We start from the raw sequence: 57671 nt of genomic DNA on the forward strand, positions 1-57671 counted from the left end.
CCGAAGCAATCTCCCCCGCTCGACTTGCATGTGTTAAGCCTGCCGCCAGCGTTCAATCTGAGCCATGATCAAACTCTTCAGTTAAAATCATTAGTGACTTAAGGTCACAATTCTGGCTCATCAATTCCTGACAAATTCTCTCAAATAAACTTCGAGTAATTTAAACCAATCAATCAATGATAATATTTCGATCAATCAATCAGTAAAAATCCACACAAGTTGTTCTTCATATTCTCTTAATGATCAATTTACCACCTCGTCAGTGATAAATATAACGCAATAAACATCCAACAACTTAACCCTCTAAGCTAAGTTCGTTTGCTGTATCGCGTCGGGATGCTGCGTATTCTATATATTTTCTCGAGACACGCAACCCCTATTTCAAAAAACTTCAATCACATGCTTATTTTTTAAACAGATTGTATAAAAAACTGTATTTTTCACTCATTTTTTAACAATTCTTATAAGCCATCCTTTTAAAAGCATAAAAAAGAGCGATGCAAGCGCCATTATTTATTAGCGACTGATTAAAAATAGTCACCCGAAGAATGCGCATGCAAAAAAGCCGGGATTAAACCCGTTAATGCTGCCCGAATATCAGCACGTTCATTAATGAGTTGATGTGACCCTTCTTCAAGAATTAATAACGTTTGCAGTCTGAACTGGCGGCGCACAAAATCAATATTATATTTCCAATCTACTGTTTGATCTTGAGCCCCTTGCGCCAACCATACAGGTATGCGGCATTTTGGAAACTCTTCCATTTCCTGCATCCATTTCGACATTGCTAGAATCCAGTCCATTCCCATCATACGGGGTTGTAAAGGATCTTTAAGTCTTACAAATCTCAAAAACTCCGGATTATGATTGTTACGTTTAAAATGACGCGGAACTTCTCTTTTAATTCTACGAATAATGCCTAAACCAATAGAATTGTGCCACCACGCTGTTTTAGCCGGTCGAACCAAAGGCGATAAGAGTAAAACTCGATCGACGATTGGATTTTCTCGTTTTTGTGCATATTCAAGTAAATGATGCATCCAAATTGCACCACCTGTACTCTGACCAACACCTAACCAAGGTTTAGGAAGATGCTGTGAGTTTTTAACATATTGGTAAACGGCATGCAGCACGTGCTGATAGTGGTCAAAATTTTTAATATTGGCTGGTGAACCGTTACTTAAACCATGACCTGGCAAGTCGTAAGTAATTACACTGAAGCCTTGTTCAAGAATTTCTTTGACAATCGGTTGATAGATACCACTATGTTCTAAATAGCCATGTAATAAACAGACTGTTCCTTTTACTTTTTCAATTTTTGGCTTAAATACCTGAACATGCAACTTAAACAAGGGCATATCAATAAAGCCTTGCCATTGGATACAATCCAATTGATCAAAACCATAAAGTCGCTGATAAGCCTTGATTTCTTGGTTAGGCACATATTCACGGTTTAAATTTAAAGCTTCTAATAATTGTGGTGTGGTATCCCGACTGGGTACTGGCAAATCAAGTTGTTTTAAAATTGTAGGATTTAAAAATGGGATATCCGCCATTAAGGCACCTCTCTACAGCCACTCGAACCAAACAACATATCTCGAATTGTTGCTAAAGTTTCATAGTTAGCTCTGCGGCTATGATCATAATTTTGTTTGCTTGGTTGCCATTGTGTCAATTGAGTAGGCATTGGCGCATCTACTGGAATTGTTTCAATGCCATTGAGTGCAAATAAACGACGTGTTCTAGGCATGTGATAACGGTCTGTAATCAGCATAACAGTAGGTGCTCCGCCCTTTTTTTGTAATAGTAATGAGCTAAAACGTGTATTTTCACAGGTATTCATACTGCGATTTTCCAATAATTTTGCCTGCACTCCACGCTCAGACAACCACTTTTGCATATAAGGTGCTTCAACACCACTCAACACAATGGGCAGTTTCATTTTTTTCTCGAGTGCAATGGTCGTTTCCAATCTTAATTTAGTGTAATCATTGACAATAATATCTTTCTGGTTTTTATCTAAAGTCAACCCCCCACCCAAAACTACAATGGCATAAGGTTGGCTGATTGGTTTTGGAACTTCGCTACTTTTATTTGGTAGACTTTCTAAATCCTGCTGCACTTGTGAACTTGATAATTCAACCGATGAAGCAGAAGAATTTTCATGTAAAGTCTTATCATCAACTTTATACTTTTTCAGAAAAGTTAAATACTCATCCATTAGTGCTTTATTGTCTTCACTATTTAAATCTAATAAATTTTTAACAACATCATTCGGCGGTTCTTCTACAGTAGCAGAAGCAGCATGTTCAGACACCAAAGGAATCACTGGTTTGATCTGCTCTTCATCATCATCTTTTTGCTCTTTGGCAATTTTTTCCTGTAAAGCTCGGTAACGCAATTGAAGTGCAAGCAAATCCTTGGCATCGTTACTTTTTAACTGCTCTTCCATCAGCTTCAGATAAGCTTGTCGAGCAATCCACAAATCCGAACCTGGTTCTAGGTTTTCTGTTTCAGATAATGCCGCATTTTGTTGACTTTTTGCTGCGACCTGATTGACTTCAACAGGTACAAAAGTATTCAGAATCTTCACCATTAGATTCGAATAGAATGGCGTATACCAAAATACAATCAGACAGCCAAAAAGTACAAATAGTATTGCAACCATCCGTAAAAATCTGACTATCCAATGTTGTTTAACCATATATAGACTCAATGTTAATGGTTCTGAATTAATCCCATTTCGTTAAAAAGCACAGGTTCAGGCTCTAACTGTACCGCAAACTTATCAAACACGTCCTTCTGAACAGCTCGATAGGTCGCTTGAACATCTGTCAATGTCGCATCTGCATAATTGACCAGAACTAAAGCTTGTTTATGGAACATACCCACTTGATTAAGTTGCCTACCTTTCCATCCGGCTTGATCAATCAGCCAACCAGCTGCAATTTTAACGCGATCCTCTGTTTGAGGATAATGTGGAATATTAGGGAATTTTGCAATTAATTGTGAAAATAGATCTTGCCCAATAATCGGATTTTTAAAGAAACTTCCCACATTTGGATATTCTTTGGGATCAGGAAGTTTACTTTGTCGGATTTGGATCACCTGTTTTTGTAAATTCTCAGCACTCAAGTCATCTGCCATTGCTGCTTTTAGGTCGCCATAGTTGATTTTTAAATCAGTCTGTTTCAATAATCTAAAAACCACATGAGTAATTACATAGCGATTTGGATCATCTTTGAAAATACTGTGACGATAAGAAAATTGGCAATCCAGAGCACTAATGGAGCGTATTTGATCAAATTTACGATCATATACTTCAACTGATTCAATAAAATCACCTGCTTCTACGCCATAAGCACCTATATTTTGTACAGGAGAAGCTCCCACCAAACCTGGAATCAGTGCAAGGTTTTGCAGACCATACAAGTGTTGTGCAGTTGTCCACAATACAAAGTCGTGCCAAACTTGTCCTGCACCTATTTTAATTGTTTTGCTACGCTCATCCTCACCGATAAACTCAATTCCTTGTATATCGATCGCAACAACCAAAGCCTGAATATGTTCAGGAAGAATCATATTGCTTCCACCTGAAAGAAGAAGCACGTTTAAATTATTTTGTTTGGCAAATTGCAGTGCACTTTTAAGATCAGCAACTGATTGCACTTTTACAAAATGTGATGCAACTGAATCTAAACGGAGTGTATTAAATGGTTTAAGTTGAACCTGAGATTCAATATTCATAACTTAAATTTTATTCCTAATGTATATCAATTACTTATACTGAAGTTTCTGCTGAAAAACCTGCACCCAAGCTAAACTACTTGACTCACATTGATCAAGAACACGCTCAAATCCATCTGCTTCACCATAATAAGGGTCAGGAATGGCTTGCTTAGGGAAATCAGCATCATGTTCACTCATCAGTGCAATTTGCGCTTTAACAGATTGCCCACCAAATTGTTGAATCGCTTGTTGAAGTAATGACTTTATATCCGCTAAATTTTCATGATCCATTGCAAGAATCAAATCAAAATCTAAAAAATCTTGTATTTTTAACTGCCTAGCACGCAAATCAGAAAGATCATAGCCTCTTTTTATTGCATGTTTTTGACTGCGGTGATCGGGTGATTTATTCGGATGGTAATTGCTCGTTCCAGCTGAATCAACAATCACGTTCAATTGTTGTTCATCACAATAATGTCGCAAAACAACTTCTGCTGTAGGTGAACGACAAATATTTCCTAAGCACACACATAAAATCTTGTATGGCATTTTGGATAACATAAACCGCCTCAAATGATCATTTCTTTTATAACCGCTTATGTTAAGTTATTTAGCAAGTGAATCCTATAGAACCTTAAAACAATAATGTTAATTTTGTGATGACAGATTAAGGATAATACACAATGCAGCATTTCCAATTTCAAACTGTGGCAAACATCATTTCTGGACTGGGTTCAATACAAGAATTAAATCTGGTATTGGCCCAAAAATACAAAAAAGCCTTGTTGGTAACGGATGCAGGGATGATTCAACATGCACTGCATTTACCTGTACTGAAAATTCTAGAAGAGTCTCATTTAGCTTTTGAGATTTACTCAGATGTACAAGCTGATCCTGCTGAACACATTATTCTCTCCGCAGTAGAATTTGCTAAAAAAAATCAAGTAGATGTTGTTATTGGCTTTGGAGGAGGCAGTTCAATGGATGTGGCCAAACTGATTGCAGTCCTGGCTCATACACAACAAACTCAAAGCATTCAAGATATCTACGGTGTCAACAATGTTCATGGACCCAGACTTCCGCTCATTCTGATCCCCACCACTGCAGGTACCGGTTCTGAAGTTACGCCCATTTCTATTGTCACGACTGGTGAAACGACAAAAACAGGAATTGTCTCACCCACCTTATATGCTGATGTCGCCATTCTTGATGCCACAATTACCGCAGGTCTGCCGCCACAGATCACAGCTGCAACTGGCATCGATGCAATGGTACATGCCATTGAAGCCTATACTTCTAAAATAAAGAAAAACTTTTATGCTGACATGCTGGCAAAGCAAGCACTTAAACTTCTCAATAAGAACTTAAAACTTGTCTTGGCAGATGGAATGAACATGGAAGCTCGTCAAAATATGCTGTTAGGTTCAATGCTTGCAGGTCAAGCATTCGCCAATGCACCTGTTGGTGCTGTTCATGCCCTTGCTTATCCATTGGGTGGGCATTTTCACTTGTCTCATGGGCACACCAATGCTTTGGTTTTATTAGAAGTCTTAAAATTTAATTCCTCTGAAGCCAAAGCTCACTATGCTGAACTCATGCAATGGTTAGATCCCTACAGTAAAGGCAGTATTGAAGGTCTCTGTGATTTATTTATCGATCACATGCAAAATCATCTCAACAACAGTCGCTTGACACTAAAACTCAGAGACTTAAATGTACAACCTCAACAGCTTGAAATGCTTGCACAAGATGCAATGCTTCAAACACGTCTATTACAAAACAACCCTAAAGTTTTGAACTACACAGATGCACTCAAGATTTATCAGGCAATTTATTAGGGCCTGCTGACATTTTAAACATGCATTGCGCTATCAGTTAAAATGACATGAACAGGCATGAAATGCAGATCTCTCTCCCCTGATGATGTTTTATAAAACAGTTTGCAGAGTTTTTAATCGTAAGCTTGTGGTGAATGGACATTTTTCACTACAGCTTTCGGTTTTGCTGACTTAGCAGGACTAAATTTTACAAAATCTGCTTAACTGAATCTAAAAGGTCTCTACTGTCACAAACATCTGTAAACGCTCAACAGACTCAAAACATAGGATCAGAATACTTGTGCTTTTGCTCTTGGATGGGCTTTGAATATTGTTAAACTATTCAAAATAGCTTGTTGGAAAAACATCTCATGTAGGTCAGGTGTCCTCGCTGTGGCATATATTTTGAGAAAAGCTTTGATCGATTTGCGTAGGTGTTCTGCTCGATTTTTTAGATAAAAGCAGCAAAAAATCTCTTTTGGTAGTGGTGTATATCTTGATTTCTCAAGCACAAGAAATTGTCAGTTTCTGCAAATACAGCAGTATAATAAAAATACCAAATTATCAACATGCGCAAAAATCAACCATTAAAATTTAGATTTATTCTATTTTTTAATCAAACAGATTATTTAAGATTTTTAAAAAATATCTATTTATAACTTTAATTATCATACTATTATTTTAATTACTTATTATTTCTATGACTGACTGGTTGATAATTTACCGTATTTTCCGTTTAATTTCTAAAATAATTACTCTAGAATCGCCGACGATCTTAATCGGGAAATTAAGATAACAGACAGTATTGGAAATGATTCTATGAAAAAACTTACATTGGCGATTTTACCATTCGCAGCATTTGGCTTAAACACTGTTACACATGCTGCGACTTCAGACGGTAAAACTTTTGCTGTTTCTACAGGTTGGTTACATGTAATGCCACAAAGTAAGGGACAAGGTGTCAATGGGAAAACTGGTAATTCACCCTACTTGGGTCCTTTGGCCAACTTGCAGGCAGCTAATCCTGATGCTGGTTTTGAAGTACAAAATGCTGATACTGTAGGTTTAATGCTGGATTATTTCGTCAATGATAATGTTTCATTAGAATTAACTTTGGGTGCACCGCCTGAAATGGAACTTGCAGGCAAAGGCAGCATTAAAGTTCATGGAATCAACGTTATTGATCTCAACAAATATGACAAAGCGGCAACAACAGATGCATATACACCAACTATCTCTGGTCGTTACCACTTTGGCTCAATCAACAATAAAATCCGTCCATACATCGGTGCCGGTTTAATGTATGCACATTTCTCGAATGTTGAAACTGACCCAGCAATTAACCAAGCACTCAAAGCAAACCCTTATCTTGCTGCGTTTAAGCCAGAGCTAGGTAAAGTAAAAGTTGATGATGCTTTTGCACCAGTTGCTATTCTCGGCGCTGATTTCAATATCAATAAAAACTGGTATGCAACAGCTTCGGTGTCTTATGCTCACCTTACAACTAAAGCTAAACTCAATGTGAATGGCACTACACCAGCAGGCACAACAACCTTAATCTCAGGTCAAAGCAGTATTGAAATTAAGCCGATTGTGACTTATTTAGGTCTAGGGTACCGTTTCTAATCAATAGAATCTGATTTCGATCAGATTCTATTTTCTAAAGCTCATGAAGTCAGACTTGATGGGCTTTCCGTTTTTAAATCATCAGTTATTCATATTAGTCAAGCTATTGAAAAACGCATACAGATAAATATCATTTCTGTTGCTCAATAAAATTAATGCGATATATTGTTTGATGACATAAAGCTTTCACTGCCACGCTTTACATCTCAAGTTTAAATCGATTTGCGCAGTTGATGACCCGCTGTACCTAACCAATTTTTTAAACAATATTCGTGCGATGCAAACAAAACATTGCTTTTATTTTGCTCATCTATCTCATCAATATGACAACATCCATGTCCCCTCAAGATAGAAAAATCACCTCGAGTTCAAAAGTACAAAATAAATGGATGACCAAAATCTTCTAAATGCATCAAATTCACTGGATATCAATGCTTGATATCACAGCACAGGTATCAATAAACAGACGATTTCCTACCGCAGCCTGCAATGCAACCAACTCAATAGGATCAGATGCAAACAATCACCGTATTGCATGAAAACCAAGGATACTCCCACGCTAACAGAAAGTTTCTATCTTCTTTACATCCAAGCAAGAACAAAACTTTGACCTCATTAAACCATTAGACAAAAATGTAAAATTATAGATAAAACACGCTTTTTACAAATAACATCGTCATATCTATTCAATTCCCTAGAATGATGTGATCATAAATTGACTCAATTGAATATACATAGATTATCATTCACACTGTATTGTTTTAATACACATGTCCGTTTAACGCAGAGTAAAAAATGAAACCACAAATAAAATTACGCAATCAATATGCCTTTATTTTCCCGATTCAAACGCGTTGGGCGGACAACGATATTTATGGTCATGTGAATAATGTGACCTATTATAGTTATTTCGATACTGCAGCCAATGCCCTATTAATTCAAAAAGCTGGCTTTGATATCCATCACTCACCGATTATTGGCTTAGTCGTAAATTCTTCTTGTGATTTTTTTCAAGAACTCACTTATCCTGAAATTATTGAGGTCGGTGTTGCCATTTCAAAAATAGGAAACGCATCGCTGACTTATGATTTGGCAATTTTTAAACAAGGACATGACCAGGCTTCAGCACAGGGGCAATTTGTCCATGTATTTGTCTCTCGTAACAGCAAAAAAAGCACCCCGATCCCTCAAGATATGCGAGATGCTTTAGAGATTTATCTAAGTGAATAATTAATTTTAAAATCAATGATTTAAAATTAAGATCTAATAAAATTAAATTTACCGCATAGCATTTAAGCCAAAGTATTTTGATCCCAAAAAGCCTGATTGACTTCAGGCATTTGGTTTAACATTTCAATAATCGGCTGAATTTCTTTTTCTTCAACTGAGTTCGCAATCAAAATTGCCTTAATCTCTACATCTTGCTCTCCAAAAGGTTCAACATCAAAATCTTTCGCTGGAAAATGATAATGCTTCAAAGCTTTACTCAACTCATCCATGACATATTTACTATGTTCTTTTTGGCACACCACATAAATTTCATGTTGCATTTCTGACTCAACATTTAAAGGCTTGCGATCAATAATATGTCCGATCGGACGTAACAAGGTATTTGCAGCCAAAATGAATAATGTCGCCAACAATGCCTCGACAATACGATCGCAACCTGCCGCCGCACCAACAGCAGCAGAACACCACAGGGTTGCAGCAGTATTTAACCCTTGTATATTACCCTCTTGACGCATGATCACGCCCGCACCTAAAAAGCCGATCCCAGAAACAACATAGGCAATTACTCGAACAGAACCATCTGCACCAGTTAAGTTATTGGCAATATCAACAAAAATAGCTGCACCTACAGCCACCAATACATTTGTCCTTAAACCTGCTGTACGTTGTCGATACTGACGTTCAAATCCAATCAGCCCCCCCAAAATAAAGGCAGAAAAAAGACTGATCAATGTATCAAGCATGTTTGTTAATTCTAAATGTTGCATAAATTGGAGTTGCATCTATACGCTCCACAGTTATTTTAATTTATGGTCTATATCGTTGATATCTCATGAATAACAGAATAAAAGCCCTTTACTTTTTTATCACATGCAAATGACGAAAGTATTGCAAGGTGTTTAAAACACGATACTTTAACGATGTTAATTATCAAAACTAGTTTGGTACAGATAGCCTTATATGTGAACCCAAGCCGCATTGTTGACATGAAGTACAGGATGATAAAACAAGAGATATAAAAACAGACCTTGAACAGGTATTTTAATTAAGGAAAATGTAGTTTAAAAATAGAAATGCTATCTCATTGCAAGACAACATTCTTGGGAAAATGCCTTGCTTAATCATCTAGAATCACTATAGATAAACTACAGCACCTCGACGAACTATTTGGCATTTTTACGCACCCCTTTGGTAAAATTGGCGTGATTATAACCACAAACTGACCGAATAAAAACTGCTTTATTTTTAATTCATATTTATTTTATAAGATCATCCCAAACTGATCAAAATTTTGATATCCCGATAATACAATTGAATAAAACCGATGTTCACAGCGCACGATGATTCAAATATGCGATTGCATTTCAATCCTTAATATCCAGTCTACTTTTGATTTTATACACATTGTTAGAAAATTTGGGCCTGCATTTATTTTGTACTTTTGAACCATCATTGGCTTTTCTATAGTGAATCTTCGCCTTCAGAATTTATTTATAACATAAGAGCCAAGACACAGTAATAAAAACTTTATATGAGCAATCAGAAGCTTGATTTTATTAAGGATATTGCTTAAGAGAAATTATATTTTAAGGTATGCGCTTTCAACAGATTGGATATATTGTTCATTGATCTTCTGAAAAACCAGTCACTGACGAAAAGGTATGCGCCAGCAATCTAAAGTGGCCAGCGCATCTCATTCATTTAGACTAAATTGAATGAACAGCAAAAATTACCAGAACATTTATTCAATTTTTGAGCTGAATATTTTCAATCTGACCATCAAATGCATCAATCAAGCTTTTTACCACAGGCTCTTGTTTAAGCATTTCAGCAGCACGATCAAAAGCACGTACTTTACGTTCTTTTTGCATCATATATGGTGTAATCGATTCGACCTCACCATATTGAACCGTAAATATCGTTTGTGACCATTGCTGCTTTAAAGCAGCTTCAAGATCATGTTGTGCCTGATTCAATAATTTTTCATATTTTGATGAAGTTTGAAAAACGGACTGACCATTAATTACACCCATCATCAAACCATGTTGTGCCAGTTCTTGAACGGCTGGAGAAAGTGAACTGTTCCTAAACCAATATTCCCATTTATCAACAGTCCACTCTCCTTCTAAAACTTGAGATTGTAGCGTTAATATTTGTTGCGGTGTTTGACCATCATTTGAGGATAATAATTGAGTTTCAGGCTTGACCGTCTGAACTTGTTTTTCACTTGGTTGTTGTTCTTTTATAGATTCAATATCAAGCTGTTGATCGTGCTCTTCAGGGGCTAAAAAGAACACCTCCTGATTTGCGATCGATACTGAAGAGTTTGCATTGGTACTTTGCGAATGAAGCTGAGCACCAAAGAGGGTTAAATCTGGTGCAGCACTATCCACAGACCTGTCATTTTGAACATCATGATTTGGCTGTAAGGCAACAGATTGAGAAGTTTCTGGAATGGTCGTCTGTATTGGTGCACCGCTCTCTGTGCTGTCAGCGTCTTCAATAAATGGCTCATCGAAAGTATCATCGCTGTTCGGCTCTTGATCTTCAATACGATGCTGTGATAACTCATCTTCAACAGCATCAAAAGCAGGATCAGATTCTAATGGCTGCAACTGTTGCAAGACAAGATCACGCGCAATAACCCCATTTTCTGTATCAAGTTCACTGCCGATCTTTACTTCATTATCGCTCCTCACCTCAACCTGAGTCTTGTCTTGACTTTCTGCAAATGCGTTCACAGACTGATGATGGTCAATATTTAAAGATTCATCTTGAATTTCAGTTGAAAGTATTTGCTGTTCAACCTGCTGTTGAGTTTGAGAAACAATGACTTCATTCACCCGCATCGGCCTAAAGGCAAGTAAACGCAATACAGTCATTTCAAAACCCTGCTCTTGCGTCACTGCAAGTTGCAACTCTGCCCGACCTTTACATGCAATTTGATAATAGAGCTGTAAATCCTGAGCAGAGACAATTTGTGATAACTGTATAATTTTTTGATTAATTTCAGCACTATATTTTAGACTGAGCTCTGGCAAATATTGCAACATTGCCAATTCATGTAATGTTGAAATAAACTGATCCAAAACCAATGAAACATCTAAAGCCTGCTGTCTAAACTGTAATAACAACTGGCTGACGCGTTCCTGCTGATTTTGATGTATCGCCAAAATCAAATCATAAATAATCGTTCGATCAATCAAGCCCAACATTTCTTTAACATCTTGGTGATGAATTGCACCCTGACCATAAGCTATTGCTTGATCAGTTAAAGACAAGGCATCACGTAACGAACCTTGTGCAGATTCCGCAATTTGCCAAATGGCATCTTGCTCTGCTGATATTTCCTCTTTGTTTAAAATACTGCTGAGATGATGGGTAATTTCATCTACAGCCAAAGGACGTAATGTAAATTGCAAGCAACGCGAGATCACTGTAATAGGAAGTTTTTGTGGATCCGTTGTCGCAAATAAAAATTTTACATGTTCTGGAGGTTCTTCCAATGTTTTTAACAAAGCGTTGAATGAGTGCGTAGAAAGCATATGCACTTCATCAATCAGATAAACTTTAAAACGACCTTGCGTAGGTGCATAAGGCACATTATCAAGCAGCTCACGGGTATCTTCAACTTTGGTTCGCGATGCTGCATCGATTTCAATGAGGTCGATAAAACGCCCTTCATTGACAGCTTTACATGTTGCACAAACTTCACAAGGTGTCGAAGTTACGCCAGTTTCACAGTTTAAACATTTTGCTAAAATTCGCGCAATTGTGGTTTTTCCAACACCACGTGTTCCCGTAAATAAGTAAGCATGATGTAAACGTCCACGATCCAAAGCACTGGTCAGCGCACGAGAAACGTGGTTCTGTCCGACCAATTCATTAAAGTTGCGTGGGCGATATTTACGTGCAAGTACCTGATACATGGAAGCTCCTAGTTACAGAGCTAAGGATACTGTTTTTTTGACAATTAGTGAATGAAGAACTGTAGAGTTATTTTTTATTAGAGATAATTCGATCAATTTCCTCAAATTTGACCATTTTAATGACATCTCTTGAACGTTGCTGTAAGAGAATCATTTATTAAACTAAAAAAATAGAGCTCACTACAATCTATTGAGTAAGCGCTAGACTTAAATACTGGTCACAATCAATATACTATTTCGCTAAAAGCTGCTTATCCGGTAATGCCCGCCAAACAAATACCGATAATATTAAAAACATTACACCAGAAATACTCAGTACTTTGCTGTGCGAATGGATAAATGCTTCTGAGGCAGCCAGTTTTACTTGTTGCATCAATGCAGGGTCTGCATGCTGGATCACAGATAGAGCCTCACCAATTGATGAACTTACTTGAGTCACAAGATCGACTGGAAGTGTTGAGGGTATCACAATTGATTGCGCATAGAACAGTGATAACAGCAGTCCAAAAATAGCAATACCTAAACCAGCACCCAGTTCATACGCCATTCCCTCAATTGCACCCGCAGCAGTTGCTTTTTCAGGAGATACGGCTGACATAATGGCAGCTGTAGATGACAATAAAGCAATTTCAACGCTGATTCCCATCAGCACCATCCATCCCCATGCCTGAATATTTTGTCCATTGAAATCAGTCATTGCCAAACCAAAGAAACAGACCGCACACATCAGCATTCCAACAGTCGCTACAGGTCGCAAGCCATAGTGATTCATTAGGACACTGGTAAAAGGTCCACCAATACTGATCGCGATCATAAATGGTAAAATGAATAGTCCAGCTTCAAGTGGCGTATAGCCATACACAAACTGCAATTCTTGAGAAAGCAACAGCTCAAATCCAACTAAGGCAATCATGGCAACCATGGCCATCACGATACTGGTTGAAATTACAGGGTTTTTAAACAGCATAAAATCAATCATCGGCTGAGCAGTACGAAGTTGATGGCGAACAAAACCTGCTAGCAATCCCACGCCAACAACAAAAACCAATCCTATAGACAGGTTGAACGCATATATGGACGTCTTAATCGAATAGATCAACATCAATATGGCACCCACCAAAATGAATGCTTGTAGTAAGTTTAAAGGTTGCTTTGTTTGTACTGCTTGTTTAGGTACTAACCATAAGGTCAAAATAAGCACAAGAATAATTATCGGTACATTAATCAGGAAAACAGCGCCCCAACTCAAGTGCTCTAAAATAAATCCACCTAATAGTGGACCAAAAGCTGCTCCGCCGCCGCCAACTGTTCCCCAAATTCCCAATGCGTAATTTCGTTGTTTCTCATCTAAAAAAGTATTCCGAACACCTGCCAAAGTTGCAGGTAAAATCATCGCGGCGCCAACACCTAAAAATGCTCTGGCTGCAATCAACATATAGGCTGAATGTGCAAAAGCTGCCATTAAGGATGCCACACCAAAGATACTGGCACCAATCAACATGAGGCGTTTAAAACCGATCCGATCACCCAATGCACCCATAGGTAAAATCAAACCTGCCATGATCAGTGAGTAGATATCAATAACCCATAACATTTCATTGGCAGATAATGATAAGGCAGTGCTCAAAGTCGGAATAGCGACATGGAGTACTGTTGCATCAATTGAAACAGGTAAATAAATGAGTACGATGATTGCCAGAATCACCCATTTGCGGTACATAACACACCTAATTAAAGTTGGACACTTGTTCAAGATAGCTCATTATACCCGCACTTGAACAACTGTCCAACTTTGTTTAATATCTGTTTTGTAAATTAAGTTGAAAGCCAAACTATGAACTATTTAAATCGAGCGCAACGTCGCAGCATGATTTTGGATGCTGCCAAACGTTTGGCACTACAAGACGGACTGAATGGTTTAACGGTGCGTCGAATTGCGAGTGAAGCTCAGGTCTCTACAGGTCAAGTGCATCATCATTTTGAATCCAGCTCACACTTAAAAGCAGAAGTATTCATTGTTTTAATGGATCAGCTCGATGAAGTTGAAAATCTGATTACTACAGAAAGTAGTGTCGAACGTTTATGTTTATTGCTGGGTATTGAAAATATTGAACAAACCCAACCTTATTTACGTTTATGGAATGAAGCAGAAGTACTCATAGATCAGGATCAAGAAATAAAAAAAGCCTATAATATTGCGATGGAAAAATGGCATCTTGCTTTGGTGACGACAATTGAATATGGGATAAGCCAACAAGAATTCAAGAGGTCTACTTTGAGTTCAAGCCAAGATATCGCATGGCGTCTTATTGCATTTGTCTGTGGATTAGAGGGTATTTATGAATTGGGGTTAAAAGGTTTGGACAATCATTCTTTTAAGCACCATGTTGAGTTGATGCTTAAAATGGAATTATTTGAATAATATGGAATGAATTAAAACCATCCTTTACTGCCTTTTAAAAGCTTATCAGCACAGCGTAGGGTTTCTTGAGTCAATCCCCATAGGCGATAATCCCCTGTGATTGAACCAATTGCAAAATTATGGGTATAGGCAAAACTGAGTTCGCGCTGTGGATCACACCATGCCCCAGAGCCATTATAGCCAATATGACCAAACCCCTGTTTTGCACGTTTACCCATACTAATCACACGATGATAGCCTAAACGCCATTTCATAGGAATTGGCATGACACGATCTCTTTTAATCGATTGAATCTTGCTTAATTCCTCAAAAACTTCAGCCCGGATAAATACCTTTCCATCCCAAACGCCTTTATTTGCCATCATGGCATAAACTTTGGCCAAACTATTTGCAGTAAATACACCATTGGCTGCCGGAATAATCGCTTGCAATCCCTGATCACTGAAAAAACTAAAATCGCGCATTCCCTTTGGTACCATCGCATCTAAAAAGTCTTGCGGATTTTGACCTGTTAATTCCACCAATTTATCTGAAAAAGAATGTTTACGTTGTTTGGCTTTGTTTTTAACAGATTTGGTTTCTACTTTTTGTTCAGGTATTGCTTTCTGAATCAAACGCGCAACACGATTTAATTCTGTGTCTGGTACACCAAAGTACGCACCATCAAGTTGTAGTGGTTCTACCAAGTATTTGTGCATTAACGCAGGGAGTGGCTGGTGAGTTGCTTTTTCCAATACGCCACCGACCAGCCAACCAAAAGTAAGCGCCTGATAAGCAATATCTGTCCCTATCGCAAAACGTGGGGTTGCCTGCTCGATGACTTTAAGCATATGCTGCCAATCAGCCATTTCTACGGCGCTATTGATAATATTTCGAATATCGTATAAACCGCTTTGATGACTTAAAATATGACGTAAAGTCATATTTTGCTTTCCATTTTTACCAAACTCAGACCAATAATTCACAATAGGTGTATCGTAATCTAAATACCCTTCACTCACGAGAATATGCGCTAAGGTCGCAAGGATACCCTTTCCAGTAGAATAACAAACAGATAAAGTATCTTCATTCCAATGCTCCGTTTGAGATTTCTGACCTGTATAAATATCTATAACTTTCTGTTGTTGGAAATATACAGTTAAAGCAGCTCCACCCTTTTCACATCGACCATCCTGTAAACGGCTAAATTGAATTGCAAGATCTTCAAAGCGCTGGTCTACATAACCATGATAATTTTTGGTGTTTGCAAAAATAATATCCGTTAAGCTACTCATTTCCTATCCTATTTTTATTCGTGCCTTTTTATTAAAAAGCCTAAATCATCTCGACTTAGGCTCTGTATTTTATCTTATAAAGCTTTTACTACACCAGACACATGTGGTTTTTGTGACTTTTGATTGCGAATCAGAAAATCAGTATCCTTGCCTGTTGTTGCTGTCAAGAATTCAACCGATGAAGGTAAATACATCGGTAATTTGAAGACAACATCCGCCTTATAGGCATCAGGCAAATTCAGGCTCGCTAAAACTCTTGCTTTACTCCACATCCCATGTGCAATCGCCTGTTTAAAACCAAAGGCTTTTGCAGTCAATGCATGAATATGAATCAGATTAAAATCACCTGATGTGATTGCATAACGACGACCGGTATTTTCAGAAACCTCCCATACCGCTGCAACTTGGAAATCAGGCTCTTTTGATTCCTTGACCTTTTCAGAAACCACACCTTGTGTTTTTTGACGTGCCAAATAAGTGGTTAAACCTTGCATGACGATCTCATTACCGACTTTTGCAGTCGTTATAAAATCGAATTGCACTCCTTTATCATGCGGTTTTAATTCACCGAATTGACAAGATAAAGTCAATTGTTCATTCACCCCAATTTTACGTGTCTGTTTTACTTGGTTGCGGATATGTACCAAGCCCAAAATTGCAAAAGGAAATGCTTCTGAAGTCATCATATGCATTTGCAAACTTTGTGATAAAACAGCCAAATAAATTGCTGGAATATAACCATTGTTCTTGAAACCACATACTTCATTATAAGCTTTTAAATGGTTTGGATCGATTTTGAATGAGTCCACCACGTATTCAACTTGCGGCAGTACCTTTTCACCTTTTGGCTTTTTAAAAACCAAACCTTGAATGACTTTTGGATAAGCTAAATATGGTTTTGGAAGTTGACTAAAATGGCGAGTATTCATACTAGACCTTTGCAAATTAATTCTTATTCAATATTAAAAAATCCAACATAAACGTTGGAAATCACGAATCATTCATTTAGAAAATGCAGTTTTTTATACAGGATTGAATGAGAGGCTGATTGGCTTCAATCCATCATACCTCTCATTTCCTGCACATTAAAACAGGACATTGCCCTATGGATTATGCACCCAATAAGCTTTGACCACAAACACGTACGATATTTCCGTTTAATCCAGTAGAAGCTGAAGATGCAAATAGCGCAATAGTTTCAGCAACATCAATTGGTAAACCACCTTGGCTCATTGAGTTCATACGGCGACCTGCTTCGCGGATTGCAAATGGAATCGCAGCTGTCATCTGAGTTTCAATAAAACCAGGTGCAACAGCATTAATGGTAATGCCGTTTTTAAGTATAGGTGCCGTAAATTTAACCAAACCAATCACACCGGCTTTAGAAGCGGCATAGTTGGTTTGACCAAGGTTACCTGCAATACCCGATATTGAAGATACACAGATAATACGACCATTGGCATTTAAGCCATCATTGGACAATAAATAATCGTTAATACGTTCAGCAGCTGAAAGATTGATATTAATGACAAGATCCCACATCTCTTGTTTCATATTTGCCAAAGTTTTATCTCGTGTAATACCGGCATTATGAACAATAATATCTAAACCACCGTACTGAGCTGCGGCTGCTTTGATTTTTTCACCAGCGTCTGCAGCTGTGATATCAATGGCTAAAGTCGAACCACCGATTTCACCAGCAACTCGGTCTAGATCTGCCTGTTGTGGCGGTACATCCAAACAAATCACATGCGCACCATCACGTGCCAATACATGTGCAATTGCTTCACCAATACCACGACTTGCACCAGTAACCAGCGCTGTTTTACCTGCTAGTGGTTTTGCCCAATCCACATCAACAAGATCACCTTTAGAAACACGAATTACTTGTCCAGAAACATAAGCTGAACGTGGAGAAATGGCAAAACGTAAAGCCGACTCCAAGTTTTGTGCAGCATCTGCATCAACCAGAATAAGATCAGCCGCGATGCCCTTTTTAAATTCCTTACCCACTGACTTAACAAAACCTTCTAATGCACGTTGTGCAATTGCTTGTTTAATTGTCGGTGCAGTTTCAGGCGTTAAACCAATCACAATCACACGACCAGAAGTGGCGATTTGACGGGCAACAGGGTTAAAAAATTTGTGTAATTCTTGTAATTGCTCTGAGTTTTGAATACCAGATGCATCGAATACGACTGCTTTAAACTTAGACTCTTTGTCGCCTTCATTAAAAGCGCCTACATTCAAGCCTGATTTTGCAGCAGCTTGCTGTAGCTCAGCATTATTCCCTGCGTATGTATTGGCATGGATATTACTTAAAACCTGAGCGATTTCACTTGTAAAATGTCCTTTTGGTGCTGCACCAAACAACACAGCACCTTTTACCACAGGCGTCGCAGATTCAAAGCGCTCTAATTGTATTGGTGAAGGTAAGCCCAGATTCTTAATGACAAATTTACCAATTGGAGATTTTGCAAATGCTTGGTATTGGTCAGACATGTTTGTTATCTCTCATCTCAAATTAATTTTGTATAGATCATAAGTTATCTTTTAACTTCAGTGTAATATCCATGATCCATAAGTTTCTGTTAAATCATACTTGAGTTGCCAAAATGATGACTTGACCTGAAAGAATATGCAAATGTCATTTTAGTCAATTCGAGTCACCCGTGAATATGTTAATGTAAGCCTTAAGAATATTGCGAACATGCTTGGAAAAGCCTTATGAGCAAAACAACTCAAGACAATTCAAATGTTGAAAATCCTGCAACAGAATCTGTGTCAAATACATCAAAAGCTCGTACTCGTACCAGCAAGACTTCAAACACAGCTTCTGTCGCAGCAACTGCAGCAAGCACGACAAAAAAACCGACTCGTGCTGCAACTACAGCTTCGCGCAGTAAAAGCGCTGCATCAACGACAAAAAAAGCAGCCACATCATTATCTACCAAAACTCAAACTTCTGGTCAACAGGACAAAACTATGAGTCAAAACACTGTACGTCGAGTCGCAATCATCGGTGGTAACCGCATTCCTTTTGCACGTTCAAATGGTCCATATTTCCGCGCTTCAAACATGGATATGCTGACAGCTGCCCTAAACGGCTTGGTTGAACGTTTCAACTTACAGGGGCAACGCTTAGGTGAGGTTGTCGCTGGTGCTGTTTTAAAACATAGCCGTGATTTTAACATGACACGTGAATGTGTACTCAATACACAGCTCGCTCCTGAAACTCCAGCTTATGATATTCAGCAAGCATGCGGTACTGGCTTACAAGCTGCTTTTTTGGTTGCCAATAAAATTGCATTGGGTCAAATCGAAGTTGGCGTTGCTGGTGGTGTAGATACCACATCTGATGCACCAATCGCATTTGGAGATGGTCTACGTAAAGCATTGCTTGAGCTCAACATTGCTAAAACGGGTAAAGACCGTCTCAAAGCATTGGCAAAAATCAATGTTAAAGATTTGATGGACGCGCCAAAAAATGGTGAACCACGTACAGGTTTATCTATGGGCGATCATCAGGCAATCACTGCTTTGGAATGGGGAATTCCTCGTGAAGCTCAGGATGAACTTGCAGCATCTTCACATCAAAAAATGGCGAAAGCCTATGAAGAAGGTTTTTTTGACGATCTCATCACGCCGTTTATGGGATTAGACAAAGACAATAACTTACGCCCAGACTCTTCAGTTGAAAAATTAGCTAAGCTCAAGCCTGTATTTGGTAAAGGTGATGCGGCAACTATGACTGCAGGTAACTCTACCCCACTTACAGATGGTGCTTCCGTAGTACTTTTAGCTTCAGAAGAATGGGCAAAAGCCAATGGGCATGAAGTCCTTGCATATCTAACATTCAGCGAAACCGCTGCTGTTGATTTTGTTGGCAAAAAAGAAGGTTTATTGATGGCGCCTGCTTATGCCGTTCCACGAATGTTAGATCGTGCTGGCATTAAACTTCAAGACTTCGATTACTATGAAATCCATGAAGCTTTTGCATCACAAGTGCTTTCAACATTAAAAGCATGGGAAGATCCAAAATTCTGTAAAGAGCGCTTAGGTTTAGATGCACCATTGGGTTCAATCGATCGTAGCAAACTCAATGTCAAAGGTTCTTCTTTAGCTGCTGGACATCCATTTGCTGCAACTGGTGGCCGTATTTTAGCAACTGCTGCAAAACTGATTAACCAAAAAGGCTCAGGCCGTGTATTGATTTCAATCTGTGCTGCCGGTGGTCAAGGTGTAACGGCGATTGTAGAAAAATAAATTCGATTCATCTTAAAATACAGTCAAATTTTTAAAAGCATCCGAAATGGATGCTTTTTTAATGTTCATCTTTTCTAGCCCATAAAAAATGGTTAGCCGAAGCCAACCATTTAAAACCTTCACTACTCTTAGGGAAAGTAATGTTGATTTTAGAAACGATAACCAATCCCGAGATAGGTAATTAAGGGGTCAATATCTACTTTGGTTTTTGAATGGATTAAACGATTGCCTGTATTGGCATCAATTACATCTATTTTCGCTTGATTATTCAATTTAGCATAGGACACAGAAGCGATCCCGAACCAATTGCTGTCAATATCATACGTTGCACCTAAGCTCACAATAGGCGCTATTGCATCTGTTGTTTTGACCCGAACATAAGGATTCGCACTGGATGGTTTGCCATCCAAAGCTGCGCCTGCCTTTCCATCCATCACATTCTGAATCATATGTCCAGCTGCAATTAAATCATTGTTAATCTGATGGTTTAATTTAATATCTGTAAAACGTGAGTACATCAATCCCACACCAATATATGGGCGTAGTTTATTTACTCCTGTTTGTCCAAATTGATATTGTGCTTCAACTGCTGGTGTCCAAGCACGAACTGACGCGGCTTTAGATTTATTGCCTAAATTAGTAATTGGTATTGCCTGATTTAAATCGATACCATCTGGGAATAAGATCCCAACCAGATCACTGGGTGAAGTTGCCAAACCCGTCATTGGTGCAAAGATTTCTCCTTTACCTTTGATATCGACTTTAGGCGGAATTCCTCCAATCAATTGTAGTGAGACATTGTCATTAATATAATAATTCAGTGTTAATCCCAAGGTATCGACATCATCAGCTTCCAATCCTGTGCCTGCTGACTGCCAATGCTCTAGACCATGAATATTTGCACTACCAGCGACCTCTGGCAAAATATTCCCCTTACCATCAGTTAACAGCGTCTTCATAAAATCATCATTAAGAAATTCAGTTAAAACCTCTTTCTGATTAAATGGAATTCCGCCTACGTCTTTCCCCATTGCATTCGGATCAACTGAGTTTAAAAAACTTGTTGTTGAAATACTGCCCACGGTTGCATTGGTACCATTTTTAACACGGGTATCAATATTAAATGGATTGGCTTTGCCTTGCGGCATGACATGCAACCAACCTGCAGATACTGAAAAACGTTTGTATTCCTGTGCAGAGCTCAAACTGGCGATAGCGAATAATGAACTTGCAATAGCTATTCTTTTTAAAGCTGATATTTTTTTCATTTTTTATCCTTAAAATTGAGATTACCCAACCTTGGCAATCTGCTTAAAAAAACATACATAAAAAACTACATTTATGGTTTAAATTCTGATCAATAGCATTCACAATAATTGATATAAAATCTTTTTAAATTAAATTTAATTTTAAACTAATTATTTATATCCAATATAAAACAATATTTTATTTATAACATTTAGCAAAAATTAACAATTATATAATATTTAAAAAGTCTATTTAATAATAAATAGATTAAAATAAAAATATTAAATTTCTCACATAAAATTTCACTTTATACAAATTAAGCACATTATCAAAAAGTGAGAATTTAATGATTTTTTATAGATTTCATTCTTTGCTGTAAAAATATTCAACTTTTTGACGTTTCATCATCTGTCAAAACAAAAAATGCCAAATAAAATTGTTTTTTGATCATTTTGGCTTGTTTTGATTCAAACCATCTAACTTGGGTCTGTGGGATTATAAAGAAAAACTTTATATCTTATTTTTAAATCATATAAATCATCATTTTATTTAGAAAAAAGACAGTTGTATGTTTGGTAGGTATTTAGTAGGTATGCAATCCGGTCTGCAATATTGATACTCAATCTCAAGGTGAACAACACCTATTGGAAACATGAAATAACAATGGTAGAAGGAATCGCACCATGGCTTTTAAAAATATTGCAGATCAGACTAACGGTTTTTATATCCCTTGCGTATCACTTTTTGGACCTGGCTGTGCCAAAGAAGTCGGTACAAAAGCACAAAATTTAGGGGCAAAGAAAGCGCTCATCGTTACTGATGCAGGCTTATTCAAATTTGGCGTTGCTGACATTATTGTTGGATATCTCAAGGAAGCAGGTGTAGAAAGTCACGTATTCCCAGGCGCAGAACCAAATCCTACAGATATTAACGTTCACAATGGTGTGAATGAATATAATGAAAACGGTTGTGATTTTATTGTTTCACTTGGTGGTGGTTCATCTCATGATTGTGCAAAAGGGATTGGTCTAGTTACAGCTGGTGGTGGTCATATCCGTGATTATGAAGGGATTGATCAAAGTAAAGTACCGATGACTCCGCTTGTTGCAATTAATACAACAGCCGGGACAGCTTCTGAAATGACTCGTTTCTGTATTATTACCAACACAGATACCCACGTTAAAATGGCAATTGTCGACTGGCGTTGTACCCCACTTGTTGCAATTGATGACCCTAAACTGATGATTGCAAAGCCTGCTGCTTTAACAGCAGCAACTGGGATGGATGCACTGACCCATGCTGTAGAGGCTTATGTATCCACTGCTGCAAACCCAATTACAGATGCCTGTGCAGAAAAAGCCATTTCAATGATCAGTGAATGGTTGCGTCCTGCGGTAGCGAATGGTGAAAATATCGAAGCACGCGATGCAATGGCATATGCACAATATTTAGCGGGTATGGCTTTCAACAATGCCTCACTCGGTTATGTACATGCAATGGCACATCAACTTGGCGGTTTTTATAACCTTCCGCACGGCGTATGTAATGCGATTTTATTGCCACACGTCTGTGAATTTAACTTAATTGCCTGCCCTGATCGTTATGCAAAAATTGCACAGTTAATGGGTGTGAATACAGACGGATTAACCACCACAGAAGCTGCTTTTGCGGCAATTGATGCAATCCGTGAATTATCAGCATCCATTGGTATTCCATCTGGTTTAGCAGAACTGGGGGTTAAAGCTGAAGATCATGCTGTGATGACATCAAATGCTCAAAAAGATGCCTGTATGTTAACAAATCCACGTAAAGCAACTGATGCTCAAGTGATTGCGATCTTCGAATCAGCAATGTAATTCATTTACATTTCACTTTACTACTTTAGCTAGCGGTTTTTTTGTTAGCCCATGTTGTGTTCTGGAATATTGTTTCGACGATATTCCTTTTTTTATCTCTTTTTTAAAATTAACCTAAATATGACAATACTGATTGTCATAAATATTGATAAGATCAACAACCCTGTCTATGATGCTTAAAACATAAGCGGATTATTTCAGCAATGACAACAACAATCAAAACCATCATCATCACTGGTGCAAATACAGGGATTGGGCTCGCAACTGCAGAAACATTTGTCAGAGAAGGTCATCACGTTATTCTTGCCTGTCGTAATCCAGAAAAAGCTCAAACAGCTCAACAATACTTACAATCATTTGGCACAGGTCAAGTCGATCATATTACCCTTGATTTGAATAGTCTGGAGCAAATCAATGCAGCAGCGAATGAAATTATATCCAAATATTCCAAAATAGATATATTGGTAAATAATGCAGGTATGATGACACCGCAGCTTGAAGCAACGGAAGATGGATTTGAAAAGCAGATCGGTGTGAATTTTCTCGGTCCATTCTTATGGACACTTAAACTACTTCCGCATGTTCAAAAGTCAGAACAAGGGCGCATCATCAATTTAGCGTCTATGATGCATGTACTGGGCAATATCAAACCTGAAATTTTTAAAGCTGATCAAATTAAAAAATACAATGGTGTGTTGAGTTACGCAAACAGCAAACTTGCTAATTTATTATTCAGCAATATGCTTGCTCAACAGCTACAAGGAACCAATGTCACCAGCAATGCACTACATCCCGGTGGTGTTGACTCAGAAATTTATCGCCAACTGCCGAAATGGCAATATACCATCATCAAGCTCGGACTTATTCCCCCTTCAAAGCCTGCTGAATTAATCAAAAAAATGGCTTTTGATCCATCATGGTCAAAACGTAATGGTGAATATGTGAGTTTACAAACGCCTGCTTTTCGTTCAGCAAAAGCGAAAAATATGCAACTTGCTCAAAAACTGTATGATGTCTCTTATAATCTTGTAAAAGATTATCTGTAATTTTGGGTTTTTATAAAAGTCTGTTGACATTTCATCTAAGCATCTATGAAGTGTTAACAGGCTCTAATTAAATAAATATACAGGAATTCACCATGACCACTCAAATTCCACAATACCGAGCAGATAGTCTTGGTCTAGGTTATGAACAACTGACTTTAAATTTTCCTGATGATTATGAAGGGAAAGTTACCGCAACTTTAGTTCGCAAGCAAACATCTCGATCCACACAGAAAGCTGTACTGTATATTCACGGCTTTATTGACTATTTCTTTCAAACAGAGATGGCCGAACAATTCAACCAACATGGTTATGACTTTTATGCGCTTGATTTAAGAAAATATGGTCGCTCTCATCTGCCCCATCAAAAATATTACTACGTCCTTAATCTAAATGAATATGATGAAGAAATTACTCAAGCATTAGAAATAATTGGGCAAGAGGGTCATACAGAGATTGTCTTGGCAGGACATTCTACAGGTGGACTGATTGCAACCTTGTATGCCGCACATAATCCAGAACATCCGCTTCTTCATACTTTATGGTGTAATAGTCCATTTTATGATTTCAATATGCCCTCTTGGAAAAAGAAATTAGCGTTACCAAGACTCAGTGCATTGGGTAAACACTTACCCAATTTAAAATTTCCAAGTGAATTAAATAAATGGTACGTCACGAGTTTACATCAAGATTTACAGGGCGAATGGAACTTTAGTTTAGAGTGGAAAAAGAAAACTTATCCAAAAGTGTATTTAAGCTTTGTCCATGCGATTTTTGAAGCACAAAAAGAAATTCATCAGGGTGTAAAACTCAATATACCGAGCCTAATTATGCATTCGCATAAAACCACCTATCCCAAAAAATTCAATCAGGATGCACAATCCACAGATGTCATTTTACAAGTAAAAGACATCATCAAATATGCCAACAAAATTCAGGGCGATGTGAACGTGATGACGATACAGAACGGTTTACATGATTTAGTTTTATCTGCACCACCAGTAAGAGCACAAGTCTATCAACAACTTTTTGCATGGCTCGCACAAAAAACATAACTAATCTGAATGGGTTCAATCAACCATTTTGTATCATTATGCACTCAGATCTTGCCAATCAATGCTCATCTTTATATTTCATGAGCATCTGATGGGCTGGGTGCCCGACGGGTGTTAACTCGATCAAGCGCTCAACAGCATCTATTGCCTCGGGGAAGTGTGCTAAGTGTTTCAATAATACATCTGTTTCATTTGCCTTAAAGATCGCTTCACTCAATCGTGATTCCAGACAATCTCGCCATGCAGATAAAAAGGGACTTTCTGTCTTCGCTAAAAACACACCTTTGCATAATTTTAATGCAGATTCAATATAGCCTGCATCCAATGCATTTTCAGCCTGCAAGAAGTCAGCTTCAACATGAGCCAGCAGTCGATACGGTCGCGATCCTAACATCCCCCCTAAAATATCACGCAGTTGAGACATTTCTGCTTTCAATGTGCCCACACTGACTTTACGTTCACCATATAAGGCTTGATGTAAATTTTCTAAATTCATTCCCTGAGGGCATAGCGCGAGTATAGTCAAAATCTCGATTTGACGTGGCGTCAAGACCACAATCTTACCGTTGAATAAAACTTGCGGCACAGCAAAAGCGCGAATGAATAAATGTTGTTGCTGGAATTCAAGTAATGCGGATTGAATAATTGAAGCGCAACGTTCAGCAGCCAGTAAACCTAAACTGTTGTGATAGTTCCATGTTGTTGAAAGATCAATCACCCCTAAAACTTGCTTGGAATATGGATCGATAATCGGTGATGCATAGCATACCCAATCATGCACAGAAGACATAAAATGTTCATTGGAAAAAACACAGCTCGATTGCTGGGTTTTTAATGAAAGCGCCAAAGCATTCGTTCCAACCAAATCCTCTCGCCACTGCCCACCCGCAATAAAATGCACACGTTCTGCTGCATTACGCATTTGACCACTTGCAGCTGACCATATGATTGTACTACCGATATCTCCCACAGCAGCCACCATTGCAGATTGTTCCGCAATATGCGTCAATTCATCACTGCAATGTTCAATCGCTCTTTCCAATACAGTTTTACGATCTTGCTTAACACTCATCAAAGGTGCAGCTTCTCGATCTTTAGGGATTGCAGCTGAATTGGAACGCTGCCATGAACTCAAAATACTCTGTCCCAGTTGATCAGCATGTTTTAATGACAAACTACTACTTTGACGTAACTGTTCAATTAAACTTCGTTTATGTGCTAACTCTTGTTGGCTTAACATACGCTACATTCCTCTGTAATTTGTCCAAAAATACCTATTCCCTACTGTTATTTTTATCCAACGGAACTGCTTATAAATCACTCTAGCACACTATCAACTTTACATTCACTTTGGTCAACACAACTCATACCAAAGCGTTAGAATAAAATCTTTTTTTGTCAATATTTAGCTGCTTTTCAACAAACAAGAAAATACTTTCAAAAATTAAATCATAGCGCAAATATCCCGGTATTTTCATCCAACCTTTCTCCTACCTTTGACTCTCTATGCTCAAGCTATCATGTAAACAATCACTGTTGATACATGCAATATCCAGTAAATCATGAAAGATCATGAAAATAAGTAAAGGGATACTCTTATGCGTTATGTCGATCCAAATCAACCTGGTTCAAAGGTTCAGTTTAAAGCTCAATATGAAAACTTTATTGATGGCAAATGGGTAGCGCCTGTCAAAGGCCAATACTTTGACAATATCTCACCCGTTGACGGTAAAGCTTTTACTAAAATTCCACGATCTTCTGCTGAAGATATCGAACTTGCCTTAGATGCTGCGCATAAAGCGAAAGCATCATGGAACAAAGCCTCTCCAACAACACGTTCTAATTTGCTATTAAAAATTGCAGATCGTCTAGAACAAAATTTAGAGTTACTGGCAGTTGCTGAAACATGGGAAAATGGTAAACCAATTCGCGAAACACTTGCTGCGGATATTCCTTTGGCCATTGACCACTTCCGCTATTTTGCAGGGTGTTTACGTGCTCAGGAAGGAGGCATATCCGAGATTGATGAAGATACGATTGCCTATCATTTTCACGAGCCTTTAGGGGTAGTAGGCCAAATTATTCCATGGAATTTCCCTATTCTCATGGCTGCATGGAAGCTTGCACCTGCCCTTGCAGCAGGTAACTGTGTGGTTTTAAAACCTGCTGAACAAACGCCATCAAGTATTTTAGTCGTTGCTGAACTGATCCAAGACATTCTACCGCCAGGGGTACTGAATATCGTCAATGGTTATGGTGTTGAAGTAGGTCGCCCACTCGCAACCAATCCACGCATTGCTAAAATTGCATTTACAGGTTCGACAGCTGTTGGACAGATGATTATGCAATATGCAACCGAAAATATTATTCCTGTTACGCTTGAACTTGGCGGTAAATCTCCAAACCTTTTCTTTGAAGATGTGATGGATAAAGATGATGACTATTTAGACAAAGCACTTGAAGGTTTTGCAATGTTTGCATTGAACCAAGGTGAAGTGTGTACTTGTCCATCTCGTGCACTGGTTCAGGAAAGTATCGCCGATAAATTCTTGGAGTTGGCGGTAGAACGGGTAAAACGCATCAAGACGGGTCACCCTCTCGATACAGATACCATGATTGGAGCGCAAGCTTCTGAAGAGCAACACAATAAAATTCTGGGTTGTATCGCGACTGGTCGTGCTGAAGGTGCGCAACTGCTTACAGGCGGTAGCGATCGCCAAGAAGTTGGGCAAGGTTTCTATATTGAACCAACGATTTTTAAAGGCGACAACAGCATGAAAATTTTCCAAGAAGAAATTTTTGGACCAGTCTTGTCTGTCGCAACGTTTAAAGATTATGATGAAGCAATCAAAATTGCCAACGATACGATGTATGGTTTAGGTGCCGGTGTATGGTCACGTTCTGCACATACATCTTACCGCGCGGGTCGCGCGATTGAAGCTGGTCGTGTATGGACCAACTGTTACCATATCTACCCTGCGCATGCAGCATTTGGTGGTTATAAAAAGTCAGGTATTGGTCGTGAAAATCACAAGATGATGTTAGATCACTATCAGCAGACCAAAAATTTATTGGTCAGCTACTCAACAAAAGCAATGGGCTTCTTCTAAGTTCTTACTTGATTTTAATCCATAAAAAGCGAACTACGGTTCGCTTTTTTGCTTGAATGATTTAAATGTTTAAGTATGGTTTTATCTTTAATAACCCGTTCAGATTTTTATTCTACTATAGGATTTAACCAGACATCTTCATAGCCATGTTTATCAATAATAACGTGAAAGCCTTGTTCAAGCGCCAAATAAGGTAAAATTTTAGGTAGGTATTCTTGTAGATGGGATACATGCATCGCTTGATAAAAATCAGATGCTGAAGAATATTCTCCACAATGGATGAACCAAGATACATTTTCTTCTTTTTCGAGATAGATACGGACTGCATAAATTGGTTGTTGACCTAAACTTTGCATGGCAAAAGCCACCATTTCCCTGCCATCAAGCGGGATATATTTTGAATTATATTTTTCACAAATTTGCTTTTGTAAATCTTCCAAATGCATCGATCAAAACCCATAACACCCAATATCAACACTCACTGTTTTACCAATAAAAACAATCAGTTCATGATAGATTTATTCAGCAGTTTACCTATATTTCCGCCACAATATTTTTATGACTTCAAAACTATAGCCGAGTGTAGCTCTTAAATTCAACATCAACAACATGGTTAGAAATACAAGCCAAAACATGGCTATTCGCTGTGCATAAAAGCTCTGATCCCACAGCAGTTTATATCTATTCAAAGTTAAATATAGAACTATAAACAACCCATAAAAGAACAATTGAAAGTAGATTTTATGACTGAACTTCTTTTCCACGATATCGCTCAATGCTAAAGACATGAAAAATGCAGAAAATGCGGTAAAAAATAGAAAACCTAGTACCCACAAGACCTCAAAACTTTTGATCGAACCAATTGCCCACAAACACAGATTGGCAACAACGAGGCAAAATATAAACGCTTTTTTGGGTTGTTCTAGTAATTTATAGAATAATTGAGCCATCATATTTTCTACCTGTTTTGCGAAACATCCAAAGAGATTGTTACTTTCAATAACGCCTTAAACTGTTTGTGCAATATCAATAAATGCCTGTGCAATTGGAGTGATCTGCTTTTTATTCTTTACAGCCAAACCTATGGATCGCTTTATGTTGGGAGACAACGGCATTTTTTGTACATTGGGGAAAAGGGTCATCAAATCCTTGTTCAATGCCATATCTGCCACAATGGATACGCCAGCATTATTATTTACCATATTAATGATGGTTAAAATTTGCGAAAAATAGCTTTTAATTTTTGGACTTAAATTTGCTTTTCTAAACATCTCTGTCACATGATTCTGGCTACCCGCTGAAGTCATCAAAAAAGGATATTCGACCAATTCATTTAATCTCACAGCACTGTGTTGGGCCAATGGGTTAGACTTGGGAATAAGTGCAATAAAAATATCCTCAATGACAGGAAAAGTATCAAAACGCTCTTCTGGCAATACCACAAAGCCTACATCGATTGTGCGGTCATGAATCCATTGTGAAATGTCTTTGTCTGTGCCCTCTTTGATAAAGACTTCAATATTGGGAAACTGGAAACTGAATTTTTCCAGTATCAAGGGAATGAGTACATTAGAAGAAGATGCACCAAAAGACCCAATTCTCAATGTGCCTGAATGAAAACCATGTATATCAGAGATTTCTTGCTTTAAAAGATTTGAAATATTGAGAATTTCTTTGACATGCACCAAAAGCCTGATTCCAACTTCAGTCAGCTCAACTTCATTATGATTGCGATAAAACAGAGTAACAGCCCATTCTTGCTCCAGGCCTTTGATTGCATGGGAAATTGCAGACTGGGTGATGTGCAAACATTGTGCAGCCACCGTAAAACTTTTTTGTTCAGCCAGCATGGCAAAGATGCTGAGTTGAGTAAATGTCATGGCGACTCTATCCATGAGTAAAAACTCATTTTACCATGAATAGGCATAAGTCATATTCTTTATCTTAAGTTATACAAGCCTCGCTTAAACACGTCCCAAAATTACTCGTTTGACCAATTTTGTATAGAGCATTCATCATGTTGCAAATGATTCAAATTCTGTTTCCATCTATTGCATTAATTGGTTTGGGTTTTTATCTATTCCAATCTGGCATGCTTGATGAAAAATTCTGGAATGGTGCAGAAAAGCTCAATTACTATATTTTATTTCCAGCCTTGTTATTTAGCGCTCTGGCCAATGCTGATATGAATATGGGACATCTGCACAGTATTCTGGGCATGATTTTTTTAGTGATGGTGCTGATCGTTGGCAGTGTCTATCTTTTTGCAGGATTAACGCAAGCACCCGCAGCACAGATTGGTGTATACATGCAAAGCTTGATTCGTTTTAATACCTACTTAGGATTATCTATTGCGACAAGTCTGGACAATCCGGAAATCAAAAGTATATTGGTCAACATTCTTGCGATCGCAATTCCTGCGGTCAATGTAATTTCCATTCTTTCATTAAGCCCTAAAAATCAGTTAAACATTAAAGCTATCTTTTTTTCTTTGATTAAAAATCCATTGATTAGCTCATGCATTCTTGGCATGGCATTTAACTTACTGCATATTCCAATTTGGTCAGGTTTTACAAATTTACTCAGCGCCTTTTCCAGCAGTAGTCTAATGCTAGGGCTGTTATGTGTGGGAACCGCAATACAATTTACAACGCTCAAGCATTATCTGAAAAAATCACTGGTGATTAGCCTAATCAGATTACTGCTTATTCCACTCCTCGCATTTATCATGATGCAATTATTTGCTTTAGATGCCTCAGCAGTGGTTGCCATCATGATTTTCTTTTCAATTCCAACCGCGTCATCCGCTTATATTTTAACCAAATTATTAAATGGCGATTACCAACTGATGGCGGCAACCATCAGTATGCAAACTGTATTGTCTGTATTTACTCTAGCGCTGATTCTTGGATTGTTACAACATTTTTATTATTGAAGCTTGAATCATGGATGAGAAATGTTGCTCAAGTAAATATTGAAAATAAACTTGTCACGTGTACAAGATATTCTGAAATCTGCTGAATAAATGATAAAAAGTGCAGTGGCTATATAACGACACCCTTTATCATACATCCAAACGGTCTTGTTACTTCGTCAATAACGATACATTTATCAATCATAAAAATCATCTCATGATTTATTCAATTCCATTTCCACAAAATGCAGATGATCCACCCCCCAAAACATTTCATTGCCTACAAACCACGTGGGTGCACCAAACACACCTCGTTCAATCGCCTCTTCAGTCATCTGCTTTAACTGCAGTTTAACTTGATCATCGGATAGCCAGATTTGCATCTGTTCGGCACTAAAGCCAAGTGATTCAATCAAGCTCGTTAATATATCCATATCATTTAAATTTTGCGGATGCCCAAACATAGCATCAAACAAAGCATTCAGTACTGTTAAAAAACATTCAGGGCGATAAAGCTGAACCGCGGTAATTATTCGCATCAAATTCAGCGTATTTATAGGAAAATATGGATTCATTTGGATTGAAATATCCCATAAATTTGACCAACGCTGCATATCAACCATTGAATAGCGGGCTTTGGCAGGGACAGTCATGGGACTATTATTTCCAGTTGCTTTAAATACCCCGCCGAGTAATATGGGTTTCCAAACCATTTGTGCTTGATGCTGTTTTGCAATTTTCTGAATCTGATAAAAACCAAGATAGCTGTATGGGCTTCCTAGATCAAAATAAAATTCAATCTGTTTCATATTCTGTCATCCTCTAGCCAACTCGGCTTATTATTCTAAAAATCTCTGAATTAAACTTTCTTTTAGAAAGTTACTTACCATTTCTCAATCCAAGGTCTTAAATCCAATTCATGGGTCCATGAGTCTCTTGGTTGCTGGGCAATATGCCAATAATTCTCTGCGATATGTTCTGGATTCAAGATACCATCCTGATCTCTCTTTTCATAAATTTGCGGGAAAGAATTTTTAATAAAGTCAGTATCGATTGCACCGTCTACTACAACATGTGCCACATGAATATTATGCGGACCCAGCTCACGAGCCATACTTTGTGAAAGTGCCCGAAGGGCATGCTTTGCCCCAGCAAATGCTGAAAAATATGCAGCTCCTCGCAACCCTGCAGTTGCACCGGTAAATATAATGGTTCCTTGTTGTCGTGTGACCATACGCTTCGCAACTTCACGCCCAGTTAAAAAAGCCGCAAAACATGCCATTTCCCAAATTTTAAAATATTTACGTGCTGTTTCTTCGAGAATACTGCATGGTACATTTGCCCCAATATTAAAAACCAGAACTTCGATTTTTCCAATATTATTTTCAATATCTTCAATCAATTGAACAACCTGTTCCTCTTTGCGAGCGTCTGAGGCAAAGCCATATGCACGACCACCAGTTGCTTCAATCTCTTCAATCAAGGATGTTAGTTTTTCAGCATTACGGCGTGTCATACAGCTGATATACCCTCCCTGAGCAAAGCGCTTGGCTATTGCTCCTCCTGTTGCATCTCCAGCACCAATGACCAATGCAACTTTATTATTGTGTCCTTGAATATCACCCTGCATAATCTCATCCCTTTACATAACGATCGTTATTATAACGATTACTATGTTATAGTTTTAAAACAAGGTCAAGAAAAGATTGATGTAAAATTATGCGATACCAGTCTGGATATAAAGCAGAAAAAAGGAAGCAACTTCTTGAAGTTAGTGGGCAACTCGCTAAAAAGAATGGCTTTGCTGCAACCGGTATAGACGGATTCATGAAAGCTGCAGGCGTAACGAGCGGAGCATTCTATTCACACTTTTCGTCTAAACAGGATTTATTCAAGGCACTTGTGGAAAATGAGCTCAAAGACAGTATTGCAAAATGGCAAAACAATCCATACGACCAAGCAGAACAATGGCTAGAGTTCGAACTAAATCGATACCTCTCAGTTTCGCATGTCGAGCATGCTGAGTATGGTTGTATATTACCTGCTTTAGCCACTGAAATTTCCCGTTCAGACCAAGATATTAAACAGCTCTATCAAAAAGAATTACAACGCGGGCATGCGTTATTTTCTAAACATTTAGCCAGTGATGAAAAAGCTTGGGCTGTTTTATGTCAATTGGTCGGTGCGATTCTTATGGCGCGTAGCATTGCGGATGAAGAGATCAAGTTGATCATTTTAGAATCGAGTAAAAAAATGATACAGGCAATGTTGCAAATTAAAGCATAAACCGCGTGTTCAAGGATGTATAAACTGGTATAAATAGCATTACGCTTACTTAATCCACTGTCAAATTATGGCTACTTCTAACACAACGCTTCCCAAAACGATTTATGCCATCCAACATTTAGCGTTTGAAGATCTAGGAACTCTCGAAGATACTTTTTATGAACTCGGTTATCGTGTGCGTTATTTTGAAGCAGGCGTTGATAATTTAAAACCCGCATTTGAGTTTGAAGGACTAACCATTATTCTAGGTGGACCGATTGGGGTTTATGAGACTGAAGATTATCCTTTCTTAAATGATGAAATTAGGTATCTTGAACAACGTATCGCTAGAAACCTCCCGACTATTGGAATTTGTTTAGGTGCTCAATTAATTGCGCATGCACTCGGGGCAAAAGTGTATCCAGGACATCAAAAAGAAATTGGATGGAGCAGGTTAAAACTGAGTTTGGTAAAGAACAATCCATTATTACCGCTAGCTAATCAGGAAGTTCTACACTGGCATGGGGATAGTTTTGACTTACCCGTCTCTGCTGAATTACTTGCAAGCTCATCGGTGTATACCAATCAAGCTTTCAGAGTTGGGCAAAATATTCTTGCCTTACAATTTCATCTGGAAGTTGCTGCGGAATACATGGAAAAATGGTTGATTGGCCATACCAGTGAACTGCGTCAAGCAGGTATAAATATTCCTCAATTGCGAGCAGATAATAAAACTTATGCCCCTCACTTAGAATTACAAGCGCCTCTTGTTATTGAGCATTACCTCAAAAACTTTGATCAATAATTTCCTTGATTAATTTAGGCAAATATTAGGATTAACAATATTTGCCTCAAATAAATGACTCACCTTTAATCAATATTAAAACCTTTGAATGTGCAACCATAAAGAATGTCTAATTTGTGCGTAATAGATAACATATTAAATACATTGCGCCGAATTGATGGTTTTATAATTTATACTTCATAACTTATATCCATGTAGCAATGAAAAAATTACTAATTGGAGCATCTTTGCTCACCACGATGCTGATTTCAGCTTGTTCAACACCTGAAGTAAAAAAAACACCGGAACCTCAATCTCTTGGCATGACAAATCCTGCCAGCGTTTACTGTAATAAAGTGGGCGGTACATCAATCGTCAAGAAAGATTCACGTGGTAATGAAGTTGGATATTGTCGTTTAGCCGATGGCAAAGTCGTAGAAGAATGGGAGTTATTTAGAAGTGCACAGCAAGAAGACCCAAAAGTACAGTCATAACAAACGGTAAATGCATGCCTAACGTTTTAATGCCATGACAATATCTTGTTGTAATGGCATTATTTTTCTTATCCCTATGATATTTCAGTTGTGATTATCTCAATAAGGAAATGAAATTCTTGAAGGGATTAAAAATATAATTTTCAATTGATTTTTACTTTTATACATCTTCTACATAACAAAAGTGCTAGAAAATATATAATTTTTTCCAAAGATAAAATCTAAAAACTCTGATGCTAAAACATAAGCTTAAATAAAAGAACGCACTATTGCTAAAATAAACTTACAAATTCTGCGTTGTTTTTAGCTCAGATACCACGTAAACCCAGTGTAAGAGTAGATTTAATGATCATATTCATATGCACTTAACATCTTTCGCTTAGATTTCATTAGATCTAGAATTAATGTAAAATATTGTTATTGATTATCATTATCAATTAAACCTTATTATACTTGCCACGCGAGGAATGTCTCATGAGCAATATCCTACTCAAAGTTATTTTGATCATATCTTTTCTTATTGCCTTGCTCGGTATCCTTGTTGGACTTTATCTGTCTGATCTCATCATCTTATCTGTCGGGATTCTAGCGATTGTAGCAACTGTATTAGCATTTTTAGAACTTAGAAAGAATCGCTACAACCCTTTTCATTAGATGTTCAATATATCTATTCAATAAAAATGATTTTATTTCTCATCTTCCCTGCGCTTTATATACCAAGATTTTAAAAAACCACTCGAAAGTGGTTTCAATGCTCGATTATTTGATTGCCTGCGCATAACGATCACTGACTTTTTTCCAATTCACGACAGTCCAAAATGCTTTGGTATAATCTGCCCTGCGGTTTTGATATTTTAAATAATAAGCATGTTCCCATACATCCAATCCCAATAATGGTGTTCCTTTTACTTCCGTAACATCCATCAAAGGATTATCTTGGTTGGCTGTAGAACTCACGGCCAATTTACCACTCGGTTGCACAATCAACCAAGCCCAACCTGAACCGAATCTTCCTGTTGCAGCCTCATTAAATTTAGTCTGAAAATTTTCAAAAGAGCCGAAATCTTTTTTTATTTGTTTTAATAATTTCGTCGAAGGCTTTCCTGAAGATTCAGTGGGAGATAAGCTTTCCCAAAAAAATGTATGATTAAAATGCCCACCAGCATTGTTACGCACTGCTGTATTGTATTTTGAAATTTGAGCTTGAACAGCCTCTATACTGAGCTGATCCAGATCAGGATAATTCTTAATTTGCGCATTTAAATTATCAACATAAGCTTTGTGATGTTTACCATAGTGAATTTCCATGGTGGTTACATCTATTGCAGGCTCCAATGCGTTCGCACTATAAGGTAACGGTAATTGCTTAAACTCAGCATTTGCTGAGAAACTGAATCCTAGAATAACCGCAAGCACTGCCATTTTTAACTTCATATTCATTGGATTAACACCTTAAATGATAATTAAAATCATTTACAAAATATAATCCTTTCCATTTCCTGTCAAATCGAAAAGCAAATTCCTGATCAAAGCAAACTTCAGGATTCGCGATGAGGATCAAGGTTTGATTCAAGCTTCCCGCTCACCTGTGATTTATAATTGATCCCATTGTGTCATCACACCATATAAGTGTGCCATCCCCATCACAAAACAAATACCTGATGAAATTAGCCAAAACTTCATCGAATTTTCAGGGAAATAGGATTTTAATAAGGGAAATGCCAAAGCACGCGTAATCAATACCATTGAAATTGCAATCAATATCCATTTAGTGAATGGAAATACCCCCAACATCCCAGCACCAGAAAGTGCAAAAACGGACCATGAAAAAAGAATAAAAGCGATCAAAATGGTCACCAAAATAGGTTGAATTTTACCTGCTTCAAATTCACGTGCTAAACGTTCACCCGCTCCTAAAAACCGAAAAGCTGATCCACCAATAGCAATACAAGCCAAGTGCGCGATTGCAGCTGCAGCATCAAATAATGCAGCGATCATTAAAATATCGTTTGCCTGACTGAACATTGACGATCTTCCTTTTCATTTTTAATTGATTTCAAAAAATGATGAATAAAAACCAAACACTAAACTTTCTATTTAAAAATAGATATTGCTATAACAATCTAATACAAAATCAATAAATTCATCCAGATTTTGAAAATTATGCATAAGAGATTTATTTTGCAGTAAATTTTTACTAAACCCCAATAAACACGACATTTAAAATTTTGTTTTCCAGCTGATGCTGTATAAAGTTATATTGAAAAAAAACCAACTTGCTAAAGTTGGTATGCGCAATATCTTATTTTAATGATCAGATATTATAAATATGCAAGTCCATTGCGCCATGCCATATTAACTCAATTCCTGTATGAAGAATAATTATAAAAACTCAGCTAAAAATGAAAATAATTCATTTGGTTATTTCAACTATGCCTGATTATTGATTGAATGAACAAATAATATTTGCGTAGAGCGTTTCTGAAATAGAATGCTGTTGAACGACTATTTTTTATGGCTCATTCGCACAGCTCTTTAAAAAGAATAGAATCATCAAAGTTTTATTGAAATGGCTTGAAATCTTATGCTGGTAATTGACCTTGCAAAGCATTGTATAAATCGTCACGTCGCAATATTCAAAAGCGCATGAAACAGTTCTGATTTTGAGTCAAGTATTTTGATATTGAATTTTTTAAAAATAATCAGATTATTTATTCGAGGAACTTAAAATGGCTTACATCAAACTCTGTCAATGTAAGCCAGTGTTGATCATTATTTGCTTGCTGGAATTGAAGCTTCAGTGGTGATATTTACTGTAATTTTATCACCCACATTTGGCACATATGCGCCTACACCAAATGCTGAACGATTAAACGAAGTTGTCGCATTAAAACCAATAGACTGTGCTTTGGTCATTGGATGCTCACCTTGCTTATTTAAAACTGCGTCTAATACCACAGGTTTAGTCACATCTTTCACGGTAAGATTACCTGTGATTTTGTATTTATTTTTACCTAAAGCTTGAACTTTGGTACTTTTAAAAGTGATGTTTGGATATTTTTCAGCATCAAAAAAATCAGGGTTTTTTAAATGTTCATCCAATGCTTTTACGTTGGTATTTAAACTTGATAATGGAATAGTCACGTTGACAGATGAGTCGGCAGGTTTTGCATTGTCTACCGAAATTGTTCCCTGAATGTCACTAAAATTTGCTGAAGGGGTTGAAAAACCGAAGTGATTCCACGTAAAAACTGTCGCTGTATGCGTTGGATCAATTTTGTAATCAACTGGTTTTGCAACACTTAAAGTTGCAACTGAAGCTACCGCCAAAGCTAATGTTAATGCTTTAAAGTTCATATTGTTAATCTCGCTATCGAATGACTATTATTCTATACGCTTCAAATACAAATTCACTGTTATTGATAATACGATATGTTGCATATATGCAACGATTCAAATGATTCTCTCGCGAAGCATAACCTTGAATCTTATATTCACAATTAATGCTTTGTTTTATCGAAATTTAATAAGAAAATGACATTTCAAACGATCAAAAATCCACATCTCGATTAAGTTGCTAAAATCCATAAAGAAATAAATTGCACTGGATCATGAGGTGAAAATTTTATATTTATAGATCATGATTTTTATATGATGAATAATTTTATGGCGAACATTGCTCAAGCTCACAGCACACAAACTCCCTATCAGGTCACCTTAACCAACCCTCAAGGGCATATCTGGTATGCCGATGAGCCGAATGATAAAGGAGGACAGGATACTGCAGCAAATCCCATTCAAATTCTCTTATCTGCTTTGGGCGCATGTACAGTCATCACATTGGAAATGTATGCCAAGCATAAAGGGTTGAAAATTGAACATGTCCAACTTGATTTAGCATTAAATCCAGAAAATGAACCTGCAGCCGGTCAAAACAATATTAGGCGAACAATTCAACTCAAAGGCGATTTCACTGAAGAGCAACATAAACGTTTACTTAAAGTTGCTGAAAGCTGCCCTGTACATAAACTATTAACCTCGAATATCCAGATTAAGACTGTGCTCGACCTTGATCAACATCCTCTAAAAGAGGATTAAACAAGATGTCTTATTAAGTCACCTCAAAGTTAAAACTTTTGTCTCTGATCTGTATTTAGATTGATTTATTTTCATCCATATCAAACAAAAGCCCCTTTCGGGGCTTTTTAATTTTAGAGCTTTTCAACCAAAACACGATCAACCTGTTTTAAGCCAGAATGCTTTTCATGGTTCTTGCGTCGAATCTTGATGATTTTGTCTTCTTGAAAGTCCTGTAACAGCAACTCAACTGCAACCATAGACTCAAGTGGCAGATCCTGTCCGATCCATTTTTGCTCACCTGCATCCATCAAGGTGATTTCATCACTAATCTGCTCATAAAGGCTCATATTTTCCTCACTTATGGTATATGTATCACCATATTTCATGATTACTGAATGAATGGCACAACTATATACCTTTTGCTAAAAACTGCTACTAAAATTTGGTGAATTTTTCCACAACATCGATAAAACCATCTGCAAAATAAAAACGCCCACTTGGGGGCGTTCTTATCGCTTTAAAAAGCAGAGTATTAAGCAGTTAACTCATTTACAGCTGCAACCACAGCTTCAGTCGTGATACCGAAGAACTGGAACAAGTCTTTTGCTGGAGCAGACTCGCCATAGGTTGTCATACCAATAACTTTGCCATCTAAACCCACGAACTTCCACCAGTAATCAACATGAGCTGCTTCAACGGCAACACGTGCACGGATGTTTGAAGGCAATACGGCTTCACGGTACGCAGCATCTTGTTTAACAAACTCTTCTGCACATGGCATAGATACAACTCGTACACCTTCAAGCTGTGCATGCGCTTCCATCGCCAATGAAACTTCTGAACCGGTCGCAATGATGATTGCTTTTAATTCACCTTTTTCTTCAGCCAATACATAACCACCTTTTGCAACATTCTCTATTTGTGCCTGAGTACGTGTTTGGAACGGTAGGTTTTGACGAGAGAAAATCAATGCTGTTGGACCTTCTTTACGTGTTAATGCAGATTTCCAAGAAATCGATGCTTCAACCGTATCACATGGACGCCATGTATTTAAATTTGGAGTACCACGTAGAGAAGCAATCTGTTCTACAGGTTGGTGTGTAGGACCATCTTCACCCAGACCAATTGAGTCATGTGTATACACATGAATCACACGTTGTTTCATCAATGCAGACATACGAACAGCATTGCGTGCATATTCCATAAACATCAGGAAAGTTGCAACATAAGGAATAAAACCGCCGTGTAAAGCAACCCCATTGGCAATTGCTGTCATACCGAACTCACGTACGCCATAATGTACATAGTTACCTGCTGGATCTGACTCTACACCTTTGGCACCCTTCCACAAGGTTAAGTTTGATCCTGCCAAATCAGCAGAACCACCTAAAATTTCAGGAAGTAAAGGTGCAAATGCTTGAATTGCGTTTTGACTCGCTTTACGTGTTGCAATTGTCTCACCTTTTGCATTCACTTCAGCAATATATGCATCTGCTTGAGCCAAGAAATCTGCGGGTAAATCACCTTCTACGCGGCGTTTAAATTCAGCTGCTTCTGTTGGGTATTTTGTAGCATAGGCAGCAAAAGTTTCATTCCAAGTCGCTTCTGATGCTGAACCTTTCGCTTTGGCATCCCAAGCCGTATAAATATCAGAAGGAATAACGAATGCTTCTTCTTTCCAACCTAATGCTTCACGGGTGAGTGTGATTTCATCATTGCCTAATGGCGCACCGTGACAGTCTTCTTTACCCTGCTTGTTCGGTGAACCTAAACCAATAATGGTTTTACAGATAATCAAGGTTGGTTTCGCAGTCTCCGCACGTGCTTCAACCGTTGCAGCACGAATCGCATCAGCATCATGACCGTCTACACGTAGAACTTGCCAACCATAAGCCTTGAAACGTTCTTCAGTATCGTCAGAGAACCACCCCTCTACTTCACCGTCAATAGAAATACCGTTGTCATCATAGTAAGCAATCAGTTTTCCTAGACCTAAAGTTCCTGCAAGTGAACATGCTTCATGGGAGATGCCTTCCATTAAACAACCATCACCCAAGAAACAGTAAGTAAAATGGTCTACAACTTTGATGTCTTCTTTGTTGAACTGAGCAGCTAAAGTTTTTTCAGCCAGTGCGAAACCAACCGCATTGGCAATCCCCTGACCTAACGGGCCAGTCGTCGTCTCAATACCTGGCGCATAACCCAATTCTGGATGACCTGGCGTTTTAGAATGTAATTGACGGAACTGTTTGATGTCTTCAATGGAAAGATCATAGCCCGTTAAATGCAACAGTGCGTACTGCAACATGGAACCATGACCATTGGACAATACAAAGCGGTCACGGTTTGCCCATTGTGGGTTTGTCGGATTATGATTCAGAAATTCACGCCATACGACATCAGCGATATCAGCCATCCCCATTGGTGCACCTGGATGTCCAGAATTTGCTTTTTGCACAGCATCCATAGCCAATACACGAATTGCGTTAGCTATACGACGTTCATTCAACGGGGTTGTCATAGATCAGATCCAATAGATAAAAATTTAGGAACAAGAATAAAAATTCAAAAACTGTGCTGTATTGTCTTAAAAAAAACGATCAGGGTAAAGACTTAAGTCTATATTTATCCCTTTTGGTTGCAAATTAATTAAAAAATGATCGCAATACTGCATTGTCTCTTTAAAAATGATAAATATTGATTGGCTATTTGGATCAAAACTTGAATACCCTCATCATGATTAAGCGATACATTTTTAAACATGAGTTTTCATCACCATCGCAATAAGCACATAGTGGCAATAAAGAGAAATTAATTTCAACCTGAATACAGTCAAATCATTCAATCAAAAGCAAGTTAAGCGGTTTTAAAAAGCGCTGACGTTACAAATTTCACCATCTTTATCAGTTTTCCTAATGAATATATCAATTAAAAACACATTAAAATGAATTTTATTCATGATTTTTAATCAGGTAATGCTAGTCCTCAGGCTGAAGTCGATGTAACATATTGCGTCTTTATAAATTACTGTGATAGGACTTTCATGCGCGAGTATGCTGTTTTTACTTCGGAATCTGTGAGCGAAGGCCATCCAGATAAAATGGCTGACCAAATCAGTGACGCTATCTTGGATGCAATCTTAAAAGAAGACCCATATGCACGGGTTGCCTGCGAAACATTAGTAAAAACTGGTGCGGTCGTTCTTGCGGGTGAAATCACCACAACAGCAAATGTCGATTTTGAATCGATTGTTCGCCACACGGTGAATGGTATTGGCTATCACCATACAGATCTTGGTTTTGATGGCTCAACCTGTGCCGTGATCAACATGATTGGCAAACAATCACCAGAAATTGCACAAGGTGTTGATCGTCAAAAACCTGAAGATCAGGGTGCAGGCGATCAAGGTTTAATGTTCGGTTATGCAAGCCGTGAAACAGATGTGTTGATGCCTGCGCCAATTTCATATGCACACCGTTTAATGGAAAAGCAAGCTGAATTACGTCGTAACGGTACATTGCCATGGTTACGCCCAGATGCCAAAAGCCAAGTTACGTTTGCCTATGAAAATGGCAAGCCCGTTCGCTTGGATGCAGTGGTACTCTCGACTCAACATGATCCTGAAATTTCACAAGCGAACCTCAAAGAAGCAGTGATTGAAGAAATCGTAAAAAAGATCATCCCTGCTGAAATGTTCCATGCTGAAACGAAATTCCATATTAATCCAACAGGTTTATTCGTGATTGGTGGACCTGTGGGTGACTGTGGTTTAACAGGTCGTAAAATTATTGTAGATACCTACGGCGGCATGGCTCGTCATGGTGGCGGTGCTTTCTCCGGTAAAGACCCTTCAAAAGTTGACCGTTCTGCTGCCTATGCTGGTCGTTATGTTGCCAAAAACATCGTTGCCGCAGGTCTTGCAGATAAATGTGAAATTCAAGTGTCTTATGCGATTGGTGTGGCTGAACCGACTTCAATTTCAATCAATACCTTCAATACAGGTAAAGTTTCTGACGAATTGATCATTCAATTGGTTCGTGAGCACTTTGATTTACGCCCTTATGGCATTACTCGTATGCTTGATTTGATTCAGCCAATGTATAAGCAGACTGCTGCTTATGGACACTTTGGTCGTGAAGGTTCCGACACTGCATTTACATGGGAAAAAACAGATAAAGTTGAAGCACTTAAAGCATCAGCAAATCTATAATTGCTCAAAAATCCAAAGTAAAAAAGCTCGCAGATGCGAGCTTTTTGTTTGTTAAAGATTATGGAAATAGATACCTCAAAAAAATCCCTCCTCTCTAGCAGCTTCAATTTAAACTCAATCAAAAAACTCCTGTCGTCTTTTTTTCTTTTATTTGCAAGTTCTTCATCTTATTCTCGAAAATAAAACCCCACTTAGTCTGGACTAGGCTTAGAATCCTGTTGTAAAACACTCAATATCGAAACTTGTTCAGGTGCTTCAGTATTATGATTTTGAATATATAAATGCCCAACTTTAAAGGTGACTGCCACAACCAAGCAAGCCACTAGACAAAAAGTCCATAACCCATATGGGCTTTTAATATGTTGAGAGCCACATTTCGGGCAAACTTTTTGGGTCGAAGTCACTGCTTCATTACAGCAAGCGCAATGATATTGTAGAATCATCTTTGGATCTCCTTTTTATGGCACTATTATTGTTTTTATTTATTACACTACCATTATATCCATATAAGTAATGTAAAAATTTAACTACATTTTTAAGTTTACATGATTCACCCTATTTGACAAGCAAATTTTGTTTCTATTTATTTTTCATAAAATTCATAAATTTATATAAATATTAGCAAAAACCAGAAATCAGTCTCAATTCAGACTTATTCTTCACTCAATACCCAGAGATCAATATTCTGTATCCTGTGTATTCAAGGTATAATTCAAGCATAGGCAAATATTAGATTTTGGGAGATTATTTTGGTACAACTGATCAAAAAAGGTGGCTTGCGTGAACGCGCCAACCGTAGCCGCAGATATTCTGAATCCGAAAACCAGATCAAAACTTTAGATCAACGTCGTTATCAGACACAAGAACAGCTTGGCAATATCCTGGCACAACATGTGAACGATGAAAAAACAACTCCTGAAAACAATGAAAATCAATAAAATATTTTAAGCACATCCACCCAGAGGAAAACTGCAAATAATAAGAAAAAACTTCCAGAGAGAATATCAATATAGCTTCCAGAACGTTGATAGATCGCTTTTATTTTGGGAATCGACATTACCAACATCAATAGACTAAACACTAAAAATGTTTGAATCGGAATGATTACTGCCAATTGTGGTTTTAAGTTTAATCCAGCACTTGAACTTAATGCCAATGAGAAAACACTACTGAAATAGATCACAATTTTAGGATTGGCTAAGTTTGTAAAAAGTCCCCAAAGAAAATAGTTTTTCGGTTCATGCGCTATCACACCATCAAGATTGGTCCTTTGTTTAAGTGTGGCAATACCACCTTTTAACATGGCATACCCCATTCGAGCCAGAAAGAATCCACCAATCAACATCAACACTTGCTGAATCCAAGGCCACTGCTCCAATAAAACCGTAAAACCCAATAGCGTTAAGATCACCCAAACCAAGACACCGGCAGATATGCCTAAAATAATTTTAAGGGTATTTGCACGTGAAGTAGAAGCTGAACTTTTAGCAACCAGCAATACATCTGGTCCTGGACTGAGCTGTGCAACAAAATGCAGTGCACAAATGGTCAATAACATTGACATAATTTAATCTTATTGCTTAGGGCGAGCCAATTATACCGTTTGATCAACCATTTAAGAAATAATTTGTCCTCATAAAATCCGTGTTTCCCAATAGATGAACAAAAGAGGCTTGTCTGATTGGTCGGTAAAACCACAAATTTCAGCGATAAAAAAAGCTGAATCTTTCGACTCAGCGTTCAAATTCAATCACATTAAAAATGACATTATTTTTTATTTACATCTTTAAGTTCAATTTGCTTACGATCTGGTTCAATCTCATGTGCCTCTCCATCAATAATTGTGGAATCACGATATTGACCACCTGATTGTTGGTTTTGCATATCCTGCATTTGGCGCATTAAATCTGCAAAGGGATTTTGCCCTTGCGCATCGCCCATGTTGCCCATTCCGCCCATCATATTATTCATCATGGCTTGTTGTTTTTTTGCCATATATTTCATTCCTGCATTTTTAATTGCATTCTGAACAGGCGGTAGAATCACCAACAATGCTAAAACATCTGTGATCAAACCTGGGATCATCAACAAAATGCCTGCAAATGCGGTTGCCATTTTTTTAGCAATCGCAGGGTCATTTCCCATCATTCCTGTCATTTGCATTTGCTGTAACTGCGGCATAATCGTCGCAGTGCTGGAACGTAATAAATTTAAACCAATCACAAAAGCGATGATAAACCAGAAGAACACGTACCAACCACTAATGAATTGAGCCACGCCAATCCACACAGCAATTTCAAGAATGATACCAATTAAAATAATAGGAAAAAGTTTCATCGAAACAAAGCATCTCAAAGATAAATTAAATTTCAGCTTGGAAAGTCATACATCAAATGCCATGAATTTCATCACTTTTATATTTATAAGGGCTTTCCCGAATTTTTAAAGGGTAATTTTGTGTTTAATCTCGAATTTCTTTATTTTTGCCATTCACTGGACGATGTTTTATAAAATAGATACATTGCCAATATTGTTCCAATTGGAAATAAAAACAGTAAAATCACTGCAATAAATCGCGAAATACTCCGCCCTCTTTCTGAACCTTTTTCAGCTTCTGCTGAGGCAATAAAATGTAAATACATCATCCAGCCGAAAACCAAGATCAGAATCAGAAAAGTCATCAATGCATCTAGGTCAAATTTCTGCAATATTCCAAAACCGAGCAAGATGAATCCCACCAGATAGATCAGTGTAATTAAACGATGAACCCAATACACATGCTGATTTTTGATTTGCACAAAATTGTTCAAACAAGCTCTCCTATTTGTTGTTTGATCACACAGCCAATAACTTAAAATTTTACTTTCAATCGCTGGATAGCATCATATAATCTAAACAAGATTTACGATAAACAGTATTATGCCTTTAATTATTGGAATTGATCCCGGCTCACGTTTAACAGGTTATGGGATTATTGAGAAAGATGGTCAAAAGCTTTCTTTTATTGATGCAGGTACAATTCGTACTGAAACAACAGAGATGCCTGAACGTTTAAAACGAATTTTTGCAGGAATTGATCGAATCGTTCAATTTCATGGTCCTACAGAAGCGGCCGTTGAACAAGTTTTTATGGCACAAAATCCAGATTCAGCATTGAAACTGGGACAGGCACGTGGCGCAGCTATCGCTGCTTTGGTCAACCTAGATTTGCAAGTTGCTGAATATACTGCTCGCCAAATCAAACAATCTGTTGTCGGTTATGGTGCAGCAGATAAAGAACAGGTACAAATGATGGTCATGAAGCTTCTGAATCTTTCTGTTAAACCCCAACAAGATGCTGCCGATGCACTTGCTGCGGCGATCTGCCATGCCCATGCCTCAGGCAGCATGAGTAAGTTAGCAGTGCTCAATGCTTTAGGTGGTATGGCGCGAGGACGTAGCCGCAATAGCAGTCGTAGACGCTGATACATTAGATCTCTTGCGAAAGTTATTTTTTAATCATTCAATAGATCAATCCTGCTATTAAATTCATTCTTAAACCAAAGCGTTTACACCTATTTCTATAGTGCTCTGACAATATGTGGAAAATCTTTAATTTTATATTAATATATGATATTTAAAGTATTTTTTAACACATCAGCAAATTCTCAGGTTTATTTTTCCAGTGCTTCGGTGCGGATGATGTATATTTGTTTTGCAACAAAGTTTTGAAAAGGCAGTCATCAGTCTGGAACACACATAAATATGGATAAAATGTTTATTTTAAAAGACCAATATGGAAAGGTGTCAACCATCTTTGATTTCGATCAATTTCGAAATTTTGTTGAAAGCATTCCAGACGATAGATGGAGTAGCGGTTCCGGTGACATTTGTTTATTAAATAATCAAAATGGCTATTATGTTTCAATATCAAAAATCAAACAAAAGAATCGCTTTATCATGACAAGTAGCAAAAAAGCTGGTGAAGAACTTTATGTATATGTGGCAAGCCAGATGTACACAGCATTGGAGGAATATTATGTTGGAGGAGAATTGATGAAATTTCCGGCTGAATTTTTTGTTGAAAAAGATTTCATCCTCAATATTGTCAATGATTTTATGGGTAAAGGCAGCATCGATTTTTCTGGAAACTGGGTAGTTTTGCACGAGCAGGAATGGTTGGGATTGGAAGATGATTAATGGGAGCAAAACAAAAGATGGAAGTTAATTATCAGAGAAAATAAGGTTTATTTCATAAAATGAAAGATGTCTAAAAAGTAACTATTGAAATTTATGAAAAATAATATGAATACTGTATCGGAATATTCACACTATCTGTCACGATGCCTTGCATCCGAATATTTTTATATACAGGAAAAATATCCAAAGTTATGCATCATTGACTGTGAAGTTGTTGTGGATACATACATGAAGTGGTTTCATGAATCAAACGGCGATAATTAATAGCATCAACAAATGATAGTGTGAAGTTTATTTTTAAAATGAAAGAAAAAATTGTTCTGGCATTATTGAATCAATAAATGGTAGCCATAATATAATATGAAACTGGCATTTATCTGCACGCTATAACACATTATCGCCGTGTATGAAGATGAAACCAACTTTTATAGAAAGTACACAATACCTGATCAATGTCATAGAAGCCTATAGCTATATGTGAATTAAGAGCTACATCTCTTTAAATCCAATATTTAGAGCCTTATAAATAGAAATACTCTGCTGACTTATAAGGTTCCTGACCTCCTTTTGAGTGCAGACTAGACTTGTTCGATTGGATTTAAACCAGGACTATACGCTAGAAGGTAGATGATTCGTACATTATATATTTCAGCAAGCTGTTCTATTTCTTTGCCTTTATGAATAGACGCATTATCTAGAATCAAAAGATCTCTTGATCTAAGTAAATTCTGAAATAAATAATCAAGCCATCCTGTAAATAACTTCTGTCGCATGATCCTGAAAAACTAAATAGGCTCAATTAATTTAAATAAGGCAGTGCATCTTTACGCACCTCTCGAATACTGGGTTGTTTAGAGTACGTTGCAATCAGCATATTTCCTGAGTTTCTAAGATTTTTCTTCTGTTCTGGATCGACTCGAATTAAGACCAATTCTTCTGGAATACGAGGGTTACTACCCTCACGAGAAATAATGAAACTTTGATTTCGTTCAAGAATTTTATAATTCGGGAACCCTTTCTGTAACTTCTCTTTAAAGCTCAGTGTTTTATCTTCTTTTTTACGACTATCTAGCTGAGTGTATATAATCAACACAATACATGCTGCAAAAACAATTCCAACAATTAAATACTTCTCTAACATTTTACTTCACTCGAATATATTTTTGCTGTTGCTCATTATAATGATAAACATGGGTTTCATTTACAGGAATAATCTTAGCACGATCTGCGACATATATTTGCCTTGTTCCTGAATAACGAATTTCTATATCATACAAACCATTATGCTCAGAAGTTAAAAAACGATAATTTCCTCGAGTGTTGTAGATTTTTTCACTTCCCGTCACTTCATTGTCATTACTAATTTCTGCGACTTGTAACTTCTTTATCCTCGGATTTTCATCAAAAGGTACAATGTATAAGGTTGTTGTTGAATAGCCTTGACGACTAAATGATTGTTCCTCTACATAAGCTTTAACTTTTGGCCCTACTCTGCGAATATTTTTCACAATATCAGCAGTAGGATAAGGTAAATAGTTAAAGTCAGCATTCATCCAACTATTTTCACCCTCACTTTGGCTGAGCAGTTCAAATTGTGCAGAAGTATTTTTCTTAAAGATGTAGATGCGTGTAAAAGCCGCACATGCTCCACAAAAATTGAGCATATGGTTATTTTTATCTACTGAAACTTCAGTGGTTGTGAACAGAAAACGTAATTCATTTTGCGCATTTCGATAGCTATGGGCAGGGCTAAAGACAACCACTGCATCATCGCTATTTAAAGCATTGGTATATTCTGCATGTTTAATGCCGATATAGGGAATATTTTGCTGATCCAATTGATCAATTTTTGTTGTTTGAATTTGTTTTCGATAAAAAGCGTTCATCACCGTTTTAAAGTCTAAATCTTTTAGAACAATTTTAGTATGATGATTTTCAGGCATCTTTTCATTTACTTGTGCAACAACAGTAGCTTGAATATCCCACATTAAAAGACAACTGAATAAAAACGTTTTAATAATCATTTTAAATTATCTTCATATATATCAGAATGGACAAGTTAACGAATCATGGTGAACTCATTGTAATCTGTGTCATGATTGAGTCTACTTTGTTCGATACTGGTGACTTCAGCCCTTAAAGGCCCAATGTGGCAATGACGAATTAAACCGATAATCGCTTGTTCGTCTCCAACTATAACCGCTTCAACCTCACCTGACTCTAAATTTTTGACATAACCTTTGAGTTCCATCTTTAGTGCCTCTTTCTCAAACCAACGCCGATAACCAACACCTTGTACTTTGCCACGTATCAAAAGTTTAACTGCATCCATCGTATTTTTAGCTCCGAATAATATTAATGACATGATATACAGCTTGTGCCATGTGTTGTGCCTGTAGCCCACGGATACCTTGTTGTGCAAGATAATCACCGGCTTGCGCATGTAAAGTGACAATATCATGCAGTTGCACATTTTCAGCAAATTGAGCTTTTAAACTGGCAATCATACCCGCCAAAACATCTCCCATCCCGCCTGTACCCATCCCTGGATTACCACCTGTACAAATCCACAACTTATCTTCAAGAATTAAGCTACCTGCACCTTTCAACACCCAATTGCCTGAATATTTATTTTGAAGACTTTGAATAGCTTTTATACGATCAGACTCAATTTCAGCGATTGTGCAATTGAGTAGTTTAGCTGCTTCTCCGGGATGTGGGGTAAGATAAGTATTTGGATTCAATTGAATGTTTAACTTCGCCAAAAACCATAAAGCATCCGCATCCAAAACCACCTGTAAATGTGTACTGGCACAGATTGGCTTAAACCATTTTGAAAATTGCTGTTCAGCCCAAACATCTCGACCTAGGCCCATACCAAAACCAACAGCGTCCACTTGATTGAGTAAGGATTGAATCTCATTTTCTGTAAAAGCATTGATATCTTTAATCATGATATTTGGAGATCGTGCCAAAACAGCAGTATGGTGCTTTTCATGGCAGACAATAGTCACTTTTCCAGCGCCCGCACAAAATGCAGACTCTGCCGCCAGTATGACCGCACCTCCCATATCGGCATGACCACCCACGACCAATACATGCCCATAGCTGCCTTTGTGTCCAAAAGCTTGGCGTCGTGGTAATTGAATATGTTTGGGGGCTAATTGTGCGACTGCTTTCAACTCGGAATCAGCTGGAATCAAAGAAATCGTTTCTATTTGACCAGCATACTCTTTACCCTGCCCTGTAAATAATCCTGCTTTAAGCCCTAAAACAGTAAATGTGTAGTCTGCTTTGACTGCAATGGGTTGTGGCTGGCCTGTATTAGTATTCAAGCCACTTGGCAAATCAACTGCAATTTTAATCCCTGTTTGTGCATTAAAAGTTTGAATGATAGTTTGCCATGTTTGATCTAAATCACGATTTAAACCAATTCCAAACAGAGCGTCGATATGACAGTCAAAAGTCCCTTCAAGATCAAAATGTGAATGGATTTTTAATTGATTCTGTTCAGCCAGTTGTATCGCTTGCTTTAAGTCAGCCGATACACCTGTCTCAGTGGCAAATATTTCCACAGCATAGCCACTTTGCTTTAAATAACTGGCAATACAGTAGCCATCACCTGCATTATTGCCACGACCACACCATACTGCGATAGTTTTAACTTCAGGATATTTATTTTGAAAAAGCTGGAGCAAATACTGAGCAATCGACCATGCTGCCTGTTGCATTAAACCAAAAGCACTATTTTGCTGACTAAACCATCGACGTTCCCATGCTTGAATTTCATGGCTATGATAAACTTGGCCTAGCATATATTTATCCTTTTCTTTTCACTCTTTTTTCAGCACACCAACCACTATGCCAGCACCATCAACCAATTCATCAATTCCTTTGCAACAGCTTGATCTTCGTGAATTAAAAACTTGGATCAAACAACAGGCTTTGCAATTGGGCTTTGCTGATTGTGTCATTGCACGACCCGATGCTCAAGCCGAATTGGCAAGATTTAAAGAATATTTAAAGCGTGGTTATCATGGTGACATGAAGTTTTTAGAGGAAAATCTTGAAAAACGAGCTGATCCTACACTATTGGTTCCAGGTACAAAAAGTATTATCTGTGTACGAATGAACTATTTGGTCGAAACACCCAAACCACGCTACGTCCCGGATGAGCCGAATTTAGCAATTGTTGCCCGTTATGCACGTGGGCGTGATTATCATAAAATTATGCGCGGTCGTTTAAAAACACTGGCCACGATCATCAAAGGTAAAGTCGGCGAATTCGAATCACGTCCATTTGCCGATTCTGCCCCTGTTTTTGAAAAATCACTGGCAGAAAGTGCTGGAATGGGGTGGACTGGTAAACATACCTTGTTGATTCATAAAAAATCAGGTTCTTTTTTTGTTTTAGGTGAGCTTTTCACTTCACTGGATTTGCCATTTGATGAGCCAGCAACCTCACACTGTGGTTCTTGCACAGCCTGTATCGATATTTGTCCAACTCAAGCTATTGTTGAACCTTATATGCTTGATGCACGCAAATGCATCGCATATTTAACCATTGAATATAAAGGAATCATCCCAGAAGACTTGAGACGTAGTATAGGAAACCGTGTATTTGGCTGCGATGATTGTCAACTGATTTGCCCTTGGAATAGTTTTGCTAAAACTGCATCTATCGCAGATTTTAATCCAAGACATGGTTTAGACCATATGAGTTTATTAGATTTATGGCAATGGGATGAACAAACATTTCTAGGCTGTACCGAAGGCAGTCCAATCCGCCGTACAGGTTATCAAAGTTTTATGCGCAATATTGCCATAGGCTTAGGCAATGCACCCTATTCAAACACCATCATTCAAGCTTTGACCCAACATAGACCATTGCATGATGAAGTTGTGCAAGTCCATATTGACTGGGCGATTACAGAGCAAATGAGCAAAAAACCGACGGTTTAGACTTATTTTATTTATGTAAATCTACTGCCTTTTAATGTCCAGTTCCCTGCAAAGTTATCTTTTATTTTAATTTTTAATGACTATAACTCGGAAATTATAAAAATCTAAAAATAGAATTTAGTAAGTAAATTTCGGAAAATTCGAATAACTTTGCAACTATATTTATAATTTCAGTTTTCTATTTGATTCAACTTTTCAATCGTAAGATACCATCATATTTGAACATTTTTGCCCTATGGGATTGGCATGAATTATGTATTATATACAGGGATAGATAATGATGATCATGGATTAAACTAATGACAGTACGTAATGACTGGGCTCGTGAAGAAATTCAAGCTTTATACGATCAGCCTTTTTTAGACTTAGTCTTTCAGGCGCAACAAATTCATCGTGAGCATTTTGAAGCAAATAGCATTCAAGTCAGTACACTACTTTCAATTAAAACAGGCAAGTGCCCTGAAGATTGTAAATATTGTTCGCAGTCTGCACGTTATGACTCAAAACTTGAAGCTGAAAAGCGTATTGCCGTTGAGAAAGTCATCAGCGAAGCCAAAGAAGCACTTGAATCAGGCTCTTCTCGTTTCTGTATGGGTGCGGCTTGGCGCAATCCACATGAACGTGATATGCCATATGTCTTAGAAATGGTGCGTGAAGTGAAAGCGCTTGGCTTAGAAACCTGCATGACGCTAGGTATGTTAAACCAATCTCAGGCAGAGCGTCTACATGAGGCAGGTTTGGATTACTATAATCACAACTTGGATACCTCTCGTGAATATTATTCGCACATTATCAGCACCCGTACTTTTGATGATCGTTTAAACACCTTAGATCACGTGCGCAATGCTGGAATGAAAGTGTGTAGCGGCGGTATTGTTGGTTTAGGTGAAAACCGCAATGACCGCATTGGTTTATTACATGAATTAGCCACATTACCAGTACACCCTGAATCTGTGCCGATCAATATGTTGGTCCCGATTGAAGGTACACCACTTGCAGACGTAGAAAAACTTGATGTCACTGAGTGGATTCGCACCATTGCTGTTGCACGTATTATTATGCCACATAGCTATATTCGTCTTTCTGCAGGTCGTGAGTCACTGAGCGATTCAGATCAAGCCCTCGCATTTATGGCAGGCGCAAATTCATTATTCAGTGGTGAAAAATTATTAACCACACCGAATGCTGGCGAAGGTAAAGATAAACAGTTATTTAATAAATTAGGTTTAAAGGCTGAAAAAGCAAAACCTACTGTTGCTGAGCTTTCTGTAGATGCAATGGCAAGTTAATTGAAGTTCTGTTCTAACACCATGTCTCTGCGTGGTGTTAGAAACTTTTTCTCGTTCAGAATGAACTTAGCCCTGTGATTAAATAATCATTACACTGTTTTTCTTCTGCATTTGATCGACAATATCATCTGATTTAAAACCAAGCCGCCAATAGAGCAATTGCAGTACATCCAGTTCATCTTGGGTAATAATCCGATCATTCCATAAACAAATTTCAGCCACACCGAGAATACTTAAACGATCACGTAGCAATAAGCCCGCAATATCATTTAAGATTTCGCCTAAATCGATTGGTTCATCAGATATTTCTTCAAAGAGTTCCAGCTCATCTTTAGATAAAACACGTTCCAAAATCTCATAACGCACATCCAGCTGATTGGCACTATTGATTTGCTGAACATGCAATAAAGCGTCGATTAATCGTACAATCTGAGGCTTCACTGTCTCAAGTGATGATGGTGTATGCATTGGCAGTAAATGTAGTTCAGCTTTTACTCGCTCTATTAACAGTGCATCCAATAAGCCGATCTCACCATCTTCTTGAATAATTTTAGCCAGTTTGGTGACAAACTGGCGGGCACTCGTTGCAGGCATGTTGCCAAGATTCTCACAGGCATCATGAAAGATTTGAATATGGACACGACCATCCAAACTTAACAATGAATCAATGATTGCTCGACTGACTGCTGCATCGGATGGAATAAATTCACGGTACTGACGGATCATTAAAATCGCAACCATCACTTCACGAGAACCCGTTGCTGTCTGCATTGCACGCTGAATTAAATCTGAGCGCTCAATTTGACGGCGCACTTCTGGGTTCAAAGGTTTAATTGCATCATTTAAGGCGAAGCTAATGGGCGATAAACGTAACAGTGGTAATGGCTGTGGTGAAACCCACGGATTATACACTTCACCAGAAGACTCTTCTAACGGACGCAACAAACTAAACAACGGCTGGCTGCGCAATTTCTTTAAATTTTCTAATTGTAAATCTTGCAATAACGTGGGGTTCAACTCATAAATTCGATCTTCAATGTTCGGATGAATATTCAACCAACTTTGTGGACTCAACGAATTAGCAAAACACATATGTGCAATCGCTTCAGAAAATTCACTATGAATCTGTGAACCCGCATGATGCACATAAATCCGTAGCAAAGTTTGTACATTGGCATTATTTAATAATAATTTCTTGGTTTTATAGTCATTATAAAAAGTACGTCCGCCCAATGTGAAATATTTAATCAAACGATTGATTAAAATCCCCATACTCCCCAACAGCCAAATCACACCACCGACAGCAACAAAACTGGTTTCAAATTTATGTTGGTTACCTTTGGCGTTGTAACGATTAAAACCCTGTTTAGCAATTTTACTTCCCAACTGACTAAAAGTAATCAGTCCGCTATATAGAATCTTGAGCCGAGTATTTTCACGTGCTTCACCAGAAAGAATTTGATTAAACTCATGCCCTAATAATCCGTAAAGCTCTAATTCATCAAGATTCTGCAAGGCTCCCCAGGTTAAAATAATCACTGTATCTCTTGGAAGGAAACCTGCAGTTAAGGCATTTACGCCCACTTCGTCTGGTAAAACATATAAAGTAGGTGCATCAATCTCAAAAGTTTCTGCAAATTTATCTGCCAGATGAAGTGCTACGCTTTCTTCCGGGGTACTTTCGACCTGACTTAAACGACGTGCCTTCAACTGTTTGGCTAATGAATGCCCCCCCGTACGAAAAACGTAAAATTCATAGGCAATGGACCAACCAATAATAATTATGATGAGTCCAACACAGTAAGGACTTAAAATATGCCACCAAATTTGCTGTTCACGATTGACGTAATGGACCAATAGCCCTAAAACGGTATTGAGAATAAAAATAGTCAGTACGACTGCAAGTAAGCAAATACTCGCAGACCACAACATATTCTTGTTTTTAATCAAATAATGGCTGACATCTTTCAATGTAAAATTCCTCATTACATTGCAAAATACTATAAATGAAAAAAGCGGGAACTTCCCGCTTTTTCTCAATCAAAATCAATACTGACTTACATCTCTTCTTTTATACCGCATAAATCAACTGAAGATGCATCAATGTTGACATCAATATAACCATCTTTTTGCTTTTTCGCTGTGTCACTGCGACTTTGCTCAAGATCATTTAGATACTGTTCGTTAATATCACCCGTCACATAAATACCATCAAAGACTGAGCAATCAAATTCTTGAATTTCAGGTACTTTACTGGTTCGTACGGCTGCTTTTAAGTCATCCAGATCTTGGAAAATCAAACGATCAGCACCAATAATATCTTGAATTTCTTCAACACTACGGTGTGATGCGATCAACTCTGCTTTAGCTGGCATATCGATACCGTAAACATTTGGATATTTCACCATCGGTGCAGCAGAAGCAAAATAGACTTTTTTTGCACCTGCATCACGCGCCATTTGAATGATTTCATTACAAGTCGTACCGCGTACGATTGAGTCATCCACCAGCAATACATTCTTGTCTTTAAACTCAAGTTCAACGGGGTTTAATTTTTGACGTACCGATTTTTTACGCTGTTGTTGACCTGGCATGATGAAAGTACGACCGATATAGCGGTTTTTCATAAACCCTTCACGGAATTTTACACCCAGAATATTTGCCAACTCTAGAGCCGATGTACGACTTGTATCCGGAATTGGAATAACCACATCAACATCATGATCATCGCCCCATTCACGAAGAATTTTCTTCGCCAGAGTTTCACCCATTTTCAAACGTGCTTTGTAAACCGAAATACCATCAATTGTGGCATCTGGGCGAGCGAAATACACATATTCAAAAATACATGGACGATAACGTGATTGGCCCGCACATTGTTGTGAGAAAAACTCACCTTTTGAATTGATAAATACTGCTTCACCTGGCTGGATATCACGTTCCACTTTAAAGCCGAGTGCTGTAATCGCAACTGACTCTGAGGCAATGATATATTCCTTCTCACCGCTTTCTGTCAAACGTGAGCCATAGATTAACGGACGAATACCATTTGGATCACGAAAACCCACCAAGCCATGCCCTGTAATCATTGCTACAACACCATAAGCACCTTTGCAACGCTCATGTACACGTTTAACTGTATGAAAAATATCTTCAGGTGATGGGGTTAGTGACGCACATTTTTGTAATTCATGTGCAAATACATTCAACAATACTTCAGAGTCAGAATCTGTATTCATATGACGTAAGTCAGTTTTAAACAGATCATCATGAATATCAGCAGCATTGGTCAGGTTACCGTTGTGTGCCAAGGTAATCCCATAAGGTGAATTTACATAAAAAGGTTGTGCTTCAGCACTGCTTGAAGATCCCGCAGTTGGATAACGCACATGACCAATACCATAGTTACCGAGCAATGCACGCATGTGACGGGTATGGAAGACATCACGCACCATACCATTATCCTTTCTCAAGAAAAGACGCCCATTATGACAAGTCACAATCCCAGCTGCATCCTGTCCACGATGTTGTAACATCGTCAACGCATCAAATAACATTTGGTTTACAGGTGCTTTACCTGCTATACCAACGACTCCACACATAACTACCTCGCAGACCAGCTAGGACTAATAAAACGGATTCTTTGTCGAATGTGCTGATTGATCATCATCTTCAGCTTTTGATGATCGATCAGTATTTCTCACAGCATCATCGGAATGCGCTTGTGACTGTATATGATTTAAGGCTTCGTTTGCTGCATCTTTAGAAATTTCTGATGCCAGAGGGGCAAACGGCAGAAGCGTCTGAATAACTTTAGACTGTTTCCAAGTCGGTGAACTGTCAACCCAAGGACCTAATCCCTGCATAGTTATGAGGACGATAAACAAAC

Annotated in this window: 54 protein-coding genes, 1 rRNA gene and 1 pseudogene (1 of these 56 running past the window's edge); 21 read left to right on the forward strand and 35 right to left on the reverse strand. The window is 37.9% G+C overall.

Annotation, left to right across the window (positions count from 1 at the left end; all coding sequences use genetic code 11):
• The 5 genes from OSH00_RS15095 to OSH00_RS15115 form a co-directional block, all read right to left on the reverse strand.
• Positions 1-84, reverse strand: a 16S ribosomal RNA gene (locus OSH00_RS15095); the annotation flags it as partial.
• A 443-nt stretch (positions 85-527) separates the two neighbouring features.
• Positions 528-1556: an alpha/beta hydrolase gene (locus OSH00_RS15100; RefSeq protein WP_266131131.1), complete on the reverse strand. Its 1029-nt coding sequence runs from the start codon at positions 1554-1556 to the stop codon at positions 528-530.
• Entirely contained in the window at positions 1556-2704 is a 1149-nt protein-coding gene (locus OSH00_RS15105) for a YdcF family protein (protein ID WP_266131132.1), read from the reverse strand. The genes OSH00_RS15100 and OSH00_RS15105 overlap by 1 nt, the downstream gene beginning before the upstream one ends.
• Positions 2705-2718: 14 nt before the next feature.
• Positions 2719-3747 carry a UDP-N-acetylmuramate dehydrogenase gene (gene murB / locus OSH00_RS15110; RefSeq protein ID WP_266131133.1) on the reverse strand — a complete coding sequence of 343 codons (1029 nt, stop codon included), beginning with the start codon at positions 3745-3747 and terminating at the stop codon, positions 2719-2721.
• 30 nt (positions 3748-3777) lie between these two features.
• Positions 3778-4290, reverse strand: a complete 513-nt coding sequence (locus OSH00_RS15115) for a low molecular weight protein-tyrosine-phosphatase (RefSeq protein ID WP_266131134.1) — start codon at positions 4288-4290, stop codon at positions 3778-3780.
• A gap of 122 nt (positions 4291-4412) precedes the next feature.
• Here OSH00_RS15115 and OSH00_RS15120 point away from each other — a divergent pair, with 122 nt between their 5' ends.
• The 3 genes from OSH00_RS15120 (at position 4413) to OSH00_RS15130 (ending at position 8402) form a co-directional block, all read left to right on the forward strand.
• The gene (locus tag OSH00_RS15120; RefSeq protein WP_266131135.1) at positions 4413-5567 is read left to right on the forward strand and encodes an iron-containing alcohol dehydrogenase; all 1155 of its coding nucleotides are present in this window, start codon (positions 4413-4415) and stop codon (positions 5565-5567) included.
• Between the two features lie 798 nt (positions 5568-6365).
• Complete coding sequence (locus OSH00_RS15125; RefSeq protein ID WP_266131136.1) at positions 6366-7172, forward strand: OmpW/AlkL family protein; 807 nt, start codon at positions 6366-6368, stop codon at positions 7170-7172.
• Positions 7173-7967: 795 nt separating this feature from the next.
• Positions 7968-8402, forward strand: coding sequence for an acyl-CoA thioesterase (locus tag OSH00_RS15130; RefSeq protein ID WP_266131137.1), 435 nt, complete (start codon positions 7968-7970; stop codon positions 8400-8402).
• A gap of 62 nt (positions 8403-8464) precedes the next feature.
• Here OSH00_RS15130 and OSH00_RS15135 read toward each other — a convergent pair whose 3' ends face one another.
• The 3 genes from OSH00_RS15135 to OSH00_RS15145 all read right to left on the reverse strand — a co-directional run bounded on the left by OSH00_RS15135 (position 8465) and on the right by OSH00_RS15145 (position 14051).
• Positions 8465-9184: an MgtC/SapB family protein gene (locus tag OSH00_RS15135; RefSeq protein ID WP_266131138.1), complete on the reverse strand. Its 720-nt coding sequence runs from the start codon at positions 9182-9184 to the stop codon at positions 8465-8467.
• A 963-nt stretch (positions 9185-10147) separates the two neighbouring features.
• Positions 10148-12331, reverse strand: a complete 2184-nt coding sequence (gene dnaX / locus OSH00_RS15140) for a DNA polymerase III subunit gamma/tau (protein WP_266131139.1) — start codon at positions 12329-12331, stop codon at positions 10148-10150.
• A gap of 232 nt (positions 12332-12563) precedes the next feature.
• Positions 12564-14051 (reverse strand): SmvA family efflux MFS transporter, encoded by a 1488-nt coding sequence (locus OSH00_RS15145; protein ID WP_266131140.1) that lies wholly within the window; start codon positions 14049-14051, stop codon positions 12564-12566.
• 114 nt (positions 14052-14165) lie between these two features.
• Here OSH00_RS15145 and OSH00_RS15150 point away from each other — a divergent pair, with 114 nt between their 5' ends.
• Positions 14166-14753 carry a TetR family transcriptional regulator gene (locus OSH00_RS15150; protein WP_266131141.1) on the forward strand — a complete coding sequence of 196 codons (588 nt, stop codon included), beginning with the start codon at positions 14166-14168 and terminating at the stop codon, positions 14751-14753.
• A gap of 11 nt (positions 14754-14764) precedes the next feature.
• Here OSH00_RS15150 and OSH00_RS15155 read toward each other — a convergent pair whose 3' ends face one another.
• The 3 genes from OSH00_RS15155 to OSH00_RS15165 all read right to left on the reverse strand — a co-directional run bounded on the left by OSH00_RS15155 (position 14765) and on the right by OSH00_RS15165 (position 18529).
• On the reverse strand, positions 14765-16027 hold the full coding sequence (locus tag OSH00_RS15155) for a serine hydrolase domain-containing protein (protein WP_266131142.1): 1263 nt from the start codon (positions 16025-16027) through the stop codon (positions 14765-14767).
• Positions 16028-16101: 74 nt separating this feature from the next.
• Positions 16102-16956: a MaoC family dehydratase gene (locus OSH00_RS15160; RefSeq protein WP_266131143.1), complete on the reverse strand. Its 855-nt coding sequence runs from the start codon at positions 16954-16956 to the stop codon at positions 16102-16104.
• Between the two features lie 181 nt (positions 16957-17137).
• Entirely contained in the window at positions 17138-18529 is a 1392-nt protein-coding gene (locus OSH00_RS15165) for a 3-oxoacyl-ACP reductase (protein WP_266131144.1), read from the reverse strand.
• A gap of 225 nt (positions 18530-18754) precedes the next feature.
• Here OSH00_RS15165 and OSH00_RS15170 point away from each other — a divergent pair, with 225 nt between their 5' ends.
• Entirely contained in the window at positions 18755-20293 is a 1539-nt protein-coding gene (locus tag OSH00_RS15170; protein ID WP_266131145.1) for an acetyl-CoA C-acetyltransferase, read from the forward strand.
• Positions 20294-20442: 149 nt separating this feature from the next.
• Here OSH00_RS15170 and OSH00_RS15175 read toward each other — a convergent pair whose 3' ends face one another.
• Positions 20443-21561, reverse strand: coding sequence for an OmpW/AlkL family protein (locus tag OSH00_RS15175; RefSeq protein ID WP_266131146.1), 1119 nt, complete (start codon positions 21559-21561; stop codon positions 20443-20445).
• A 663-nt stretch (positions 21562-22224) separates the two neighbouring features.
• Here OSH00_RS15175 and mdh point away from each other — a divergent pair.
• From mdh to OSH00_RS15190, 3 genes are all read left to right on the forward strand, one after another.
• Positions 22225-23397: an iron-dependent methanol dehydrogenase gene (gene mdh, locus OSH00_RS15180; protein ID WP_005032094.1), complete on the forward strand. Its 1173-nt coding sequence runs from the start codon at positions 22225-22227 to the stop codon at positions 23395-23397.
• A gap of 203 nt (positions 23398-23600) precedes the next feature.
• Positions 23601-24443 carry an SDR family NAD(P)-dependent oxidoreductase gene (locus tag OSH00_RS15185; RefSeq protein ID WP_266131147.1) on the forward strand — a complete coding sequence of 281 codons (843 nt, stop codon included), beginning with the start codon at positions 23601-23603 and terminating at the stop codon, positions 24441-24443.
• Positions 24444-24535: 92 nt separating this feature from the next.
• Positions 24536-25495, forward strand: coding sequence for an alpha/beta hydrolase (locus tag OSH00_RS15190; RefSeq protein WP_266131148.1), 960 nt, complete (start codon positions 24536-24538; stop codon positions 25493-25495).
• 58 nt (positions 25496-25553) lie between these two features.
• Here OSH00_RS15190 and OSH00_RS15195 read toward each other — a convergent pair whose 3' ends face one another.
• The gene (locus OSH00_RS15195) at positions 25554-26735 is read right to left on the reverse strand and encodes a sigma-54-dependent transcriptional regulator family protein (protein ID WP_266131149.1); all 1182 of its coding nucleotides are present in this window, start codon (positions 26733-26735) and stop codon (positions 25554-25556) included.
• A gap of 358 nt (positions 26736-27093) precedes the next feature.
• Here OSH00_RS15195 and exaC point away from each other — a divergent pair, with 358 nt between their 5' ends.
• Positions 27094-28605, forward strand: coding sequence for an acetaldehyde dehydrogenase ExaC (gene exaC, locus OSH00_RS15200; RefSeq protein ID WP_196077602.1), 1512 nt, complete (start codon positions 27094-27096; stop codon positions 28603-28605).
• A 107-nt stretch (positions 28606-28712) separates the two neighbouring features.
• Here the strand turns inward: exaC and OSH00_RS15205 are convergent, their stop codons facing one another.
• Together OSH00_RS15205 and OSH00_RS15210 are read right to left on the reverse strand one after the other, a co-directional pair.
• Positions 28713-29051, reverse strand: a complete 339-nt coding sequence (locus OSH00_RS15205) for an immunity protein Imm33 domain-containing protein (RefSeq protein WP_266131150.1) — start codon at positions 29049-29051, stop codon at positions 28713-28715.
• Positions 29052-29612: 561 nt separating this feature from the next.
• Positions 29613-30485, reverse strand: coding sequence for a LysR family transcriptional regulator (locus OSH00_RS15210; protein ID WP_266131261.1), 873 nt, complete (start codon positions 30483-30485; stop codon positions 29613-29615).
• 137 nt (positions 30486-30622) lie between these two features.
• On the opposite strand from OSH00_RS15210, the gene OSH00_RS15215 reads away from it, so the two are divergent.
• Positions 30623-31540 (forward strand): AEC family transporter, encoded by a 918-nt coding sequence (locus OSH00_RS15215; protein WP_266131151.1) that lies wholly within the window; start codon positions 30623-30625, stop codon positions 31538-31540.
• A 194-nt stretch (positions 31541-31734) separates the two neighbouring features.
• Here the strand turns inward: OSH00_RS15215 and OSH00_RS15220 are convergent, their stop codons facing one another.
• The gene (locus OSH00_RS15220) at positions 31735-32328 is read right to left on the reverse strand and encodes a 2-hydroxychromene-2-carboxylate isomerase (RefSeq protein WP_266131152.1); all 594 of its coding nucleotides are present in this window, start codon (positions 32326-32328) and stop codon (positions 31735-31737) included.
• Positions 32329-32402: 74 nt separating this feature from the next.
• Positions 32403-33149, reverse strand: a complete 747-nt coding sequence (locus tag OSH00_RS15225) for an SDR family oxidoreductase (RefSeq protein ID WP_266131153.1) — start codon at positions 33147-33149, stop codon at positions 32403-32405.
• Between the two features lie 89 nt (positions 33150-33238).
• Here OSH00_RS15225 and OSH00_RS15230 point away from each other — a divergent pair, with 89 nt between their 5' ends.
• The 4 genes from OSH00_RS15230 (at position 33239) to OSH00_RS15245 (ending at position 35716) form a co-directional block, all read left to right on the forward strand.
• Positions 33239-33805, forward strand: coding sequence for a TetR/AcrR family transcriptional regulator (locus OSH00_RS15230; protein WP_266131154.1), 567 nt, complete (start codon positions 33239-33241; stop codon positions 33803-33805).
• 67 nt (positions 33806-33872) lie between these two features.
• On the forward strand, positions 33873-34589 hold the full coding sequence (locus OSH00_RS15235; RefSeq protein ID WP_266131155.1) for a glutamine amidotransferase: 717 nt from the start codon (positions 33873-33875) through the stop codon (positions 34587-34589).
• Between the two features lie 200 nt (positions 34590-34789).
• On the forward strand, positions 34790-35062 hold the full coding sequence (locus tag OSH00_RS15240; protein WP_266131156.1) for a putative hemolysin: 273 nt from the start codon (positions 34790-34792) through the stop codon (positions 35060-35062).
• Between the two features lie 474 nt (positions 35063-35536).
• Positions 35537-35716, forward strand: a complete 180-nt coding sequence (locus OSH00_RS15245) for a hypothetical protein (RefSeq protein ID WP_266131157.1) — start codon at positions 35537-35539, stop codon at positions 35714-35716.
• A 105-nt stretch (positions 35717-35821) separates the two neighbouring features.
• Here the strand turns inward: OSH00_RS15245 and OSH00_RS15250 are convergent, their stop codons facing one another.
• From OSH00_RS15250 to OSH00_RS15260, 3 genes are all read right to left on the reverse strand, one after another.
• On the reverse strand, positions 35822-36502 hold the full coding sequence (locus OSH00_RS15250; RefSeq protein WP_277613844.1) for a superoxide dismutase: 681 nt from the start codon (positions 36500-36502) through the stop codon (positions 35822-35824).
• Positions 36503-36655: 153 nt separating this feature from the next.
• Positions 36656-37087 carry a hypothetical protein gene (locus OSH00_RS15255; protein ID WP_266131158.1) on the reverse strand — a complete coding sequence of 144 codons (432 nt, stop codon included), beginning with the start codon at positions 37085-37087 and terminating at the stop codon, positions 36656-36658.
• Positions 37088-37834: 747 nt separating this feature from the next.
• Positions 37835-38419 (reverse strand): YceI family protein, encoded by a 585-nt coding sequence (locus OSH00_RS15260; RefSeq protein ID WP_266131159.1) that lies wholly within the window; start codon positions 38417-38419, stop codon positions 37835-37837.
• 309 nt (positions 38420-38728) lie between these two features.
• Between OSH00_RS15260 and OSH00_RS15265 the strand changes: the two genes are divergently transcribed.
• Positions 38729-39160: an OsmC family protein gene (locus OSH00_RS15265; protein WP_266131160.1), complete on the forward strand. Its 432-nt coding sequence runs from the start codon at positions 38729-38731 to the stop codon at positions 39158-39160.
• 113 nt (positions 39161-39273) lie between these two features.
• On the opposite strand, the gene OSH00_RS15270 is transcribed toward OSH00_RS15265, so the two are convergent.
• Entirely contained in the window at positions 39274-39489 is a 216-nt protein-coding gene (locus OSH00_RS15270) for a hypothetical protein (RefSeq protein ID WP_004824308.1), read from the reverse strand.
• 185 nt (positions 39490-39674) lie between these two features.
• Positions 39675-41663 (reverse strand): transketolase, encoded by a 1989-nt coding sequence (gene tkt, locus OSH00_RS15275; protein ID WP_266131161.1) that lies wholly within the window; start codon positions 41661-41663, stop codon positions 39675-39677.
• Positions 41664-42185: 522 nt separating this feature from the next.
• Here tkt and metK point away from each other — a divergent pair.
• Entirely contained in the window at positions 42186-43352 is a 1167-nt protein-coding gene (metK, locus tag OSH00_RS15280) for a methionine adenosyltransferase (protein WP_196077616.1), read from the forward strand.
• Positions 43353-43543: 191 nt separating this feature from the next.
• On the opposite strand, the gene OSH00_RS15285 is transcribed toward metK, so the two are convergent.
• A complete protein-coding gene (locus OSH00_RS15285; RefSeq protein ID WP_196077617.1) occupies positions 43544-43795 on the reverse strand; it encodes a hypothetical protein in 252 nt (83 codons plus the stop codon).
• Positions 43796-44101: 306 nt separating this feature from the next.
• Here OSH00_RS15285 and OSH00_RS15290 point away from each other — a divergent pair, with 306 nt between their 5' ends.
• Positions 44102-44290, forward strand: a complete 189-nt coding sequence (locus OSH00_RS15290; protein ID WP_266131162.1) for a hypothetical protein — start codon at positions 44102-44104, stop codon at positions 44288-44290.
• Here the strand turns inward: OSH00_RS15290 and OSH00_RS15295 are convergent.
• From OSH00_RS15295 to OSH00_RS15305, 3 genes are all read right to left on the reverse strand, one after another.
• On the reverse strand, positions 44284-44916 hold the full coding sequence (locus tag OSH00_RS15295) for a LysE family transporter (RefSeq protein ID WP_266131163.1): 633 nt from the start codon (positions 44914-44916) through the stop codon (positions 44284-44286). The genes OSH00_RS15290 and OSH00_RS15295 overlap by 7 nt on opposite strands.
• Positions 44917-45119: 203 nt before the next feature.
• Positions 45120-45689: an FxsA family protein gene (locus tag OSH00_RS15300; RefSeq protein WP_266131164.1), complete on the reverse strand. Its 570-nt coding sequence runs from the start codon at positions 45687-45689 to the stop codon at positions 45120-45122.
• A gap of 140 nt (positions 45690-45829) precedes the next feature.
• Entirely contained in the window at positions 45830-46162 is a 333-nt protein-coding gene (locus tag OSH00_RS15305) for a hypothetical protein (protein WP_266131165.1), read from the reverse strand.
• 109 nt (positions 46163-46271) lie between these two features.
• On the opposite strand from OSH00_RS15305, the gene ruvC reads away from it, so the two are divergent.
• Positions 46272-46817, forward strand: coding sequence for a crossover junction endodeoxyribonuclease RuvC (gene ruvC, locus OSH00_RS15310; RefSeq protein WP_004824318.1), 546 nt, complete (start codon positions 46272-46274; stop codon positions 46815-46817).
• A gap of 37 nt (positions 46818-46854) precedes the next feature.
• On the opposite strand, the pseudogene OSH00_RS15315 reads toward ruvC, so the two are convergent.
• Positions 46855-46959: pseudogene (locus OSH00_RS15315) on the reverse strand (IS5/IS1182 family transposase); the annotation flags it as partial.
• A 137-nt stretch (positions 46960-47096) separates the two neighbouring features.
• On the opposite strand from OSH00_RS15315, the gene OSH00_RS15320 reads away from it, so the two are divergent.
• Positions 47097-47531, forward strand: a complete 435-nt coding sequence (locus tag OSH00_RS15320) for a hypothetical protein (protein WP_266131166.1) — start codon at positions 47097-47099, stop codon at positions 47529-47531.
• Between the two features lie 578 nt (positions 47532-48109).
• Here the strand turns inward: OSH00_RS15320 and OSH00_RS15325 are convergent.
• The 5 genes from OSH00_RS15325 to OSH00_RS15345 are packed head-to-tail and all read right to left on the reverse strand — an operon-like array spanning position 48110 to position 51346.
• Entirely contained in the window at positions 48110-48304 is a 195-nt protein-coding gene (locus OSH00_RS15325) for a transposase (RefSeq protein WP_266131167.1), read from the reverse strand.
• A 26-nt stretch (positions 48305-48330) separates the two neighbouring features.
• Complete coding sequence (locus OSH00_RS15330) at positions 48331-48672, reverse strand: hypothetical protein (RefSeq protein WP_266131168.1); 342 nt, start codon at positions 48670-48672, stop codon at positions 48331-48333.
• Position 48673: 1 nt separating this feature from the next.
• The gene (locus OSH00_RS15335) at positions 48674-49555 is read right to left on the reverse strand and encodes a hypothetical protein (RefSeq protein WP_266131169.1); all 882 of its coding nucleotides are present in this window, start codon (positions 49553-49555) and stop codon (positions 48674-48676) included.
• Between the two features lie 35 nt (positions 49556-49590).
• Positions 49591-49863 (reverse strand): acylphosphatase, encoded by a 273-nt coding sequence (locus OSH00_RS15340; RefSeq protein ID WP_266131263.1) that lies wholly within the window; start codon positions 49861-49863, stop codon positions 49591-49593.
• 7 nt (positions 49864-49870) lie between these two features.
• On the reverse strand, positions 49871-51346 hold the full coding sequence (locus OSH00_RS15345) for an NAD(P)H-hydrate dehydratase (RefSeq protein WP_266131170.1): 1476 nt from the start codon (positions 51344-51346) through the stop codon (positions 49871-49873).
• 46 nt (positions 51347-51392) lie between these two features.
• Here OSH00_RS15345 and queG point away from each other — a divergent pair, with 46 nt between their 5' ends.
• A complete protein-coding gene (gene queG / locus OSH00_RS15350; RefSeq protein ID WP_266131171.1) occupies positions 51393-52493 on the forward strand; it encodes a tRNA epoxyqueuosine(34) reductase QueG in 1101 nt (366 codons plus the stop codon).
• 299 nt (positions 52494-52792) lie between these two features.
• Positions 52793-53782 carry a biotin synthase BioB gene (gene bioB / locus OSH00_RS15355; RefSeq protein ID WP_196075620.1) on the forward strand — a complete coding sequence of 330 codons (990 nt, stop codon included), beginning with the start codon at positions 52793-52795 and terminating at the stop codon, positions 53780-53782.
• 78 nt (positions 53783-53860) lie between these two features.
• Here bioB and OSH00_RS15360 read toward each other — a convergent pair whose 3' ends face one another.
• From OSH00_RS15360 to OSH00_RS15370, 3 genes are all read right to left on the reverse strand, one after another.
• Positions 53861-55753, reverse strand: a complete 1893-nt coding sequence (locus tag OSH00_RS15360) for a M48 family metalloprotease (protein ID WP_266131172.1) — start codon at positions 55751-55753, stop codon at positions 53861-53863.
• Positions 55754-55839: 86 nt separating this feature from the next.
• A complete protein-coding gene (purF, locus tag OSH00_RS15365; RefSeq protein WP_266131173.1) occupies positions 55840-57384 on the reverse strand; it encodes an amidophosphoribosyltransferase in 1545 nt (514 codons plus the stop codon).
• Positions 57385-57408: 24 nt separating this feature from the next.
• Positions 57409-57671, reverse strand: partial view of a CvpA family protein gene (locus OSH00_RS15370; protein WP_266131174.1) — the 3' portion only. It continues 328 nt past the right edge of the window; 263 of the gene's 591 nt are visible here — the last part of the coding sequence; its start codon lies beyond the right edge, outside the window; the stop codon is at positions 57409-57411.

Source organism: Acinetobacter nematophilus (genome assembly GCF_026344175.1).
Lineage (GTDB): Bacteria > Pseudomonadota > Gammaproteobacteria > Pseudomonadales > Moraxellaceae > Acinetobacter > Acinetobacter nematophilus.

Bases quoted from the DNA above. Each gene is read 5' to 3' on its own strand.
- OSH00_RS15260 (WP_266131159.1), bottom strand. From the start codon at position 38,419: ATGAACTTTAAAGCATTAACATTAGCTTTGGCGGTAGCTTCAGTTGCA.
- OSH00_RS15155 (WP_266131142.1), bottom strand. From the start codon at position 16,027: ATGAGTAGCTTAACGGATATTATTTTTGCAAACACCAAAAATTATCAT.
- OSH00_RS15135 (WP_266131138.1), bottom strand. From the start codon at position 9,184: ATGCAACTCCAATTTATGCAACATTTAGAATTAACAAACATGCTTGAT.
- mdh (WP_005032094.1), top strand. From the start codon at position 22,225: ATGGCTTTTAAAAATATTGCAGATCAGACTAACGGTTTTTATATCCCT.
- OSH00_RS15240 (WP_266131156.1), top strand. From the start codon at position 34,790: ATGAAAAAATTACTAATTGGAGCATCTTTGCTCACCACGATGCTGATT.
- OSH00_RS15210 (WP_266131261.1), bottom strand. From the start codon at position 30,485: ATGACATTTACTCAACTCAGCATCTTTGCCATGCTGGCTGAACAAAAA.
- OSH00_RS15145 (WP_266131140.1), bottom strand. From the start codon at position 14,051: ATGTACCGCAAATGGGTGATTCTGGCAATCATCGTACTCATTTATTTA.
- OSH00_RS15335 (WP_266131169.1), bottom strand. From the start codon at position 49,555: ATGATTATTAAAACGTTTTTATTCAGTTGTCTTTTAATGTGGGATATT.
- metK (WP_196077616.1), top strand. From the start codon at position 42,186: ATGCGCGAGTATGCTGTTTTTACTTCGGAATCTGTGAGCGAAGGCCAT.
- exaC (WP_196077602.1), top strand. From the start codon at position 27,094: ATGCGTTATGTCGATCCAAATCAACCTGGTTCAAAGGTTCAGTTTAAA.
- ruvC (WP_004824318.1), top strand. From the start codon at position 46,272: ATGCCTTTAATTATTGGAATTGATCCCGGCTCACGTTTAACAGGTTAT.
- OSH00_RS15100 (WP_266131131.1), bottom strand. From the start codon at position 1,556: ATGGCGGATATCCCATTTTTAAATCCTACAATTTTAAAACAACTTGAT.
- OSH00_RS15130 (WP_266131137.1), top strand. From the start codon at position 7,968: ATGAAACCACAAATAAAATTACGCAATCAATATGCCTTTATTTTCCCG.
- OSH00_RS15220 (WP_266131152.1), bottom strand. From the start codon at position 32,328: ATGAAACAGATTGAATTTTATTTTGATCTAGGAAGCCCATACAGCTAT.
- OSH00_RS15340 (WP_266131263.1), bottom strand. From the start codon at position 49,863: ATGGATGCAGTTAAACTTTTGATACGTGGCAAAGTACAAGGTGTTGGT.
- OSH00_RS15270 (WP_004824308.1), bottom strand. From the start codon at position 39,489: ATGAGCCTTTATGAGCAGATTAGTGATGAAATCACCTTGATGGATGCA.
- OSH00_RS15195 (WP_266131149.1), bottom strand. From the start codon at position 26,735: ATGTTAAGCCAACAAGAGTTAGCACATAAACGAAGTTTAATTGAACAG.
- OSH00_RS15205 (WP_266131150.1), bottom strand. From the start codon at position 29,051: ATGCATTTGGAAGATTTACAAAAGCAAATTTGTGAAAAATATAATTCA.
- OSH00_RS15250 (WP_277613844.1), bottom strand. From the start codon at position 36,502: ATGAATATGAAGTTAAAAATGGCAGTGCTTGCGGTTATTCTAGGATTC.
- dnaX (WP_266131139.1), bottom strand. From the start codon at position 12,331: ATGTATCAGGTACTTGCACGTAAATATCGCCCACGCAACTTTAATGAA.
- OSH00_RS15345 (WP_266131170.1), bottom strand. From the start codon at position 51,346: ATGCTAGGCCAAGTTTATCATAGCCATGAAATTCAAGCATGGGAACGT.
- OSH00_RS15330 (WP_266131168.1), bottom strand. From the start codon at position 48,672: ATGTTAGAGAAGTATTTAATTGTTGGAATTGTTTTTGCAGCATGTATT.
- OSH00_RS15215 (WP_266131151.1), top strand. From the start codon at position 30,623: ATGTTGCAAATGATTCAAATTCTGTTTCCATCTATTGCATTAATTGGT.
- queG (WP_266131171.1), top strand. From the start codon at position 51,393: ATGCCAGCACCATCAACCAATTCATCAATTCCTTTGCAACAGCTTGAT.
- OSH00_RS15225 (WP_266131153.1), bottom strand. From the start codon at position 33,149: ATGCAGGGTGATATTCAAGGACACAATAATAAAGTTGCATTGGTCATT.
- OSH00_RS15170 (WP_266131145.1), top strand. From the start codon at position 18,755: ATGAGCAAAACAACTCAAGACAATTCAAATGTTGAAAATCCTGCAACA.
- purF (WP_266131173.1), bottom strand. From the start codon at position 57,384: ATGTGTGGAGTCGTTGGTATAGCAGGTAAAGCACCTGTAAACCAAATG.
- OSH00_RS15235 (WP_266131155.1), top strand. From the start codon at position 33,873: ATGGCTACTTCTAACACAACGCTTCCCAAAACGATTTATGCCATCCAA.
- OSH00_RS15325 (WP_266131167.1), bottom strand. From the start codon at position 48,304: ATGCGACAGAAGTTATTTACAGGATGGCTTGATTATTTATTTCAGAAT.
- OSH00_RS15285 (WP_196077617.1), bottom strand. From the start codon at position 43,795: ATGATTCTACAATATCATTGCGCTTGCTGTAATGAAGCAGTGACTTCG.
- OSH00_RS15245 (WP_266131157.1), top strand. From the start codon at position 35,537: ATGAGCAATATCCTACTCAAAGTTATTTTGATCATATCTTTTCTTATT.
- bioB (WP_196075620.1), top strand. From the start codon at position 52,793: ATGACAGTACGTAATGACTGGGCTCGTGAAGAAATTCAAGCTTTATAC.
- OSH00_RS15105 (WP_266131132.1), bottom strand. From the start codon at position 2,704: ATGGTTAAACAACATTGGATAGTCAGATTTTTACGGATGGTTGCAATA.
- OSH00_RS15175 (WP_266131146.1), bottom strand. From the start codon at position 21,561: ATGAAAAAAATATCAGCTTTAAAAAGAATAGCTATTGCAAGTTCATTA.
- OSH00_RS15255 (WP_266131158.1), bottom strand. From the start codon at position 37,087: ATGTTCAGTCAGGCAAACGATATTTTAATGATCGCTGCATTATTTGAT.
- OSH00_RS15115 (WP_266131134.1), bottom strand. From the start codon at position 4,290: ATGTTATCCAAAATGCCATACAAGATTTTATGTGTGTGCTTAGGAAAT.
- OSH00_RS15230 (WP_266131154.1), top strand. From the start codon at position 33,239: ATGCGATACCAGTCTGGATATAAAGCAGAAAAAAGGAAGCAACTTCTT.
- OSH00_RS15300 (WP_266131164.1), bottom strand. From the start codon at position 45,689: ATGAAACTTTTTCCTATTATTTTAATTGGTATCATTCTTGAAATTGCT.
- OSH00_RS15120 (WP_266131135.1), top strand. From the start codon at position 4,413: ATGCAGCATTTCCAATTTCAAACTGTGGCAAACATCATTTCTGGACTG.
- OSH00_RS15185 (WP_266131147.1), top strand. From the start codon at position 23,601: ATGACAACAACAATCAAAACCATCATCATCACTGGTGCAAATACAGGG.
- OSH00_RS15265 (WP_266131160.1), top strand. From the start codon at position 38,729: ATGGCGAACATTGCTCAAGCTCACAGCACACAAACTCCCTATCAGGTC.
- OSH00_RS15150 (WP_266131141.1), top strand. From the start codon at position 14,166: ATGAACTATTTAAATCGAGCGCAACGTCGCAGCATGATTTTGGATGCT.
- murB (WP_266131133.1), bottom strand. From the start codon at position 3,747: ATGAATATTGAATCTCAGGTTCAACTTAAACCATTTAATACACTCCGT.
- OSH00_RS15125 (WP_266131136.1), top strand. From the start codon at position 6,366: ATGAAAAAACTTACATTGGCGATTTTACCATTCGCAGCATTTGGCTTA.
- tkt (WP_266131161.1), bottom strand. From the start codon at position 41,663: ATGACAACCCCGTTGAATGAACGTCGTATAGCTAACGCAATTCGTGTA.
- OSH00_RS15320 (WP_266131166.1), top strand. From the start codon at position 47,097: ATGGATAAAATGTTTATTTTAAAAGACCAATATGGAAAGGTGTCAACC.
- OSH00_RS15165 (WP_266131144.1), bottom strand. From the start codon at position 18,529: ATGTCTGACCAATACCAAGCATTTGCAAAATCTCCAATTGGTAAATTT.
- OSH00_RS15160 (WP_266131143.1), bottom strand. From the start codon at position 16,956: ATGAATACTCGCCATTTTAGTCAACTTCCAAAACCATATTTAGCTTAT.
- OSH00_RS15190 (WP_266131148.1), top strand. From the start codon at position 24,536: ATGACCACTCAAATTCCACAATACCGAGCAGATAGTCTTGGTCTAGGT.
- OSH00_RS15295 (WP_266131163.1), bottom strand. From the start codon at position 44,916: ATGTCAATGTTATTGACCATTTGTGCACTGCATTTTGTTGCACAGCTC.